This window comes from Methylobacterium sp. Leaf125, assembly GCF_001423085.1.
Taxonomy (GTDB): Bacteria; Pseudomonadota; Alphaproteobacteria; order Rhizobiales; family Beijerinckiaceae; genus Methylobacterium.
This window is the reverse complement of the sequence record NZ_LMNU01000010.1, coordinates 1-54,262: the sequence shown is the minus strand read 5'-3', so window position 1 is coordinate 54,262 and position 54,262 is coordinate 1. Positions and strand designations below refer to the sequence as shown.

Sequence of the window (54,262 nt, the reverse complement as noted above, 5' to 3'; positions counted from 1 at the left end):
GCGCAAGCTTTCGGGTACTTGGCGTAGTAGTCGGGCACCACGAGATCGATGACGAGCTGGCCCTTCAGGCGTTCACGGGCGGCCTCGACGATGCGGATCGAGCGATCGACCTCGGCCTTGTTTGGCATCAGGGCGGCGCGGTTGACGTAGGCCCAGCCGTAATACTGGGTGTGGGCGACTTCCAGGCGCTTGGCCCCGAGCTTCACCGCGAGGTCGATGAAGCCCTCGACCTCGTGGATGTTGCCCCGGTGGATCACCGAATTCAGCGTCAGCGGCAGGCCGAGCTGGGTCACCCGCTCGGCGAAGGCGAATTTCTGCGGCTGCGCGTTCTTGAGGCCGCCGATCTTCTCGGCATTGGCCGCATCGACGCCCTGCACCGAGAGCTGCACGTGGTCGAGGCCGGCGTCGTAGAGCGCGTCGAGCTTCTGCAGGGCGCCCCCGACCCCGGAGGTGATGAGGTTGGAATACAGTCCCAGTTTCGCGCAGGTCGCGGTGATCTCGACGATGTCGTTGCGCGCCGTCGGCTCGCCGCCCGAGAGGTGGACGTGCAGCACGCCGAGACCCGCCGCCTCCGTCAGCACCCGCTGCCAGGTCGCGGTGTCGAGCTCGCCCGAGCGCCGGTCGAGTTCGAGCGGGTTCGAGCAGTAGGGACAGCGCAGGGGACAGCGGTGGGTGAGCTCCGCGAGGAGCCCGACCGGGGCCGGCAGGGTGGGGGCGTTCGGCGTGATCGCGTTCATCGCTCTAGGACCCGTTTCGTGGCCAGATCGTTCAGCATCACGAGGATGTCGGCCTCGATCACGGCGGGGTCCGCCGTGAATGTCTCGCCCAGCAGGACGGCGATGTCCCGCACGCTGCGCTGCCCGTCGACCCGTTCGAGCACCGCCACCGCGTTGGCGTCGAGATCGAAGGTGCGCTCCGGCGCCAGGAGGACGTGCTGGTTGCGCACGGCGTCGTGGCGCAGGCGCACGCCGCGGGGCAGGCGCGGCACGTCCTGCGCCGTGAGGGTGCCGGTCCCGGCCGCCTGCGACACCGCCGGCTCGGGCACCAGCCCGGTGCCGGGGGTCCAGGCGTCGGGCGGGATCAGGCCGGGGGCGACGTAGGCGAAGTAGAGGGCGTCGAGCTGGGTCCAGAGCACGTTGCACTTGAACGTCAGCGCGTCCATCGCCTGGCGCTGCAGGGCCGGCGTGGTGGCGTGCTCCTTGACGTAGGCGATGGCGAAGTCCGCGTCGCGCGGGGCCTGGGTCAGGCGCTTGTCGAAGTAGGCCAGCGTGTCCTTGGTGATGAAGTCGTAGTTCTTCAGCATCCCGGCCACCCGTTCCGAGATGATGGTCGGCGAGAACATCTCGGTCAGCGAGGAGGCGATCGCCTCGAGGAGCGAGCGCTCCTTGACGAAGTGCACGTAGGCATCGACCGAGAACCGGGTGGCCGACAGGATGCCGTGGGTCGATTCCACGTAGTCGCGGGCAAAGCCCACGCCCTCGGCGAGCTTGAGCCAGCGCTCGATGCCGCCGTCGCCGGGCGCGTCGCCGTCATGGTCGACGATGCGCTGGCGCCAGACCCGGCGCAGGGACGCGTCGGTCATGCGGGCGAGCACGGCGGCGTCCTTCACCGGGATCATCGCCTGGTAGTAGTAGCGGTTCAGCGCCCAGGCCCGGACCTGATCCTTGTTGAGCTTGCCGTCGTGCAGCAGGCGGTGGAACGGGTGCAGGTTGTGGTAGCGGCGCGCACCGATGTCGCGCAGGGCCGCCTCCAGCTCCTCGGGCGAGAGCAGGCGCTGGGCCTCGTCGGTCTTCGGGGTGGGGAAGGGCGCGGTCATGGCGTGGCTCGCGGATCAGCGTGGAGCGGTTTTAGGAACTTTTCTTATCAATCGCGCCGCGCCCCGTGAAGGCCGCGGGCGCACCGACGCAATTCAATCGGACACAATGTATGTCGTCGGCACTAAACTGCCAGATGGACGCCTCACGAAAGGGTCAGCGTCAAACCGTCATGGGCCACGGTCCAGCCCGCGGCCTCGACCTCGCGCCGCGCGTCGGACCCTTCGACCAGCACCGGGTTGGTGTTGTTGATGTGGACGAAGACGCGGTGGCCGATCGCGACGTCGGACAGGGCCGCGATGGAGCCGCCCGCGCCGGTCATCGGCACGTGGCCCATGCGCCAGCCGGTCTTGGTTCCGACACCGGCGCGGATCATGTCGTCGTCGAGGAGAACGGTCCCGTCGAACAGCAGGGCGTCGACCCCGGCGATGCGGGCCTTCAGATCCGCGGTGACGCGGGCGCAGCCCGGAATGTAGGCGAGCCGGCGCCCGCCGGCCTCGATCATCGCACCGACCGTGGTCTCGGTCTCGGCGCCGATCTCCAGGGTCTCGTCCTCGAGCCACAGGGGCACCTTGCCGGGGACCGCGAACAGGGTGACGTGCAGGCCCGGCACCGGCTCGAAGCGCCGGTCGAGGGCGATCGGCTCGCGGGCGACGACGCCCGCCGCCATCACGTCGAACACCCGGTTGGCGTTGACCGAATCGAGGATCCCGGCGGTGCCGTAGAGGGTGAAGGGCTGGCCCTCGCGCAGGGTCAGCAGGCCGGCGACGTGGTCGACGTCGCCGTTGGTCAGCAGCACGGCGTGGATCGGCGAGTGCCGCAATCCGGTGCGCGGGTGCATCGCAGGATTGTCGAACAGCTGCTGGCGGATATCGGGGGAGGCGTTCACCAGGAGCCAGCGCTCTCCATCGGGGGAGACGGCGATGCTCGACTGAGTCCGCGGCCTGACGCGGGTCTCGTCCTCGCGGGCGAGGGCGCAGATCGGGCAGCGGCAATTCCACTGGGGAAGGCCGCCGCCCGCGGCTGAACCGAGGATCAGGACATGCATGGTGGAACCGACGCTGCCTTGGGACCCTCGGGTTCGGCGAAACTTAGTTGAAGGTGTCGATCTCAGCCGACTCGTAGCTGGTGACTTCCATGCCGACGCAGATCTCGGAAACGATGGGGGCAGCCCAGGTCATGGTGTTTCTCCTGAAAGTTTCTTCTGAACGTCAGCAGCATCCCGATCGCCTCTAAGAAGATCGTAAGACACTGACGGCGCAGTGATTTCTGTCGCCGCGCTGGTATCGACAATTTAGCCCGGCAGTTCAAGCGCTAAATTGCCGGTTTCTCCCGTCCACCCCCGCGAATCCGCGACCGGCGTTAACGCGGCGTGCCCGTTTCAGTGCCGGAAATCCTGTCCCTTCAGGTCCAGCATGAAGCCCCGGCCCCGCACCGTGACGATGACCGGGCCGCCGAGGCGGACGAAGTCGGACAGCTTGGTCCGCAGGTAACCCACGTAGACATCGACGACATTCAGCGAGAGGCCGCCCTGGCCGGCCCAGAGCTTGTCGAAGATGTCGCCCCGCGAGACCGGGTGGTTGGCGTTGTCCATCAGCAGGGCGAGGAGCTCGGCCTCCCGCGGGGTGAGGCGCGCCGTCGCATCCGCAAAGCCCACCTGCCGGACGGTCAGGTCGAGCATCAGCTTGCCGGCCGTGACCAGGGTGCGGGGCTCCTCCGAGGCTTTGCGGCGGAGCAGGTGAGTCTGGAGGCGGGCCAGGAGCTCGTCGAAGACGAAGGGCTTCACGATGTAGTCATCGGCCCCGAGGGCCAGGCCCTCGGCGCGGTCGCGGACCTCGTCCCGGGCGGAGAGGAAGAGAATAGGCCCCGGATAGCCGCCCTCGCGCAGGGACCGGCAGACGTCGTGGCCGGAGCCGTCCGGCAGGGTGATGTCGAGAACCACCGCCTCGGGCGCCTCGGCGCGGGCGGCCGCGAGGGCGTCGTCGACCCGTCCGGCGACGCCGACGGAGAAGCCCTCCGCCTCGAGGCCGCGGGCGAGCATGGCGCGGATGTCGCTGTCATCCTCGACGATCAGTACGCGCGTCATGCCACGGTCTCCTGGGCGCCCGTCGGGTGAGGCGAGGGGGGATGCTCGGCGTCGCTGGCAGGCAGCGCGGGCAGGTCGAGGGCGACCTGCGCACCGCGCCCGCCCGGACCCGCCCCGAGGCGGATGGTGCCATCATGACGCTCCACGACCCAGCGCGCCAGGGCCAGTCCGATGCCGAAGCCGGCCTCGCCCGTGGGGCTGTCGCGGCGGAAGCGCTCGAACAGGCCGTCGCCGAGGTCGGGGAAGCCCGGCCCGTCGTCGGTGATCGTCACGACGGCGTGCCCCCCGTCCGCCCGCGCCAGGGCGACCACCACCCGGGTGAGCCCGGTGGCGTGGCGCAGGGCGTTGTCGATCAGGCTCTCGACCACCTGGCGCAGCCATTCCCGGTCGGCGAGCAGCCTCGGGTCGGTCTCGGCCGGATCGAGGCTCAGCGCCACGCGGCGGCGGGCGGCCTCCGAGGCCATGCCGTCGACGGCCTCCGCCAGGATCTCCCCCGCGCCCACCGGGCGTCGGTCGAGCTCGATCTGCCCGGATTCGGAGCGGGCCACGCGCAGCAGGTCCTCGACCCGGCGCTTCAGGCGCAGGGCGCGCTTGCGGATGGTGGCGAAGACGGGGGTGACGTCAACCTGCCGCCCGGCCGAGCGGGCCGCGATGTCGCACTCGCCGAGGATGACCGTCAGGGGCGTGCGCAGCTCGTGGCTGACATCGGCGAAGAAGCGCCGGCGGGAGCGATCCACCGCCTCCAGCCGGGCATTGGCGGCGCGCAGGTCGAGGGTGCGGGCCGCCACCGTGTCCTCCAGGGCCGCGCGGTCGGCGGCGAGCCGGCCCTCGCGCCGGGCGAGGCGGGCGGCCATGCGGTTGAAGTTCGCCACCAGCAGGCCGAGCTCGTCCCGGGTGGCCACCGAGAGGCGGGTGTCGAGCTCGCCCCGGCCGACGGCGCTGGCGGCCCGGCGCACCGCCTCGATCCGGGCCAGCACCGGACGGGTCACCGCCCGGTAGAGCAGGAGCACGATGGCGAGCGCCCCCGCCACCGCGGCCAGCGAGGCGACCCGCAGGGTGCTGGAGAGCGCGCGCGCCGCGTCCGAGCCGGCGATCATCGAGCGCCGCTCCACCTCGATCAGGAAGGACAGGGGCTGCCCCGTCATGGCGCCGAAACCGTTCAGGGCCCCCCGGATCGCCGCCTTGCGCGACTCGTCCTCGGACTGCCGCAGCACCTGCGTCACCTGCCGGTCGAGGACCGCGCGGGCGGCGCGCAGCTGTGCCAGGGGCCGGGTACGGGCGGCGTACTGGGTGCGGTCGAGGGGGTCGTCGCTGGACGCAATGGAACGCCCCAGGGCCTCGTCCACCGCCACCAGGGCGCGGTCGACGTTGGTGCGCGCCACCGCCAGGCCCTCCGGCTGCGCGTCCGGGTTGCTCACCGCCTCCAGGGCGGCGAGGCCGTACTGGGTCATGCGCCCCGACAGTTCGACGAGGAGTTCGAGCCGGCCCTGGGCGGCGAGCGTCCGGTCGATGGTGCGCTCGGCCGCGCTGATCGAGGCGAGGACCCCGAGGGCGGCCAGCACGACGAGGAGCGCGGTGGCGCCGAGGAGCAGCGCGAACCGGACCTTCAGCGAGCGCATGGATTTGCCGCCGTGGTGACTGCCACTACGATGCCTGCCGGCCGCCCGAAACCGCCATGCGGCGTGATCAGGCGATCCGAGGCGCGCCGTCGCATCCGGTTTGACGTGGCCAGCATGGTCTTGCCAGTTCTTCCCGATCCCGCCGCCAGACATCCCCGCGGACCACCGGCCCTGCGTGCGCGTCTGATCTGTCTGACGGCTCGGGCGATCTTGGCGTCACCGGGGAGCCGTCAGGATCTCTAGGCTTTGGGCCGCCCCGGCCGCAAGCACAGCGTCGTTCCGCGCCCGGCGCCGACCCTCAGAGATCGCGCGGCTGGCTGCCCCGGACGGCGCAGCGCCACCGGGTGACGTGCCATTCCGGGTGCTCCTCCTGCCACTTGGCGATGGCACTCTGGGAATTGCGCAGGCAGATGAAGGGGCTGCGCGCCTCGTAGGAGAGGTCGATCTTGTCCTCGCGGCATTGCGAGGGCTGCGACAGGAGGCAGATCGAGAGCAGGATGAGCATGGGGACGCCGGGTTCGCGCGGGACTGGCGCGGGGCATCCGGCACTATGGTGCCACCCCGCGGCCGACGATGGTCGTCCGATCGGGAGGATTGTGCAAGCCCGGGGGACGGATCCTCCGGGCCCGCGCGGGCGGGGCCGGCCTCAGGCCGCCGCCACCCACACTTCGCCCTTGCCCAGGGTCGCGAGGTCGCCCGAGTAGCGCGTGAGCGCCCCGGCCGCGAGGTCGGCATGGGCCGGGCTCAGGGGCCGGAGCGAGCGGGCCAGGAGGCGCAGGAACACGAGATCGTGCGTGCCCGTCTCGACGAAGCTCGGGCTCAACGCGCCGACGCCGCCGGCCAGGATGGTGCCCCGGCGCATGCCGAAGCCCGGATGGTCGCCGAGGTGCATGGCCGCGATGGTGCCGGCGATCATCCGCGCGCCCGCATAGGCGCCGGCCCGGCCCACCAGGATCAGGCCGCGGCGCATGCGGTCGCCGAGATAGTCCCCGGCGGCGCCGTGGATCACCAGGGTGGCGCCGTCGAGGCCCGCCTTGGCGGCGTAGACCGCGCCGCCCGCGTGATCGCCGGCATCGCCCTCGATCGTGATCGTGCCGCCGGTGGCGCCCGAGCCCGCGAAGGGACCGGCCGACCCCGTGACGGTGACGGAGCCCGACTGCATGCCCGCGCCGAGGCGCTGGCCGACATCGCCGACCACCCGGATGCGGCCGCCGCTGAGCGCGGCGCCGACCCGGTCGAGGCGCGACGAGCCCCCCTCGATGACGAGGTCGTCCGAGCCGTCGAGGGCGAGGGTGAAGCAGTCGCCCAGCGTCAGGCCGCGCCGGCCGGTGCCGACGGGGAGCCTGGCCGCCTCGGCCTCGCTGAGGCCGCGCAGGGACAGCGGGGTGACGTGCAGGAGATCGAGCCGCTCCGGCGGCTCCTGGCGCAGGGTGAGGGTGCTCATGCCGCTCCAGCCTCGCTGCCCGGCTCCTTCGAGAGCAGGTTCTTCAGGTGATAATGGTGGCGGCCGAGATTGCCGCCGTAATTGCCGGCCGTGACGGCCACGAGGCCGTGGGCGGCCCCGGCCTCGGTGGCCGCGTGCAGGGCGGCGCGCATGGACTCCGCGACGCCGTCGGAGGTCAGCGCGTCGATCACGATCTCCAGCACGACGCCGACCTCGGCCGAGAGCTCGGTCCCGGCCCGGCCCTTCAGGGTCGGGCAATAGGCGTCGTTGGTCGACGCCATCATGCCCTTGGTGCGGGCGCCCACCTTCGAGCCGGAGCGGACGATGCCGCCCGGGAAGGGCAGGATCGCGCCCGGCACCGCCCGGGCGGCCTCGACCGCGATCTCGGCGACCTTGAGAGTGTCGGCGTGCTTGCGCCCGAGGAACAGCAGGTTGCCGCCGCCGACGGCCCCGTCCACCGCGCGGACGAAGTCCTCGCACAGGAACTCACCGTCCATGACGGGGATGCGCCAGTAGCGCCGGGCCTTGCCGGTCACCGGGTCGGTCAGGCGCTTGGCCACGGCGAAGCCGTCGCCGAAGTAGCGGATCGCGCCGCCGAGCTTGATCTTCGTCGGCCCGTCGACGCCCGCGTAGCAGGCGGTGCCCGGGCAGGTCAGGATGCACTGGCCGACCCGCTTGAGGAGTTGGTCCTTGAGGCCGTTCGGCTCGAAGCCGAACAGCAGCACGCGCACGCCGGGGCGCCCGTCCGGGGTCTCCTCCGGGGAGAGCTCGCAGTCGATCCCGGCCTCGGCGCCGCAGCCGATCACCGAGGTGGCGAAGCCGGTCATCACGGTGGCGGCGATCATCGCCCATTTGGGGGTGTCGTTGGTGATGATGATCGCCGTTCCGGCGACGTCGAACGCCTCCGCGAAGGTGTCGATCACCGGAATGCCGTTGAGGGTGAGGTCCGTCATCTCAGTCACCCATCCCTACGCGACGCCCGTCCACAGCCGGCATGTTTCCCGGGCCCGACATGTTTCTCGGGCCCGACATGTTCTTCAGGCCCGACATCTTCTTCAGGTCCGACATGCGACCTCCGCGAACACATCCGGCTTCGGGAAGGCCTCGTCGGGCACCGCGAAGCTCTTGAGGCCGGTGCCGAAGCGGTCCTGCAGGTAGGTCTCGGAGCGGGCCACCATCGCCTTGTCGGACTCGACGGCGAGCTCCAGGGTGCGGCCCGAGCGCCAGGCCACGACCTCGCCGTCCTCCACGATGGTCTCGCCGTCCTTGAGCACCAGCTTGGCGCGGGCGAACATGGCGGTGCGATCCGGGTCGTCGCGATAGACCGCGACGTCGGCCCGGGCGCCCTCGCGCAGGTGGCCGCGATCGGCGAGGCCGAGGAGCTTGGCGGGCCCCGAGCGGGTCAGCTGGGCGATCTCCGAGAAGCTGTACTCGCGCTCGATGGCGCAGAGGCCGGAGCGCTCGGCGATGACCTTGTGCAGGCCGGCGATCTCGCGGTCGCGCTCCTCCTTGTCCATCAGGAAGTGGATGATCCGCGGATAGTCGGTGAAGGGACCGCCGTTCGGGTGGTCGGTGGTCAGGATGGTGCGCTCCGGCTCCTTGGACAGGAGCATCAGCTCGAGGCCGATCGCCCATTGCAGGGAGCTCACCGGTCCGCGCGGCTTGTAGAGGAACGGCACCACGCCGCCGCCCTCCGCGTCGCCCGCGGTGAGGATCCACTTCTTCGGGTTGGCGCCCTTGCGGCCCGCGAACTGGCGCAGGATGTCGAGCGAGATCGTCACGGTCTGGCCGAAGGCGACCTGGCCGACGTCGTAGGTCGCGTTCGGGTGCGCCTCCATGGCCTCCGTGATGCGCTCCGCCGCCGAGCGGAAGCCGCCGGTCAGGGGGTTCTCGGGATCGGCGACGCCGTAGCCGTAGAACTGGGCGTGGGCGAAGTGGATGCGCCGCCCTTCCGCCGCCTCCAGGGTGTCCACGAAGGACTCGTCGGCGCCCGGGATGCCGAGGTTGTTGCAGTGGACGTGCAGCGGGTGCGGCACGCCGATCTCCTCGACCGCGTCGAGGAGCGCCCCCATGATCTTGCGGGTGGAGAGGCCGTAGACCGGGATCTCGTCGTCGAGGCTGAGCTTCAGCATCCCGTCCTTGAAGGCCGAGGCGCCGCCCGCGTTGATGCACTTGACGCCGAGGCCCCGCGAGGTCGCCACCGAGAGGGCGACGAGGTCGCGCACCGCCGCCTTGCCCTCGCGCGCCCGCAGGAGCTGGAGCAGGTGGTCGTCGTTGCCCATCACCGTCAGGGCGCCGCGGTCCAGGAGCGGGATGTCGGCGAGCTCGAGCTGGGTGGCCAGCGCGTTGGCGGGCGGCATCGCGGGCTCGACCGCCAGGGTGTAGCCCATCCGCGCGTAGTTCGCGCCGATCCAGGCGGCCGAGCCGCCCGCATGGGCGAAGGGATGGCCCTCGGGGGCGGCCTCGCTGGCGTAGAGCTCGGGCAGGAGCAGCCGGCTCATCACCACGTTGCCGCCGGCGATGTGCGAGTGCACCTCGACGCCGCCGGCCATCACCACGCAGCCGGTGGCGTCGATGGTCCGGTCGGGCGCGCGCTCGGAGGCGGCCACCACGCGGCCGTTCTCGATCCAGACCTCGCCGACCGCGTCGCGGCCGGCCGTCGGGTCGACGACCCGGCCTCCGTGAATCCGGATCAGCATGCGGCGCCCTTCTTCTGCCCGAGGCGTTGTTGGATACGATCTTGGATGGCGGTCAGGATGCCGGCCGCGCTCAGCTCGGCCGTCGGGCCGGAAGCCGGCGCGTAGGTGATCGCGGCCCGGCGCTCGTCCCACAGGCTGCCGCCGGCGGTCTCGCCCGGTACGCCCACGGCGAAGACCACGTCGGCGACGTCGCCGCCGGCCTCGGGGCTGCCGACGCCCACGATGGCGACGCTCGGCAGGGTGCCGAGCCAGTCGGGACGGGGGGCGGGGAGGGAGGCGAGCCAGAGGGCGGCGTCGGCCTCGCCGGCAGCGATCTGGCGGGCGCTGTCGAAGCGCCAGGGATCGTGCTCGGGCACGTGCCGGCCGAAGCCGACCCGGGGCGCCTGGCCGGTGGTCCAGGCGGCGAGTTGCAGGAGGGCGCGGCCCTGGAAGGGGTCGGACAGGGGCAGCCCGAAGAAGCGCGTGACCTCGTTGAGATCCTTGATCATGCCCTGGAGCATCTCGACGCCGAGCTCGCCGGTCTCGGCCGGGTCGTAGAGAACGACGCCGTACTGGGCGGTGCTGAGCCGCCGGGCGAGATCGGCATAGGCCGCTTCGCCGCCGAGATTGCCCTTCAGGAAAGCGCGCAGGTGCGCGATCGAGACCGCGAGGCCGCCGGCCTCGGCCGGGTAGGCCACGTGCCGGGTGGCGCCGTTGCGCGGGCCGCCCAGCGACAGGATCACTCGCTCGGAGCCGGCGGCGCGGCCCCGGGTCGCCTGCGCCCCGGCGATGTCCTGGACGATCGGACGATCCCACGGGACGTTGCCGACGATGAGGACCGCGTCGGCCCGGCCGACGGCCTCGGCGGGCGTCGTCGTCATGGCGCCGGTGCGGCTCAAGGGACCGAGCTCGGCGTAGAGGCTCGGACCGGCCACGGGGTCGACGGAGGCCCCGATGGCGTCGGCGAGATGATAGGCCGCGCGCACCGCGCTCAACTCGGCGCAGAGGCCCGCCAGGACAGCATTCTGCGCTGAAGCGAGGAGCGTGGCGGCGGCCTCCACCGCCGCGTCCGCATCCGTCGCACCACCCTTCACCCAGGCCGCCATGCGTTGCACCTTGGAAAATCGAGGGCCCGGCGCGCACCGTGTTCGGCGTCGCGCGCGGCGGGACTGAGCCAGTCCATGTCGTTGGGGCGGCACGTTTGCATCGGCGCCGCTCCCCAGGCAACCCCCCTCGCAGGCCACCCCCCTGAACCGCGCGATGCGAATCGGGACCCCGACACGGCAGCGCCCGACACGGCGGCGGGAGATTTGCCCGACGCGCTTGCGACGGGTCGGCGCTCCGTGGGAGAAGCCGGCGGCGCGGCATCGGCGGCCCGCCGGGGCACGGGGCTGTTTGGAGCGGGGAGGACGGGGCGCGATGGAGGGGATCGACCTGATGCGGATCCCGAGCGGTCCGGGCGGACCCGGCACCGGCCTTCGCGTGCACGCGCCCGCCCGCCTGCATTTCGGCTTCCTCGACCTGCATGGCGGCCTCGGGCGGCGCTTCGGCAGCATCGGCCTCGCCCTCGACGCCCCCGCCGTGACCCTGACCGCCCGGCCGGCCGAGCGCCTCGACGTGACCGGGCCGGAGGCACGCCGGGCCGCCGCCTACGCGCTGGCGGCCGCGGGCCATCTCGGCATCGCCGGACACGCCGCGCTCACGATCGAATCGGCGATTCCCGCCCATGCGGGCTTCGGCTCCGGCACCCAGCTGGCGCTCAGCGTGGCGGCCGCCCTGGCGGGCCTCGCCGGGCGGCCCTTCGCGCCGGAGGACTTCGCCAACGCCCTCGACCGGGGAAACCGCTCGGGCGTCGGCCTCGCGGCCTTCACGCACGGGGGCCTCATCGTCGATGGCGGCCGCGATCCCGACGGAAACCCGCCGCCGGTGATCGCCCGGCTGGCCTATCCGGAGGCCTGGCGCGTGGTGCTGATCCTCGACACCGGGATGACCGGCGTCCACGGCACCCGCGAAGTCGCGGCCTTCCGCGAACTGCCGCGCTTCCCGGAGGCGCAGGCAGCCGAGATCTGCCGCATCGTGCTGATGCAGGTGCTGCCCGCGGCGGTCACGGCCGAGCCGGACGGGTTCGGCGCCGGCATCACCCGGATCCAGCAGCTCATCGGCGACCACTTCGCGCCCCACCAGGGCGGGCGCTTTGCCAGCCCCGCCGTGGCCGAGGCGCTCGCCGCCGTCGCCGACTTCGGACTCGCCGGCTACGGCCAGAGCTCCTGGGGGCCCACCGGCTTCGCCCTGGTGCCCTCGGAGGCCGAGGCCCGCGCCCTCGTGGGCATGCTGGAGCGGCCGGGCCCCCTGAAGTTCCTGATCGCCCGGGGACGCAACACCGGCGCGTCGGTCACCGCGCTTTAAGACGAATCCCTGTAGAGCCCAGCTTCGGCCCACCCGACCGCGGCGGGCTTTGACAATTCGACGCCTCCGCGCACGATCGGGCCGCGTCACAGCACGAAGAGAGTCCGACGATGGCCCGCTCGATCCTGCACATGATCACGCCCCTGAAGCATATGAGCCCGTTCGACGTGAACATGGCCGTGGATGCGGGCTTCGAAACCGTCGCCACCTACACGAATGCGACGCTCGCCGACGTGACGACGCTGGTCCAGGATTCGATCTTCTCGCGCGCGCCCCAGGACGGCGTGCGCACCGGGATCTTCATCGGCGGCAAGAACGCCGAGGACGCCCTCGACATGGTGGACCGGGCCAGGAAGGCCCTGGTGCCTCCCTTCGCCAACCACATCTTCGCCGATCCGGCCGGCTCCTTCACCACCGGCGCCGCCATGGTGGCCGAGGTGACCCGCGCCCTGAAGGCGAAGTTCGACACCGGCCTCGAGGGCAAGCGCATCGTCATCTTCGGCGGTGCCGGCGTCGTCGCCTACGTCGCCGCGGTGATCGGCGCGCTCCACGGCGCCAAGGCCGTCCTCGTCGGTCATGACGGCGAGGAGCGCGTCAGCAAGATCTCGAACACCATGCGCTGGCGCTTCGACGTCGAGGTCGAGGCGGTGGACGGCTCCACCGTGGCCGCCCGGCGCGCCGCCATCGTCAACGCCGACGTCATCCTCTCGGCCGGCCCGGCCGGCATCCCGATCCTCACCGCCGAGGACCTCGAATCCGCCCCGAAGCTCCTCGTGGCCTCGGACGTCAACGCCGTGCCGCCCGCCGGCATCGCCGGCATCGACGTCAACGCCATCGACGTGCCCCTGCCGACGGGCCGGGGCGTCGGCATCGGCGCGCTCGCGGTGGGCAACGTGAAGTACCAGACCGAATCCCGCCTGTTCCGGCGGATGCTGGAATCCGACGCGCCGCTCTGCCTCGACTTCCGCGACGCCTACACCCTGGCGGTCGAGGTGGCGGGCTGACGGCCGGCCCCTCGGGGGCGGCACCGGCCCCCGCCGGCCGGCCCCTCCTCATCGCCGCCCAGTCCGGCCGCGCCCTGGCCCAGGCGGCGCGGCGCGCCGGCCTGGCGCCCCTCGTCCTCGACCTGTTCGGCGATGCCGACACCCGGGCCCTGGCCGCGGGCTATCGCCAAGCCGACGGGCGGTTCGGGGCCGGACGCCTCGGCGGCGACGCCGTCCTCGCTGCGCTCGATTCCCTCGCGGCCGAGGCAGCGGGCACGCCCCTCGGCCTCGTCCTCGGCAGCGGCTTCGAGGCCGCCCCCGACCTGATGCGGGCCATCGCGCAGCGCCACCGCCTCCTCGGCGCCGGCCCGGATTGCGTGGCCACCCTGAAGGACCCCTTCGCCTTCGCGGCGCTCTGCCGCGCGCAGGGTGTCCCGCACCCGGCCGTCACCCGCGATCCGGTGCCCGATCGGGCCGCCTGGCTCCTCAAGCGGGCAGGGGGATCGGGCGGCACGCATATCCGCGGCGCGCCGGGCGGGCCCGCGCCGGCGGGAGCCTATTTCCAGGCCCGGGTGCCGGGACGCGCCGTTTCCCTGGCGATCCTGGCCGACGGTGCCGCGATCCGCCTGGTGGGCGTGACCGAGCAGTGGAGCGCCCCGTCCCCCCTCCGGCCCTTCCGGTATGCCGGCGCCCTGGAGCGGGCGCGCCGGGAGCCGCCGGTGCTCGCACCCGACTACGCGGCAGCGATCGCGGCCGGGATCGGGCGCCTCGCCCGGGCGACCGGGCTCACGGGGCTCGCCAGCGCCGACTGCCTCGTGGACGGGCCGGATTGGTGGCTCAGCGAGATCAACCCGCGCCCGGGCGCCACCCTCGACGTGCTCGACCGGCGCCCGACGCCCCTCCTCGCCCAGCACATCGCGGCGAGCCTCGGCCGACTGCCCGAGGCCGAACCCGCACCAATGGATGCGGCGGCGACGGAAATCTGCTACGCGGCCAGCGGCTACGCGCCGATGCCGCCGATCTCCTGGCCGGATTTCGTGCGCGACCGCCCAAGACCCGGCACCATGGTGGCGCGCCACGCTCCGCTGTGCACCCTGTTCGCCACAGGGCCGGACTCGGCCGCCACGAGAGCGATGTTGCGAGGCCGGGCCGCCGAAGTGCGGACCTTGCTCGCCCTGACGGAGGGACACCCATGACCACCAGCCCGAGCGGCGCGAAATTCCCGTTTCCGAGCGTCAACGCCCTGACCGCCCCCCTGGTGGAGCGGCTGGTCGCCGATGCCGAGGCCCTGCGCCTCTCCGTGACCACCGAGCACGGCGCCCGCATGGTCGATGCCGGCGCCAGCGTGCGCGGCTCCATCGAGGCCGGGCGCCGCATCGCCGAGATCTGCCTCGGCGGCCTCGGCACCGTCTCGATCGCGCCGTCGGGCCCGATCACGTCCTGGCCCTACTCGGTGATCGTGCACGCCGCCGATCCGGTTATCGCCTGCCTCGGCAGCCAGTATGCCGGCTGGTCGCTGGCCGACGAGACCGGGGATTCCGGCTTCTTCGCCCTCGGCTCCGGCCCCGGCCGCGCCGTCGCGGTGGTGGAGGACCTCTACGGCGAGCTCGGCTACAAGGACAGCGCGACCCAGACCGCCCTGGTGCTCGAGGCGGCCGGCGGCCCGCCGGCCTCCGTCATCGCCAAGGTGTCCGAGGCCACCGGCCTGGCGCCCGAGCAGCTGACCTTCATCTACGCCCCGACCCAGAGCCTGGCCGGCTCGACCCAGGTCGTCGCCCGCGTCCTCGAGGTCGCCCTGCACAAGGCCCACACCGTCGGCTTCGACCTGCACAAGATCGTCGACGGCATCGGCTCCGCCCCGCTCTCGCCCCAGCACCCGGACTTCATCCAGGCCATGGGCCGCACCAACGACGCCATCATCTACGGCGGCCGCGTGCAGCTCTTCGTGGAGGCCGACGACGCCGACGCCCAGCAGCTCGCCGAGCAGGTCCCGTCGTCGAACTCGGCCGATCACGGCGCGCCCTTCGCCGACATCTTCGCCCGGGTGAACGGCGACTTCTACAAGATCGACGGCGCGCTCTTCAGCCCCGCCGAGGTCATCGTCACCTCCGTCACCACCGGCAAGAGCTTCCGCGGCGGCAAGCTGATGCCGGAGCTGGTCGAGGCGTCGTTCCGGTAAGGCGCCGGTCGTAACCCCTCCCCCCGGCGCGGGGGAGGGGGCCTGCGGAGCAGGTGGGGGAGGCGGAACCTCCCCGACACGGGCGCTCCCCCATCCGACCCGCTTGGCGGGCCATCTTCTCCCGCGGAAGGCCACCTTCTCCCGCGGAAGGAAGAAGCGATCGACGTCGAGGTTGGCAGAGAACAATGCGGATCGGGCTCGCGGCCGACAACGGCAACTGGCACAAGGCGCGCCTGCGGGCCGCCCTCGAACAGCTCGGCGCCGCGCCGGTGCTGTTCTCGATGGCCGACGTCGCGGTGGTGACGGGGGGCCCCGAGCCCCTGCGGGTGCCGGGCTTCGAGACCCTGCCGGACGGCGTCCTGCTGCGCACCATCGCGGGCGGCACCTTCGAGGCCACCACCATGCGCCTGGGCGTGCTGCACGCCCTGGTGGCCAGCGGCACGACCGTGTGGAATTCCCCGAGCGCGATCGAGCGCTCCGTCGACAAGGCGATGACGAGCCTGCTCATCGACCGGGCCGGCCTGCCCACCCCGGAGACCTTCGTGCTCTCGAAGCGGGACGCCGCCGCCGAGGTCGTGGCCCGGGAGGCCCGTCCCGGGCGTCCCCTGGTGCTCAAGCCGCTCTTCGGCTCGCAGGGCGAGGGCCTCCAGCTGATCGAGCGCCCGGAGGACCTGCCGGACGAGGAGGCGGTGTCGCGGGTCTACTATCTCCAGCGCTACATCGCCCGCAGCGACGGTCTCTGGCGCGACTACCGGGTCTTCGTCTGCGAGGGCCGCGCCATCGCGGGCATGATCCGCGAGGGCGACGGCTGGATCACCAACGTCCATCGCGGGGGCCGACCCCTGGCCTGGGCGATGCCGCCCGCCGCGGCCGAGCTCGCCGAGCGGGCCGCCGCGGCGGTGGGCGTCGACTATTCCGGCATCGACCTCGTCGAGGACGGGCAGGGAGGCTACCTCGTGCTGGAGGTGAACTCGATGCCGGCCTGGTCCGGGCTGCAGCAGGTAACCGAGGTCGACATCGCCCTCGCGGTCGCCCGCGGCTTCCTCAACGCCGTGCGGGCCGCCCGTCCGCCCCGCCTCGTCGCGGCCCTCGGATGATCGCGCCCGGGGCCGTCGCCGCCGCCTACCGGGCGAGCTGCCTCGACGAGCTCGACGCCCTGAAGCCCGGCAACGTCCACGCCTTCGCCGACGGCCACCGCATGGCGGTGGCGGATTTCGTGACGAGCGCCGAGGTCTCGGCCCCGGCCCTGGCCGAGGCGGGTGCGCCGGTGGGCCGGCGCGTGCTCCGGGCCGTCGCGGCGACGATGGACCGCGTCGGCCAGAACACCAACCTGGGCATCGTGCTCCTGTGCGCGCCCCTCGCCCGGGCGGCGGAGACGGCCGGTCCGCTGCGCGCCGCCCTCGCCACCGTTCTCGACGGCTTCGACGCAGCCGATGCCCGCGACGTCTTCGCGGCGATCCGGCGGGCCAATCCGGGCGGCCTCGGCCGGGCCGAGCGTCACGACGTCACCGATTCGCAGGGTCCCGATCCACAAGGCCCCGCCTCGCTGCGGGCTGCCATGGCGGAGGCCGCCCCGCGCGACGCCATCGCGCGGGCCTACGGGACGGGATTCGCCGACCTGTTCGCGATCGGCCTGCCGGCCCTGGCGGCGGCCCGGGCGCGGGATCTCAGCCCCCCCTGGTGCACCACCGCCGTGTATCTCGCCTATCTCGCCCGGGTGCCCGACAGCCACGTGGCGCGCAAGCACGGCCCCGACCGCGCGGAGGCCCTGCGCGCCGAGGCCGAGGCGCTGCTGGCCCTCGACCTCGGCACGGCCCCGGTGGACGCCCTGCTGGACCGGGACCGCGCCTGGAAGGCGGAGCGGCTCAACCCGGGCACCAGCGCGGACTTCACGGTGGCGACGCTGTTCCTCGACCGTCTTCTCCGGGCCGAGGCCTGATCCCGGCCCCTTGGACAGGTTTTCGGGGCTTCAAACGAAGGTTCCATCCACCGATGAATAAATTGCCAGGCCGACCGGCCTGCGCAGGGTTGTTCCCGGCAAGGCCCCAGAGTAGGGTCCGCGCCGCGATCCGGGCTAACCGGTCCGGTCCCTCGATGGACTGGACGCCGTGAACAAGGATAGCTGCCGGCCGCCCCCTGAGCTCGGGAGCGGCCACGTCTTTTCAAGACTTTGGGAGAAACCCCACATGGCGAAGATCAACAAGGTTATGGTCGGCGAGGCCCTCGTCGGTGATGGCAACGAGGTCGCCCACATCGATCTCATCATCGGACCGCGCGGTTCGCCGGCCGAAGCCGCGTTCTGCAACGGCCTCGTGAACAACAAGCACGGCTTCACCAGCCTGCTCGCGGTCATCGCGCCGAACCTGCCCTGCAAGCCGAACACCCTGATGTTCAACAAGGTCACCATCAACGACGCCCGTCAGGCCGTCCAGATGTTCGGCCCCGCCCAGCACGGCGTCGCCAAGGCCGTTCAGGATTGCGTGGCTGAGGGCATCATCCCCGCCGACGAGGCCGACGACCTGTTCATCCTGGTCGGCGTGTTCATCCACTGGGAAGCGGCCGACGACGCCAAGATCCAGAAGTACAACTACGACGCCGTGAAGCTCTCCATCGAGCGCGCCGTCAAGGGCGAGCCCACCGCCGCCGTCGTCACCGAGCAGCGCAACTCCGCTTCGCACCCCTTCGCGTCGAACGCTTAGATCGGGGGCAGTCCTGGGCAGAGCGCGCCTCCGCCCGCACCGCGGGGCCTGCTCCAGCGACTGGCTTCCATCTTCCTCGGACGATGAACACGACACGGGGCGGCCTTCGGGCCGCCCCTCTTCGTTTGGATACCCGGCGGCCTTCGGGCCGCCCCTCTTCGTTTGGATACCCGGCGGCCTTCGGGCCGCCCCTCTTCGTTTGGATACCCGGCGGCCNCCCGGCGGCCTTCGGGCCGCCCCTCTTCGTTTGGATACCCGGCGGCCTTCGGGCCGCCCCTCTTCGTTTGGATACCCGGCGGCCCGAAGGCCGCCCCTCTCTTTTGAGCAACCCCTCAGCCGCGCAGCGCCCCGTCATGGATGGCCGAGGCCACCAGGGCGCCGGCGACACCGCGGCGGCGCAGGACCTCCACATCCTCCGGGCCCCGCACCCCGCCCGCCGCGTAGAGGCGGGTCGCCGGGCTCGCCGCCGCCACCGCCGCCAGACGGTCGAGATCCGGACCCGCCCCGACGCCGATCCGCCCGAGGGTCATCACGATGACGTCGCGCGGCCAGTGCGCCGGCGTGTCGTGCAGGCTGGAAGGCCCGAGGCGCTCGCCCTCCCGCGTGTCGAGGGAGAACACCGCCCGCGCGCCCAGGGCGCGCACGAGTCCGGCATCCGCCTGGCTCTCGCTGCCGATCACCGGCCGGCCGAGCCCGGTCTCGAGGAAGGCCTCGACCCCGGCCGCATCGGCGAATCCCGCATCGACCCACAGGGTGGTGCCGGGACAGGCCTCCGCGATGGCGGCGAGGCTCGCCCGATCGGGGGCCGCCCCGTCGACGATCGCGTCGAGGTCCGCCACGTAGAGGATCCGCGCCGCCACCGCCGCCAGGAGCCCGCGGGCCACGTCCGCCGGCGCCGACCCCTTTGCCAAGGGCGTGACGATCGGGGCATAGGAGGCGCGGTCGCCGGCCCGCGCCCGCACCACGGCTCCGTGGCGCAGGTCGAGCACCGGAATGATCTCGAATTCGTCCGCCATTCGGCTTCCTCCCGCGTTCAGGCCCGCCCGTGACACCACCATCCGGATCTCCCGCCGCATTTCCTGACATGCCGGTGATCGGCTGGGATCTCGGCGGGGTCCATGTCAAGGCGGCCCTGGTCCGCGATCGCCGCGTGGTCGCCGTGGTCCAGGCGCCCTGCCGCCTCTGGCGCGGGCTGCCCGCCCTCGACGAAACCCTGGCGCAGCTGCCCGACTGGGCGCGGGACACGGCCGACCACGTCGTCACCATGACGGGGGAACTCACCGACTGCTTCGCCGGCCGCACCGACGGTGTGCGGCAGATCTCCGCCTGGGCCGAGGCTCATCTCAGCGGCCGGGTGCGGATCTACGGCGGCCGTTCCGGCCTGCTCGCCCCCGAAGCCGCCGCCGCGCAGGCCGGCGACATCGCCTCGGCGAACTGGCACGCCACCGCGGCCCTGATCGGCCGCCACGTCGCCGACGGGCTCCTCGTCGATATCGGCTCCACCACGGCCGACCTGATCCCGATCGCGGCCGGGGCGCCGGTGGCGGCCGGCTACAGCGACGCCGAGCGCCTGGAGACGGGGGAACTCGTCTATACCGGCGTGGTGCGCTCGCATCTCGTGGCGCTGGCCGACCACGCCCCGTTCCGGGGCCGGCGCACCGGGCTGATGGCCGAGACCTTCGCCACGGCCGCCGACATCCACCGCATCCTCGGCGACCTGCCGGAGGGCGCCGACCAGCAGCACAGCGTCGACCTCAAGGGCAAGTCGATCCCCGAGAGCGAGACCCGCCTCGCCCGCATCGTCGGGCGCGACCGCGACGAGGGCAGCGCCGCCGAGTGGCGCGCCCTGGCGGCCCATTTCGCCGAACGGCAGCTCCGGCTACTGCACGATGCGGCCGCCCTGGTGCTGTCCCGCCAGGCCTTGCCCGACGGAGCGCCCGTGGTGGTGTGCGGCGCCGGCCGGTTCCTGGCCGAGCGCCTGGCCGCGCGCCTCGGCCGGCCGGCCCACGCCTTCACCGACCTCATCGCCGGCCACCTCGCCGAGGCCGGGGCCGACTGGGCCTCCACCTGCGGCCCCGCCGTCGCCGTGGCGCTGCTGGCGGCCGATCCCCCCTGAAATCCTGGCCCACCCGAGTTCCTGGCCGACCCAAGTTCCTGGCCCACCCGAGTTCCTGGAGAGAGACCCCGCGCATGAGCACGCCGCAGAAACTCGCCCGCATCCTCGCCAGCCGTTCCGGCGGCGGCATCGAGCTGGCCCTCGCCACCGAATCCGGCCAGACCCTGCGGGTGCTGGCGACGTCGGACCAGATCGACATGCTGGTGGACGAACTGGAGGACATCCTGAACTCGCCGGAGGAGCCCGAATCTCCAGAGCCGCCCGCGGCGGCGTGAGGGCAGGGGGCACAGGCTCGCGTGGCCGGAGCCCGACAGCGCGGTCCCGTCCGCTTGCGCCCCTTCCAAGCCCCTCGGAAGGTCCGCTTCGCGGCAGCTTGGTCGAGGATGCGCTCCGTCCGGGTGGCGTGGCGTCCAGACTGGCGGCTTCTGGAAAGGCGATCCGCACGAGCCGCCACCCCGTGCTTCACGCGACCGCAGGTCCCTGAAACGCGATGCCGTGCGCGGCACAGGCCGCGACCAGCGCCGCGACCTCCGCGTCGGTCGGCTCGGCTTGGGGCGGCAGGCCTTCTGTTTCCGCCGGCCGGGCCAGGCTGCGGATCATCGCCTCGAACCCACCCGTCGTCATCGACAGGAAGCGCGCTTCGGGGGAGACGACCCGGAACGAGTGCGGCGTTCCACCCGGGACCGTGATCGCGTCGCCCGGTGTCAGCCGACGAACCTCGTCGGCGATCTGCATGCGGACCTCGCCCTGCAGGATGTAGAAGCTTTCATCCTCGTCCTGATGGACATGCAGCGGCACGGCAAAGCCCTGCGCCATGTGGTGCTCGATCAGCGTGAGCCCATCGGCATTGTCGTTCTGCGACAGATGGATGGTCAGGCGGGCGGTGGTAAACCAGAGGGCAGCGGCCATGCGAACGTCCTGTCGGTCGGGTTGGGGTTCCCCAGAGCTACCGATTGCGATCCGCCGCGATAAGATCGATGATCGTACATCGGTTGGCGCATGGGCGGACATATGAAGACCACCGATCCGCTGGCCGGGATCATGGCGTTCCTTGCCGTCGCCGAGCGCGCAAGCTTCACGGCGGCAGCCGACGACCTCGAGATGGGGCGTTCCGCGGTCGGTGCGCAGATCCGCGCCTTGGAGACGCGGTTGGGCGTCCAGCTGCTGCAACGCTCCACGCGCGCCGTGCGGCTCACGGAAGCCGGGACGGTCTACCGGGAGGCGCTCGCCGACATCCAGGATCGTGTGCGGGCTGCCGGGCAAGCGGCGACAGCCTTCCAGACCGAGGCGGTCGGCCGCCTGCGGATCGCAGCCCCTCCGGACCTCGGCCCCGATCATGTCGCCCCGGTGGTCGCGCGCTTCCTCACCGAGAACCCGGCGGTGTCGATCGACCTTCAGCTGTCCACCGATGCCGTGGACCTGATTGGGGAGGGTTTCGACCTGGCGATCCGCGGTGCACTTGCGGTCGAGCCGACGCTGGTCACGCGGCGGATCGGTACGTCCCCGTTGATCGCCTGCGCATCTCCGGCCTACCTCGCCCGCCGTGGCCCGCCGGCGACCCCGCAGGACCTCGCGACCCATGCCTGCCTTCATTTCTCCGCGCTGCGCTGGGGTCGCAAGTGGCGGTTCGAGCGGGACGGTGCGGTGGCCGACTTCCCGATCCGACCCCTTCTGGAGTGCAACAACGGCCCGACGCTGCTGGCCGCCGCCCTGGCCGGGGCGGGCATCGCGCTGGAGCCCGCCTTCGTGGTCGGTCCGGCAATCCGCGCGGGCGCGCTCGTCCCGGTTCTGACAGACTGGAATCTGCCGGTCATCCCGGTGCACGCCGCCTATCCGGCCAACCGCAACATCGCCAGCAAGGTGCGCAGCTTCGTGACCCTGTTGGCGGCCGCCTTCGCCGGTCATCCCGATTTCGGCGGCACACCGGGGTGACGGGCACGGACATCGTCGGCGCCGGGGGTTTCTCGCAGCCCTGATCCGCGGGATGCCTGGACGATGCCTGCGTCCGGCGGTCGGCCGCTGCCGGGGCAATTCACTCGTGCGGAACACGGAGCACTGCGGTGGACCATATCCAGACCGAACTCCTCGACATCGCTTTCGAGAGCGGAGGCCCTCGGGACGGTCGACCGGTTCTGCTCCTGCATGGATGGCCGGATGATGCCACTGGCTGGCGCGGCGTCGCTCCGCTCTTGGAGCAGAAAGGCTATCGCTGGGTCGCCCCCTGGCTTCGCGGCTTCGGGCCGACACGCTTTCTTGCTGACCAATCCCCCCGCGACGGGACCGGCGTGGCGATCGCCCGGGACGCTCTCGATCTGATGGACGCGCTCGGCTGGAACCGCTGCGCGGTTGTCGGCCATGACTGGGGCGGCCGGGCGGACTACATCCTGGCGGCGCTCGCGCCGGAGCGGGTGTCCTCGATCACGTCGCTTGCGATCGGCTATGCGCCGCGCGGGCGCTTCGCCACGCCGTCGTTCGAGCAGAGCCGACGCTGGTGGTACCAGTGGTTCATGACGACCGACGCGGGCGCGGCGGCGGTACGGGACGATCCGGAACGCTTCGCGCGCATCCAGTGGGACACGTGGGGACCGACGGATTGGTTCGACGACGCGGTGTTCGCGGCCGTGGCGGGCAGCTTCCGCAATCCGGACTGGGTCGCCATCACGCTCCATGGCTATCGGAGCCGCTGGAAGCCGGAGAAACTCGACCCGCGCTACACGTCCCTGCGCGACGTGGTCGACGCGACGGACCTCCTCCAGGTGCCCACGCTCATGATCCAGGGCGGTGCGGATCGATGCGACCCGCCGGGGGAGTCGGAAGGCCAAGCGCGCTCTTTCGCGAACGGCTACCAGCGGGTCGTTCTGGACGGTGTCGGCCATTTCCCCGCCCGCGAGGCCCCTCAGGCGGTCGCTGACAGCATCATCGCCTTCCTCGATAGCCCTGGCGTCGAAACGCAGAGGAACGCCCGAACCCGTTGAGGGCGGAGTCACGGTCCGTGCGATCGGCACCGACCTCACGTGGACCAGGCCATACGCGGAGGACCCGGGCAGAAGCATCGACGGCCGCGCTCGGACCGGTGGCGTCGGGGCCGAACGGCGCGGTCGGGTCGCGGGCGGGACGTCCGCTCCGGGGCGAAAGGCCCGGGTCCGCGCGCGACACGCGCCGGCCCTTCACGCGCGGCGTACCCAGCCTCCGACCCTCACCGCAGGAAATCCCCGAAGGACCGCGGCCCGTCCGGGACCTTGATCTCGCCCGTCACTTTCAGGGTGGTCGCGTCGATCAGGCTCAGGGTGTTCGAGCCCCAGTTCGCCACCGTCAGGGTGCGGCCGTCGCGAGAGGCGGCGATGCCCTCCGGGTGATCGCCGACCTCGATCGCCGCGACGTTGGTGAGGGTCTTCAGGTTGAACACCGTGACGGTGCCCGAATACTGGTCGGTGACGAAGCCGCGCGGACCCGCGAGGGCGATGACGTAGGGCCGCTCGCCCGTGGTCACCCGGCCGATCTCGTGCCGGCCGGGCACGTCGATCACCGAGACGTCGTTCGAGGTCACGTTGGCCGTGTAGGCGCGGGCCCCCTCGGCATCGAGGGTGATGCCGAACGGATGCTGGCCGACCGGGATCTTCTGGAGTTCCCGGGCCGCGGCGACGTCCACCACCGAGACCGAATCCCCCTCGCGGTTCGCCACCAGCAGGGTGGCGCCGTCGGGGGTCACGGCGATGCCGGAGGGCGAGGCGCCGACCTGGATCTCGGTGTCGAGGCGCGCACCGTCCGGCGAGACGACGAAGATGCGGCTGCCGTACCAGTCGGCGACGTAGACCGCCCCGGATTTCGGATTGACCGCGATGCCGAGGGGGCCGCCGGGCAGGGCGAGGGTGCCCGTCACGGTACGGGTGTCGAGATCGACCACGGCGAGGCCCGGCCCCTCGGGGCGGGTGACGAAGGCCGTGCGGCGGTCGGGAGAGAGGGCGATGCCGGCGGGCGCGCCGTCGATCGGGATCTGGGCGGCGACGCTGCCGGCCTCGAGATCGACGATCGCCAGGGTGTTGGCGCCCTGCGCGGTGACGAGGGCCTCATCGGCCCGGGCCGGCGCGCCGAGCAGCAGCAGGCCGAGCAGGGGGAGGCCAAACCCCGGGACGCCGGAGCGGAAGGGGCCGGCGAAGCGCCGGCCCGTCCCCGTTCGCGATGCGATCAAGAACCGCTCTTCTCGAGCTTGGCCTTCAGGGCGTCGAGGCCGGTGCGGTAGAGGCCGCGCACGGCCTTCTGCGAGGCCTCGTCGTTCAGCTCGGGCGGCGGATCGTTGTTCATGTAGCCGCGGTAGAACGCGCCGTCCCAGGCCACCTTGGACTTGCCGCCGCCGGCATCCTCGACCTTGATGGTGGAGGAGTAGTCGTTCACCGGCAGGGTCTTCACGTCGACCTTGGTGATCCGGTACGAGTAGCTCATCTTCTCGGCGGAGTACTTGTACAGTTCCTCGTCCACCGTGGCGCCGCCCTTGAGCGTCAGCGTGCGGGTGGCCTTGATCTCGTTGCCGCCCTTGCCCTCGGTCTTCTCGACCGGCGGCAGCCAGCTCATGTCCTGGAAATTGCCGATCACGGCCCAGACCTTGTCCGGGGCCGCGTTGATCTCGACGGTCTCCTCGACCTTCTTGCGGGTCGGGCCGTGCGCCTGGGCGCCGAACGACACCAGGGCGAAGGCCGCCACGGTCGTCAGAGTGAGAAACTTCATCGGGTCTTCGTCTCCTCGGGAAAGCACGTTCTAGGGTGCTGGGGGGGAACGCTCGAGGATGCGGTCGTCGCGGCCGAGGGCCGCGGCCACCTTGTCCTCGATCCAGTCCCAGGCCTCGCGCTCGGCGGGCCCGGCGGTCTTGGCGATCGCGATGGCGTGGTAGCGCATCTCGGTCAGGATCTTGTCAGGCTCCAGCATGTGCAGCCGGGTGGAGAGGATCGCCGCCTCCAGCACCGCCGCCTGCGCCCGGTTGTAGCCGAAGAACGGCACGTGTGCCGCCGCGTGGACCATCCGTCCCCGGTAGCGAGGTCGCACGGGATCGTCCTCGACGGCGGCGACCTCGAACTCGGCATGGCCGAAGCTCTCGGCGAGGCGCCGGCCGGGGATCCGCGCGCAGGGCACGGTCGCCCAGTCGCGCCGCCCGGTGACGGCCCCGGCGATCACCCGCACGTCGCTGGGGCTGGAGGCGGCGAAGACCGGATTGTCGGCGAGGTTGCGGATGGTGGGGGAGGGCCGGAACGGCGCCAGGATCCAGTCCGCGCCGTCCTGGATCAGCCCGAACGGCACCAGGTGCAGCGCGCCGGCGCGGTCGGTGGTGGTGACGACGGTCTCGAGGATCAGGGGCATGGGGTCACGCCTTTCCCGTCGCGGCGCGCGGCGCGTCGGGCACGAACTTGCCGCAGACGATGCGGCCGCCGCCCTCCGGGGGGGTCTCCGACACCGCGTCGCCGGCCCCGGTCTCGCCGGGTCCCGTCGTCTCGGGCGCGACCGCCCCGGCCTCGGGCGGCGTGGCGTCGCGGGCCGCGATCTCGGCGGCGGCCGAGCCGGAATGCTTCGTGTGCCCGGCCTTCTTGAAGGCCGTGGTGTCCTCCACCGCGGCGTCGGCGGCCGCCCCCCAGGCCAGGGCTTCGTCCTGGACGTAGCGCTTGCCCAGCCGCCAGGCGGTCTCGGCCTTGGTCAGCTCGCCGCCGAGATAGAAGGCGTGGGCGCCGTCGCTGCCCACGGTGCCGGTCCTCTGGAGGTCGGGAAAGAACGCCATCGCGTCGGTGCCGATCGCGTGGATGTCGCGGTTGAAGACGTGGATGCCGTCCTCCGCCACGGCGATGCGGTAGTTCGGGTCCTTCACCTCGGCCGCCTGCACCGCGACCTCGTCCGGGGTCTGCACGTAGGGCCGCTTGTCGTGGAGCGCCAGCAGGGCGCGGCCGTAGCCCTTGGGCAGGGCCGAATCGGCGCGGGCCGCGAACATCACCCGGCGGGCGGCGTCGTGCTCCTCCACCGTCCGGCGGGTGTGGTTCGAGACCTGGACGATGAGCACGTTGCGGATGGCGAGCTCCGAGCACATCCCGACCAGGAGGGCGGTGACGCCGAGGCTGTCGGCCTCGGTGAGCTCGGTGAGGTTGCCGGTGCCCATCATCATCTCGATGCCGGGCCAGCGCCGCCGGGTCTCGTGGTAGCGGGTGATCGACTCGACGAAGCCGAAATGGATCGGCTCCAGGATCGGGTCGGCCATATAGGGCCGCCCCGCCTTCTCCATGCGCTCGATGGCGCGATCGAGGGAGGCCAGGTCGTCGGGACGCACCGGCACCAGGACCGGCACGGCGTCGGTCTCGAAGGCGAGGTCGAGGGTCTGCTCGTTGAGACTGAGCAGGTAGTCGGCCCCCGCCCGGGCGCCCCGGGTCAGCTCGTCGAGGGAGAACGAATCGACGCTGACCTTGAGCCCGGCGCCCTTGAGCAGCCGCACGCACGCCTCGAGATGCGGGAAGTCGGTGTCCGGCAGGCCGCCGAGATCGATCACGTCGGCCCCGCGCCGGGCGAGGTCGAGGCCCTTCGCCAGGATCTGCTCGGGCGTCATCTTCGAGGCGTCGACGATCTCGGAGAAGATGCGCAGGTCGTGGCGGGAGAGATCGACCGTGCGCCCGGCGAGCCCGAGATAGGCCGGCAGGTCGACGATCTCGTCGGGGCCGCGCTCCACCGGCAGGCCGAAATGCGCCGCCAGCGCCTCCGGGTTGGCCCGGCAGCGCCCGGGCAGGATGATGCGGCTGGCGCCGTCCGGGATCGTCACCCGGCGGCGGATGATTTCCTCCGTCATCAGCGCAGCGACCTTCACGCCGGCATCGGCGATGCTCCAGGCGTAGCGCTCCGGCGGCAGGGTGGCGGCGACCTTCTCCAGGCGCGCCTTGGCCATGCGGCCGGTGATGAAGACGAGGTGCTCGGGCGCGCTCATGCGGCGGCCCTTTCGGAGGCGGCCGCGGGCGGACAGGCCGCGCCGGGACCCAGGATGGCGATGGGCCCGGCATAGCGGGCCGCGAAAACCGGGAAGGCCGCGTCGACGAGGCCGCTCGCGGCGAGATCCGCCCAGTCCGTCGTCCCTGCCGGCCGCTCGGCGGACTTCACCAGGCAGCAGCGCGACGCGCCGATCGCGGCGGCGAGCCAGAGGGCGAGGCTGTCGGAGGTGACGTCCCAGGTCTCGGGGATGTCGGGGTGGCCGGCCTTCAGGTCGGCCGGGTCCCAGACCGGGACCAGCCCGGACGCCAGGAGGGCCGCGAGGGCCTCCGGCGCGCGGGCGGCTACGAGGCGCGGCTCGAGCGCCGAAAAGATCTCGGCCATGCGGCCCATGGCGTCGAGGGCGAGGCGGTGGGCGAGGGCGTCGGAGAAGCCGAGGGCCGCCTGGGATGTGCGCACCGCCTCGGCGAGGGGTCCGCCCCCGGGGACGACGACGCAGGGCCCCGCGGCACCGTCGGCGAGGTGCGCGAGCCAGGCCCGCAGGCGGGGCGCGTCGGCGACGAGGCTGCCGCCGAGCTTCACCACGATCGGGGCGGCCGGTGCCCGCATCACGCGGCGTCCCGCCGGGCCGAGGCGCGGATCAGGCGCACGGCCTCCGCCACCCGGACGGGATCGAGGGCCTGACGCCGGTCGCCGGCGCCGCAGAGGCCGCCGCGGAAGCCGAGGTAATGCGGCCCGAGGGGGGCCAGGATGGCGATGTCGGAGAGGGCCAGGGAGCCGGCGAGGCCCGAGACCAGGCCGTGATCGCGGCAGGCGCGGGTGAACGCCGCCAGCGCCGGCAGGGACAGGTGGTCGGTGAGCCGGCGCCCGTCCTTGCCCGCGGTGTCGATCATCGCGCCGAGGAAGCCGGCCCGGCGCAGGCGCGGCACGAGGGCGGCGGCATCGCCGGCCTCCGCGAACAGCACGGCGATCAGGCGCCCGGAGGCCGCCTCGGCGGCCCGGGCGAGGTCGTCCGCCGACACGGCGTCCCCCACGGCCACCTTCACCACGTCGATGCCGGTGGCCGCCATGGCGGCGATGGCGGGAACCAGGGCCGCGCGGTCCGGCTCGCCCGCCACGGCGCTGGCGAGGGTGCGGCCGCCCACCTGCGCCACGATGGCGCGGACGGTCGCGGCGGGGAGGGCCCCCAGCGCCCCGCGCTCGGGGTCCTTGGCATCGACGAGGTCGGCGCCCGCGCCGGTCGCGAGGTCCGCCTCGTCCGCGTTGCGCACGCTCACGAGGAGCCGCGGCGCCGGCGCGTCGGCGTCGAAGGACCGGAGATCGAAGGATCGGGACACGCGGGGCACGGACATCAGCGCGGGTTTCGGTTGCTCGGGGCCTCGGGAGGAGGCCATCGACGACGCCCGGGTCGGGAAGCGCCGCGCCCAGGGTGGCGCGGCCGGGGCAAGTTCGGCCTCAAGCTGGCGCTTCCGGCCTGAACGCGGACCTAGCGCATGGGCGGGGATAAGGGAAATCCCCGTCTCTTGAAACGCCGCCCGGTCAGGAACGGTTCGGCAAGGGCTCGGTGAGGAGGCGGTTCTTCACCACCCAGCGCATGGCATGGGCCCAGGTGTCGTCGGTGTCGGCGCGGATCACCACCCGGCCGCCCCGGATGACCTTGCCGGTGGCGGCCTCCGCGATGGTGACGGTGAGGTTGAAGATCTGGTTGGAGCCCTTCTCGACGTAGCCGCTGACCGCGAGGTCGGCCCCGAGGGTCTTGGCGATGGTCGCGGCGCAGCCGTCGCACTTGTAGAGGGGTGCCTGCTTGGCGATCTCGGCCGCCTGGGGGGCGACATCCACGGGCTCGACGCTGTCGGCCAGGGCCTTGCGCAGCTCGTCGGTGACGAGGCCGAGGCGACGCACCTCGTCCGGCCGGGCCTTGCGACCGCCGACCACGCCGGGATCGAACAGCTCGACCCCGAAGATCGCGGCCTTCTCCGGCGCGGCCCGGGCGGGGCCCGCGAGAACGCCAGTGGCGAGGAGGGCGGCGAGGGCGAGCCCGCGCGCGGCGCGGATCGGGGACGGGGCCATGGGCGAAGCTCTCCGCTGGGGGCGGGGACGGGAGGACCGCGGGAACGGATCACGGGAACGCGCCGGGCGCCCGTGTGATCCCGCCGGCGCCTCAGTTCCGCGAGATCTGCCCGGAAACGGCCCGGCGCGCAAATGCCGCCGCGCCGTCGCGAGGTCGGCGCAAGGTTTCGGCGGGGCGCCCTTAAGAACCGCTTAGCAATCCGCGATTGAGCGCGGCGGCGCAATGTTGTTAGCCTCCCGGCCACATGCTCAGCTCCGCACGCCTCCTCTTCGCCCCGCTCGCCCTCAGCCTCGGGCTGTGCGGCCTCGCCCCGGCCTCGGCACAGGAGCCGGCCACGCCTCCCGCCGCGCCGGGGATCGCTCCGAGCGAGACGCATATCGGCCTGATCTACCGGCCCGAGCCCGCGCCCTCCTCCTACGACGCCGAGGCGGTGCCGGAGGACGAGGGCGTCGCCGGCGCCCGGATGGCGGTCAAGGACAACAACAACACCGGTCGCTTCACCAAGCAGACTTACGTCCTCGACGAGGTCGCCCTCGCGGGGGACAAGGCGGGGGACAAGGATGGGGTGGCGGCGGCCCGGGACCTCGCGGGGCGGGGCATCCGCTACCTCGTGGTGGCGCTGCCGGCGGCCGAACTCCTCGCCATCGCGGATGCGCTGAAGGGGCAGGGCGTCACGATCTTCAACATCGCCGCCCCCGACGACCGCCTGCGCGGGGCCGATTGCCGCCGCAACGTCTTCCACGTCCTGCCGAGCCGGGCGATGCAGACGGATGCCCTGGCGCAGTTCTTCACGCTGATGCGCTGGCGCAAGATGTTCCTCATCGTCGGACCGGGGGAGAACGACCGCCTCTACGCCGACGCGTTCAAGAACGCCGCCCGGAAATTCGCCCTGAAGATCAACGCCGAGAAGCCCTGGACCTTCGGCCCCCTGGCCAAGGCGCGGGGCGACACCCCGACCCGGTCCGAGGCGATGGTGTTCACCCGGGGGCTCGACTACGACATCGCGGTGGTGGCCGACGAGGCCGGCGACTGGGGCGACTACGTTCCGTTCCGCACCGTCGACCCGCGCCCCGTGGCCGGCACGCAGGGGCTGATCGCCACCACCTGGCACCCGATGCTGGAGACCTGGGGCGCGGCCCAGGCGCAGAACCGCTTCCGGCGGCAGGCGGGGCGGCTGATGCGGCCCCTCGACTACCAGGCCTGGGCGGCGGTGCGCTCGGTGGGCGAGGCGGCGACCCAGAAGAAGACCGCCGACCCGGCGGTGCTCGCGCCCTACTTCGCCGACCCGGGTTTCAGCCTGCCGGCCTACAAGGGCGTCTCCCTCAGCTACCGCCCCTGGGACCACCAGCTGCGCCAGCCCATCATCGTGGTGCAGCCCAAGGCCATGGTCTCGGTGGCGCCCGAGCAGGGCTTCACGCACCAGCGCACGCCCCTCGACACCCTCGGCATCGACCTGCCGGAGACGACCTGCAAGTTCCCCGACTGATCCCGTCACGTTCGCGCGAGGCCCGGATCCGCCGGGCCGCCTGCGGCAACACGGTCTCCCGCCCGCTTGCGGTCCCGCGCTCCCCGTGAGACGGGGCTGCACTATAGTAACGCCCAATCAATCGCGCACGAGACAGCGATGGCCCCGAGGAGGAACCCCATGAGCCGCGGCGACAGGGCACACGTGTCCGGATCGGTACTGGGCCTGGCGCTGCTGGCCGGCACCGTCCTGGCCGGCTTCTCGCTGGCCTGCCCGGCGCAGGCCTACACGGTCTACGTCACCAACGAGAAGGGCAACTCGGTCAGCGTCATCGACACCGAGACGATGGCGGTGACCGGGACCTGGAAGGTCGGCCGCCGCCCGCGCGGCGTCACCACCAGCCGGGACGGCAAGGAGCTGTTCGTCTGCGCCAGCGACGACGACCGCATCGACGTGCTCGACACCAGCACCGGCAAGGTCGTGCGCTCCCTGCGCTCGGGGCCAGACCCGGAGCAGTTCATCCTCGGCCCCCAGGGCAACCTGCTCTACGTCGCCAACGAGGACGACAGCCAGGTCACCGTCATCGACATCGAGAAGAACAAGGTCATGGCCGAGGTGCCGGTGGGCGTCGAGCCCGAGGGCATGGGCCTGTCCCCGGATGGCAAGATCCTGGTGAACACCTCCGAGACCACCAACATGGCCCACTTCATCGACACCACGACCTTCGCGGTGATCGACAACGTGCTGGTCGATGCCCGCCCGCGCTTCGCCGAGTTCACGGCGGACGGGAAATATCTCTGGGTCTCGGCCGAAGTCGGCGGCACCATCAGCGTCATCGACGTCGCCGCGCGCCGGGTCATCAAGAAGATCACCTTCAAGATCCCCAGCGTGAACGACGAGGCGATCCAGCCCGTGGGCATCCGCATCACCAAGGACGGCAGCAAAGCCTTCGTGGCGCTCGGCCCGGCCAACCGCATCGCGGTGATCGACGCCAAGTCCTACGCCGTGGAGAAGTACCTCCCCGTGGGCCAGCGCGTCTGGCAGCTCGCCTTCACCCCGGACCAGAAGCTGCTGTTCTCCACCAACGGCTCCTCGAACGACATCTCGGTCGTGGACGTGGCGGCCGAGAAGGTGGTGAAGAGCATCCCCGTGGGGCTTCTGCCCTGGGGGGTCACGGTCTCGCCGAACTAAAGCACGGGCCCCGCCCTCCGCGGGGAGGGGCCAGCGCCAGAGCACTAGCAACGACCGCCTCAAGGCGGCACCGCCCCGGGGCGGCAAACGGGAGGACAACACATGAAGCGGACGATGCGGCGCACCGCCCTCGCCCTGGCGGCGATCCTCGCCGGCGGCCCTGCCTGGATCGCGCCGGCCCAGGCCCTCGACCTGACGAAGAAGCGTCAGAACCTGCCCGACCTCGTCCTCGGCAACGAGGAGGGCAACGACTTCGTCGTGGAGAACAAGGAGATCGAGCTCGAATCCGGCAAGGCCTACCGCCTGCGGATCGTCGCCAAGGGCCGGCAGGAGTACAAGTTCTACGCCACCGAGTTCTTCCGCAACATCTGGTTCAACCAGATCGTGATTCAGCACCTGGAGATCCACGGCAGCGGCCCGCCGGACCATTTCGAATTCGACGATCCGGGCGAGATCGCGATCGAGTTCGTGGCCATCCGGCCCGGCGAGTATCCCTGGTCGGTCCATGGCCTCGAATCCAAGGGCATGACCGGCAAGTTCACCGTGAAGTAGGACCCCCGTGATGCGCGCGCCCCCGGTACTCGCCCTCCCCGTCCTCCTCGCCCTCGGGAGCGTCGCCGCCCTGGCGGACGACAAGGCCGCCTGCGTGGAGGGCATCGCGATGCTCAAGGCCGAACTCGCCAAGCCCGCCCCGGAGGCGGTCCAGCCCAAGCTCAAGAAGGCCCTGCGGGTGGCCGAGCGCGAGATGGGGGAGGGCGAGTTCGACGAGTGCCTGGACGCGGTCGGCGACGCCGCGCGGGCCTTGAAGCCATGAGTTCCGGAGAGCGCGCGAGCCCCGCCCTCGATGTGGCCCATGTGAGCCACCGCTTCGGCGCGCGGGCGGCCCTGTCCGACGTTTCCCTGAGCGTCGCGCGCGGACACTTCACCGCCCTGCTCGGGCCGAACGGGGCCGGCAAGACGACCCTGTTCTCGGTGATCACCCGGCTGTATTCGAACCAGGACGGCCAGGTCTCGATCCTCGGCCATGCCCTGGACCGGGAGCCGAGCCGGGCCCTCGCCCGCCTCGGCGTGGTGTTCCAGGCCCGCACCCTCGACACCGACCTCACCGTCGCGCAGAACCTGCTCTACCACGCCAGCCTGCACGGCATCGCCCGCAAGGCCGCCAAGGCGCGGATCACCGCGCTGCTCGACCGCGTGGGCTTGAGCGACCGGCGCGACGACAAGGTGCGGACCCTCTCGGGCGGCCAGTCCCGGCGCATCGAGATCGCCCGCTCCCTGGTGCACGAGCCCCGGCTCCTCCTCCTCGACGAGCCCACCGTCGGCCTCGACCTCGAATCGCGCGCCGACATCGTCGCCATCGTCCGCGCCCTGGTGCGGGAGGAGGGATTGTCGGTGCTCTGGGCCACCCACATCTTCGAGGAGATCGACGCCGGCGACGACGCGGTCGTGCTGCACCGGGGCCGCATCGTCGCCCGCGGCACCGCCGGCTCCATCGCGCAGGGCGACGAGACCCTGGAGGCGGCCTTCCGCCGCCTCGTCGCCGAACCCGCGCGGCAGGCCGCATGAGCACGCCCACGGATCCCATCGCCATGACCCCGAGCCCCGCTGCCCGCGCCACCGCGACGACCCCGCCCCCGGCCGTCGCGCCGGCGGAGGCGCCGGTGCCGCATCTCGGGCGCCTCGACGCCGTCGGCTACCTCATCTGCCTCGGCGGCATCGTGCGCCGGGAGCTGCTGCGCTTCTTCAACCAGAAGGAGCGCTTCTTCTCGGCCCTGGTCCGGCCGCTGGTCTGGCTGTTCATCTTCGCGGCGGGCTTCCGCAACACGCTCGGCGTCTCGATCGAGCCGCCCTACCAGACCTACGTGCTCTACGAGGTCTACGTGGTGCCGGGCCTCGCGGTGATGATCCAGCTCTTCAACGGCATGCAATCCTCGCTCTCGATGGTCTACGACCGCGAGGTCGGCTCGATGAAGGTGCTGCTGACGAGCCCCTATCCGCGCTGGCTCCTGCTGCTCGCCAAGCTGATCGCCGGCGTCACCGTCTCGGTGGTGCAGGCCTACGCCTTCCTGGCCATCGCGTGGTTCTGGGAACTCGACATCCCGGCCATCGGCTACGTGGCGGCGCTGCCGGCCTTCATCGCCTCGGGGCTGATGCTCGGCGCGATCGGCCTGCTGCTCTCCTCCATGGTCAAGCAGCTGGAGAACTTCGCCAGCGTGATGAACTTCGTGATCTTCCCGATGTTCTTCGCCTCCTCGGCGCTCTACCCGCTCTGGCGCATCCGCGAATCCTCCGAGACCCTGTACTGGATCTGCCAGCTCAATCCCTTCTCCCACGCCGTGCAGCTCGTGCGCTTCGCCCTCTACGGGCAGTTCGAGCCGATCGCCTGCGCGGTGGTCGTGGGGACCACGCTCGCCTTCTTCACCCTCGCCGTCGTCGCCTACGATCCGGGCCGTGGCATCATGGCCCGGCGCGGCGGCCCGGCCGGAGACAATTCCTGATGATTTCTCGCACGCTCCCCCTCCGCACCCTGGCGGGCCTCGCCCTCCTGGGCCTCGGTGCCGGCCCGGCCCTCGCCCAGCCGAAATCCGACCCGGACTGGCCCTGCGTCCAGCGCAAGGTCTCGACCCTGAGCCCGGGCACGGTCTGGACCGGGCCGGACCTCGAGGCGGCCGGCCCCTGGGGCGACGACTTCGAGGCCGCGGCCCTGGCCCAGAAGATCGCCTCGCGGCGCACGCCCCTGTCCGAGGTCGATCCGCTGCTCGAGGACTTCGCCGCCAAGGCCGGTGCCGACAAGGAGAAGCGCCTCACCCGGGTCTTCGCCGGCGTCTTCGAGGTGATCAACGGCGAGCGCAACAAGGTCATCGCCGGCATCGGCCGCTACGCCCAGGGCCAGCGCCGCATGGCCGAGCGTATCCGCGACGAAGCCGACCAGATCAGCGCCACCAAGGATTCCCCGAGCGTCCAGGACGCCCGCGACATCCCCAAGGACGCCTCGGAGCTGGAGACCAAGTTCACCTGGGACCGGCGCATCTTCCAGGAACGCAGCCAGTCGTTGACCTATGTCTGCGAGGTCCCGACCCTGCTGGAGCAGCGTCTCGGCGAGATCGCCCGCAAGATCCAGGCCCGCCTCTGACGCGGCGGACGGTCCGGGGCCCCGGCAGCCCCGGACTGCTTGCCACTTCCTCCCGGGCGACTTGCTGAACTCTCCCCAAACCTTTGAAATCGTAAGAAAAATCGTGTCCGTTGCGCCACGCCATGTGACCAACGAAGCCGGGACCGCGCAAAAGCGCTGAATCCGCGCGGCGCGCGATTGTTCTCAGCACCCGATCCTCGCAAGACTGTCTTCGAAGCCCCGACTAAGGGGCAGGCACACGAAGACGATCTTGGGGGACTGGGGATGACGAAGCGGACACTGCGGAGCAGCTTGCTGCTGTCGGTGGCCTTGCTGCCGAGCGCCGTGCTGGCGCAGGGCGCCGGCGGCCAGCAATCGGTGACGCTGAGCGAGCTCGACGTGGTCGCGACCACCCCGGTCGGCGCCACGGGCGGCGGCGGCGGACAATCGCTCTACAAGATCCCCAACACCGTCGAGACCGTGACGGCGGCCGACTTCGCGCAGGACCGCGCCACCCTCGACCCGACCTTCACCCTGGCGCGCAAGACGCCGGGCGTGAACCTGTCGGACGGGCAGGGCAACAGCTTCCGCCAGACCCTGACCTATCGCGGCTTCGACGCCTCGCCGCTCCAGGGCGCGCCGCAGGGCCTCGCGGTCTACCAGAACGGCGTGCGCATCAACGAAGCCTTCGGCGACGTGGTGAACTGGGACCTGATCCCCTCGGTGGCGATCAACCGGATCGACATCGTCACCGGCAACCCGGTCTTCGGCCTCAACGCCCTCGGCGGCGCGGTCAACATCGAGATGAAGAACGGCTTCACCTGGCAGGGCAAGGAGATCACCGTCAGCGGCGGCTCCAACGGGCGCATCCTGGGCTCGCTGCAATACGGCGAGGTCATCGGCCCCTGGAGCTTCTACTTCGCCGGCGAGGGCCTGCGCGACGAGGGCTGGCGCATCAAGTCGCCCTCCGAGATCGGCCGCGTCTATGCGGATCTCGGCCACAAGACCCTCGATTCCGAGTTCCACATCATCGCGTCGGGCGCCAAGACCTTCTTCGGTGCCGCCGCCGCCACGCCGGTGGACTTCACCCGCGCCGACGAGCGGGCGATCTTCACCTCGCCCCAGACGATCTCCACCGAGCAGGGCCAGATCCAGGTCACCGGCAAGGTCGCGATCTCGCCGACCTGGGACCTGCAGGGCAACGCCTATGTCCGCCGCCTCAGCCAGTTCGTGATCGACGGCAACGACGGCAATTTCGAGCAGTGCAGCACGCGCTCTAGCAACCGCGGCTTCCTCTGCTTCGAGGATGACGGTTTCGAGCGGGGCGGCCTCAGCGACCGCGCCTTCCGCGACCAGTTCACCATCCTGGGCCGCCAGGGCCAGCGCATCCCCTTCACGGCGGGCGTGCCCTACGGCACCCTCGACACGATCCGCACCGAGGCCACCGGCTACGGCGGCACCCTGCAGGCGGCCAACCGCGACCAGGTCTTCGGCCACAACAACACCTTCGTGGTCGGCGGCAGCATCGATGCGGCCAACTACACCTACAAGTCGTCGAGCTCCCTCGGGGTGATCAATCCGGACCTCAGCGTCACCACGAACCCGCTGAACCCGAACTACGGTACGATCCCGGGCCTCGGCACCGAGGCGCTCCGCACGGCCGCGGCCCTCGGTATCGCGCCGAGCAACGTCACCGGCTCGAACCTCTACATGGGCCTCTACGCCCTCGACACCTTCGACGTCACCGACGCCCTGTCGCTCACCGCCGGTGCGCGCCTGAACTTCGCCCGCATCGCGACCCAGGACCAGACCGGCTTCTCGCCGGACGTGACGGGGACGCACTACTTCACCAAGGTGAACCCGGTGGTGGGCGCGACCTACCGCTTCTTCCCCTGGCTGAACCTCTACGGCGGCTACTCCGAGTCGAACCGCGCCCCGACGCCCCTCGAGCTCGCCTGCGCCAATCCCGACCGGCCCTGCCTGCTGCCGAACTCGCTGGTGGCCGATCCGCCGCTCAAGCAGGTCACCGGCCAGACCTACGAGGTCGGCTTCCGCGGCACGGTGCCGAACTTCTACGAGAACGGCCTGTTCAACTACAAGATCGGCGCCTTCCGCACCGACCTGCGCAACGACATCCTGCAGGTCGCGGTGCCGGGCAACGCCGCCCGCGGCTACTTCGTCAACGTGCCGGCGACCCAGCGCCAGGGCATCGAGGTCTCGGGCGAGTATGTCGGCGAGCGCCTGAGCCTCTACGGCAACTACGCCCTCATCGACGCCACCTTCCAGTTCGAGGGCGAGCTGTCCTCCCCGAACAACCCGCTCGCCGATGACGGCCTGATCAACGTCCGGCGCGGCAACAACGTCCCGCTGATCCCGAACCACCAGTTCAAGGCCGGGTTCAACTACCTGATCACGCCGATCTGGACCTTCGGCATGAACTTCCAGGCGTTCTCGTCGTCCTACTTCCGCGGCGACGAGTCGAACATCAACCGCAAGCTGCCGGCCTACTTCACCGCCAACCTGAACACGAGCATCCAGATCAGCCCGAACGTGCAGGTCTTCGCCCTGGTCACGAACCTGTTCAACAACCGCTATGCCAACTTCGGCACCTTCGCCGAGACCGGACAGGTGGCGGGCAACTTCGTGATCAACGATCCGCGCACCACGACCCTGGTGCAGCCGCTCTCGGCCTATGGCGGCGTCCGCGTGACCTGGTAGCCCGACAGACCGGGTCGGACGGACGAGCGGGGGCGCGGATCGGCAACGATCCGCGCCCCTTCGCATTGCCGGGTCCGCGACGCAGCCCCCAGCCTTCCGGTGTCGTCTCGAGCCTGCGACGCAGCCCACACCCTGCGACGCTTGGGCCTCCAGGCGAGGGCGATCCGGAAAGGAACTCTGTCCGCCGGCCGGCGCTTCTCTCGCGACACCCCGACCCGGGCCGCGGACCTGCGTGCCCACCCTACCCCGGAGAGCCCATCCATGCGGATCACCACCGTCCTGCCCGCCGCCCTCATCCTGCTTGGTGCGGCCGGACCCGCCTTCGCCTCGTCCTGCTCGGAGCAGATCGCCACGATCGAGCGCCGCCTCGACAGCGCCGGTGCCGAGCAGGTCACGGGCAAGGAGCCGCCCGGCGGCCCGACCTCGTCCCACTCGGACAAGGCCCTCGACAAGGCGCCGAACGTGAAGCCGACGGATCCGTCTGCCAAGGCCAGCGCCGGCGGCGTCGCCGAGGCCCGCGACCTGATCACGAAGGCCCGCGCCCAGGACAAGGCCGGTGACATGAAGGGCTGCGAGGACACGATGACCGAGGCCAAGAAGAAGGCCGGCGCCCTGCCGTAGGCCCCCTCTGCCCCGTTCTCCTGAACGGCACAAGGGCCGCTCCCCTCCCGGGGGGCGGCCCTTGTTGCGTTTCGGGGGCGGTGGACCCACCGCGTCGGCGGGCGTTCCTCAATAGGCGTTCTTGGTCCGGAACAGCGAGACCGGGGTCGCCAGCATGATCTTCACGTCGAACAGGATCGACCAGTTCTCGATGTAGTGCAGGTCGTGCTCGACGCGCTTCTGGATCTTGTCGCTGGTGTCGGTCTCGCCGCGCCAGCCGTTGACCTGGGCCCAGCCGGTGATGCCGGGCTTGACCTTGTGGCGGGCGAAGTAGCCGTCCACCACCTGGTCGTAGAGGGTGTTGGCGGCCTTGGCCTGGAGGGCGTGCGGCCGCGGGCCCACCAGGGAGAGCTCGCCCTTGATGACGTTGAAGAGCTGCGGCAGCTCGTCCAGCGAGGTCTTCCGAATGAAGCGGCCCACGGGCGTGACGCGCGGATCGTCCCGGGTCACCAGCCGGGCGGCGCCGGCATCGCTCTGGTTCACGTACATCGAGCGGAACTTGTAGACCTCGATCAGCTCGTTGTTGAAGCCGTAGCGCTTCTGCCGGAAAAGCACCGGCCCGGTGGAGGTCAGGCGCACCGCCAGGGCGACCGCCAGCATCATGGGCGCCAGGGCCACCAGCATCGCGCAGCCGACTACCCGGTCGAAGATGCTCTTGGCGACGATGTCCCAGTCGGCCATCGGCTTGTCGAAGATGTCGAGCACCGGCACCGCGCCGAGATAGGAATAGGCCCGCGGGCGCAGGCGCAGCTTCGAGGCCTGGGCCGAGAGCCGGATGTCGATCGGCAGGACCCAGAGCTTGGCCAGCATCTGCAGGATGCGGTCCTCGGCGGCGATCGGGATCGTGAAGATGATGAGGTCGAGGCGGGTGGTGCGGGCATAGGCGACGAGGTCGCTTACGGTCCCGAGCTTCGGGTATCCCGCCACCACCGTGTCGGAGCGCATGTCGCCGCGGTCGTCGAACACGCCGACGATGCGCACGCCGGACTCCGATTCCGCGTCGAGGGCGCGGATCAGGTCCTCGGCGACCGGGCCGCCGCCGACGATGGCGGTGCGGCGGTCGAAATGGCCGCGCTGCTTCTGGGCGGTGATGAACCGCGCCAGGGCGAAGCGCCCGGTCAGGAGGGCGGCGAGGCCGGCGACGAACACGCTGGCCATCCAGACCCGGGAATAGTGGTCGGCGATCTTGGCGAACACCATGGCGGTGGCCACCAGGAGGAAGGCCAGCGACCAGGCGCCCACCAGCCGCAGCGCGGAGCCGCGCAGGGTGCGAAAGGCCGCCATGCGGTAGGCCCCCGCGGCCTGGAGCAGGCAGACGGCCAGGGCGGCCAGGCCGAGGGCGGCGGCGAGGTAGCGCGGCGGCAGCGGCACGATCCCGGCGAGCTGCAGGCGCTGAATGGCGATCCCGATCCCGGCGATCAGGGCGAACTCCCCGATCCGGACGCAGCCGGCCAGCACCACGGGCGAGAGCAGCTTCGGGGCGGCCGGATGCAGCCGCGCCTCGGCGGGCGGCAGCGCCGCGGCCGGACCACCCTCGGACTGGGGTCCGAAGCGGCCCGCGGCCTCCAGCAGGTCACGGACATCGAAGGCGCTCATGGCTGATTTCCGGGCTCGGGTACGCGTCTTGGAAACGGGGAGCGGGGCTGGGGGTCGGATCGGGACGGAGAAACGGACGTCACGGGGCCGGAGGTCCGCGACGGGGAATCACGGAGCCGTGGGTGCGACGGCATGGCCGGCGCCGGGAACCCGGGCGCGCAGGGCCGCGGCGTATCCGGAGAGCACGTCGGAGCCCATGCGGGTCATGGAGAAGCGGGCCCGGACCGAGGCCGCCAGGGTCTCGAAGCGCTGGCGGGACGCCTCGGGATCCTCGTCGAGGACCCGTGCGATGGCCTCGGCCAGGGCTTGCCCGTCGCGGGGCGGCACCAGGTCGGAGGCCGCGGCCCCGAAGATTTCCGGGATGCCTCCGACATTGGTGGCGACGAGGGGCTGGCACGCGGCGGCCGCCTCCAGCACCACGTAGGGCAGGGACTCGGCCAGCGAGGGCACCACCATGACCCGGCCCCGGGCCAGCACCGGGCGGATCGCCTGCGGCGGCTCGAAGGACACCGCCTCGCCGAGGCCCATCGCCACCACGCGATCGGCCAGGACGGCGGAATCGGGGCCGGAGCCCACCATGAGCAGCCGCAGGGGGCGGCCCGCGGCGCGCAGGCGCAGGAGCGCGTCGAGGAGGAAGGGCACGCCCTTGGCGTCGCGCAACTCGCCGATATAGACGAGGTCGACCCGCTCCGCGGCCGGCACGATGGGGGCGAATTCCGCCTCGCTGATCCCGTTATGGACGATGCGGGTGATGCGGCGCGGGTCCCCCGCATAGGCCCGGTGGCGCCCGGCGACGTACTCGCTCTCGAAGAGGAAGACGTCGGTGCGCAGGCCCATCAGGCGCTCGAGGCCCATGTAGAACCGGTGGCGCAGGGTGCCGGGCTTGTAGTTGTAGCTGCCCCCATGGGGCGTATAGGCGCGGATCGGCGCGGGGCCGGGCACCACGGCCATGCGGGCGTAGACGCCGCCCTTGGCCCCGTGCCCGTGCAGGACGGTGGCCCCCACCGCCGCGGCGCGCCGGGCGATGGTGCGAAGCGCCGCCAGGTCGGAGGGATGCGGGTTGCGCCGCATCGGCAGGCGGGTGATGCCGAGGGCGAGGCAGGGCGCGAGCTCGGCCAGGGCCTGCGCGGCGCGCTCGCCGCCGGTGGAGGCGTCGCAGACGAGGCCGACCTGGTGGCCCGCCGAGGCCTGCAGGCGGGCGAGATCGACCACGTGCCGGAACAGTCCGCCCACGGGCGCGCGGAACACGTGCAGGATGCGCTGGGCCGGGAGGCCGCCCGAGGCGGCGCTGAGGGCCGCGCCCGGGCCGCTGGCACCGGACTGACCGAGAGGGAACGCGTTCACGACAGCTGCTCCACGCACCGTAGCGCGAGCGGCCCGGCCGCTCGTCCGTCGGGAGACCTTGGGGCGCCACCGGTGCGTGGACCGTTAAGGCCGGGCTCGCGCCGCGGCGTGCGAAGGCCCGGATCAGCGGAATAGTTCTCGATTCGGTTAGGCGAGTCCTAACCGCCCCGGCAGCATCGTTCGCATCCGGCCGCGGCCGGGAGGCGGGCTCTCAGAAGAAGCGTTCCTTGATCACGATGGTGTCACCGGGGCGCACCGGGTAGGTCATCGGCACGATGCCGGAGACCAGGCCGTCCCGGCCCTCGCGGGTGAGCACGGCGTAGTCGCGGGCGGCGCGGGGACCGAAGCCGGCGGCGATGGCCACCGCGGTCTCCACCGCCATGCCGTTGACGTAGGGGTATTGGCCCGAGGTGGTGACCTCGCCGAGGATGTAGAACGGCCGGTAGGCGTCCACCTCCACGGTGACGTGGGGCTCGCGCACGAAGCCGGCCGAGAGCTTGGCCTCGATCGTCCGCGCGGCCTGGCTGGTGGGCTGGCCGCCGACCTTCACGAGACCGATGAGCGGCATGGCGATGTTGCCGGCCCCGTCGACCGCGTAGATGTTGGAGAGGTTGTCCTGGCCGAAGACGATGACCCGGAGGCGGTCGCCGGCGGAGAGGGTGTAGCGTGCACCGATGGAGCCGGTGCCCGTCGTGTCGAGCTGATCGGTCCGGAAATCCGGGCGCAGGCAGCCGCCGAGCGCGAGGCTCGACGTAAGAGCTAAGAGGAGTGATCGCCGGTTCATCACTACTGCCGTCGTGAGGAGAATTCGACTCCAGCCCTAAGCCGATATGGTTAACGAAGACTGACGTCCCGCACCGGCCCGCACGAAACGCGCGGTTCTTAACGTCCGGTCAACCTTAAGCCGGTCTAGTCGTGGAAAGCCGGCCTCTTCGCGGTCGACATCCTTGCCTTGCGTAAAGATCGAGCCATGCCCCGCTCTTCGCTGTTCGAGCCCACGCGCGATGCGTCCCCTGCCGGTAGCGAGGGCTTGGGGCTGTCTCAGCTCGCAGGCGTGCTACGCCGGTCCTGGCGCTGGATCGTCGTTCCGACCGCCCTGGTCACCATCGGCGCCATCGCCTTCGTGCAGGTGGTCTCGCCGCGCTACACCGGCGAGGCGAAGATCCTGCTGGAGAGCCGCGACACGCCCTACACCCGCACCGCCCAGGAACGTGGCGAGCAGCCCCAGCCCATCGACGAGCAGGCGGTGGCGAGCCAGGTGCAGGTGGTGATGTCGCGGGATCTCGCCCGCGAGGCGATCCGCCGGCTGTCCCTGGCGGGCAATGCGGAGTTCGATCCCGGCGTCGCCGGCTTCGGCCCGCTCCAGCGCGCCCTGATGATGATCGGGCTGGCCAAGAACCCGATGGAGCGTCCGCCCGAGGAGCGGATGCTGGAGACCTACTTCGACCGCCTGACCGTCTACCCGGCCGGCAAGTCGCGCATCCTCACGGTGGAGTTCCGCTCGAAGGACGCGCACCTCGCGGCCCAGGCGGCCAACACCATCGCCGAGCTCTACATCGCCTCCCTCGACGCGGCCAAGACCGACACCGCCCGCTACGCCTCGACCTGGCTCGGCGGCAACATCGAGACGTTGCGCACCCGGGTCGCCGAGGCCGAGGCCAAGGTCGAGACCTATCGCGCCAGCCATGGGCTGATCGCCACCGGCGGCGCCAGCGGCCAGCCCCTCGGCGCCCAGCAGCTCGGCGAGCTCTCGACCCAGCTCTCCCAGGCCCGCACCGCCAAGGCCGACCTCGCCGGACGCGCCAAGCTGATCAAGGAGATGATCAAGGACGGCCGCGCCTTCGAGATCCCGGACGTCGCCAACAACGAGATCATCCGGCGCACCGTCGAGCAGCGCATCACCCTGCGCAACCAGCTCGCCCTGGAATCCCGGACCCTCCTGTCCGCCCATCCGCGCATCAAGGAACTGACCGCGCAGATCTCCGACCTCGACGCCCAGATCAAGGCCACCGCCGAGCGCGTGGTCCGCACCCTGGAGAACGATGCCCGCATCGCCGAGGCCCGGGTCGAGAGCCTGGGTGCGGCGGTGGACGCGCAGCGCGAGGTGGTCTCGAAGGGCAATTCCAGCGAGGTCCAGCTGCGCGCCCTGGAGCGCGAGGCGAAGGCCCAGCGCGAGCAGCTCGAATCCTACCTCGCCCGCTACCGCGAGGCCTCGGCCCGCGACGCCGAGAGCGCCGCCCCGGCCGATGCCCGCGTGGTCTCGCGCGCCATCACTCCCGAGACGCCGTCCTTCCCGAAGAAGCTGCCGATCGTCCTCCTGGCGGCGGTGCTCGGCCTGCTGTTCTCCATGGGCGGCGTCATCGCCCACCACCTCCTCGGCGATCCCGACGGCCCGGGCCGCCGCCGCCGGCGCGAGGAGGAGTCCGAGGCGGAGGCGGAGCGCCCCGCCTATGGCCGCCAGCCCTTCGCCTTCCCCGAAGCCTCCCTCGCCCTGGCGCGGCAGGGCGCCAGCGCCACGGCGCAGGCCGGCAGCTCCGACGCCGCCCCGCTGATGGCCGCCGGCGCGGCCCCGACGGCCGAGGCGGCGCCCACCCGGCCGACCCTCGCCCCGGCACGGACCGAGGCCGTCCAGACCCCCGCCGACACTTCAGTCGCGACCTCTGCCGAGATTTCCGCCGAAACCGCCACCGATGCGGGTGCCTACGCCCTCGACCCGCTCATCGCCCGCCTGCGCACCGGCGCGGGTCCGGCCCGGTCCGGCGCCGGCCGCGCCGTCCTGGTGATCGAGGCCGTGCCGGCCAGGCACCGGGAGGCGGGCCTCGCCGTCAGCCTCGGCAGCAGCCTCGCGACCGGCGCGAGCGTCGTGGTGCTCGATCTCAACGGCCCCGCCTGCGGTGCGGACGATGTCGGCCTCACCGACCTGGTGGCCGGCGAGGCCGCCTTCCTCGACGTGATCCAGTCGATCCCCGGCTCGCGCCTGCATGCGATTCCGCGGGGCTTCGTCGACGCGGCGGTCCTGGCCGAGGAGCCGCAGGCCCTGGCGATCACCCTCGACGCCCTGGCCCAGGCCTATGACTGGGTGGTGTGCCGCCTCGGCACGCCGCAGGCCCGCACCGCCCGCGACATCCTGGCGGTGGCGGGCAGCCAGATGGATACGGCGATCATCGCCTCGGACCGCGACCCCGAGGATGCCGACCTCCTCGGCCTCTACGCCCTGGCCGAGGCGTCCGGCGCCGGCCAGATCCTGGTGGCCCAGGATCAGGCCGCCGCGGCCCTGGCCCCCGAGGCGCCCGTCTTCGCCGAGGACGCGATGCCCCTGCGCCTCTCGGCCGCCTGAACCCGGCCACGCCCGATCGTCGCACCCCCCGGCACCGCCCCCGCATCCGCGGAAGGGCGGTGCCGCGCGTTCGGCGGGACCGCTACTCCGCCACCGCCCGGCGCCGGCGCAGGCGCGTCACCAAGGCCATCAGGCGCGGGTCGCGCTTGATGCGGCGCTTGAGGCGGGCGACCGCGCGGGTCCGGAGGGCGAAGGCCTGGCCGCGCAGGGTCACCGGCAGGACGACCTCGCCGAGCGCGATGGTCTCGTCGCAGATGCTGCTCTTGTAGCGGGCCTCGCCGACGCCGAGGTCGAAGGTCCGCCGGCCCCGGGCCGTCTGGTCGCCGATCAGGTGGTGCAGCAGGATGTCGCCGGGGCTCGAGCGGCTCACCGCCGGGTCGGCGTCGAAGGCGGTGAACATGCCGCTGTAGCGCTGGGCGTCGACCGCCCCGGCGAAGACCGCGAAGATGCGCCCGGTCTCGGTGGCGACGAGGGACGTCACCTCGATCGCCGACCCGCCCGCCGGGGAGGCCGCCCGGGCGAGGAAATCCCGCACCGCCGGATCGGCATAGGGGTCGGCGAGACCCATGGCGGCGAAGCGCGCGGCCTTCTGGACGTAGAAGGCGGCGAGGACGCGCTCCGCGTCCTCGGGGGTCTCGGCGCGCCGGCAGGCTACGGGACCGAAAGCCTCCACCAGCTTGCGCTCCTTGGCGCGCAGCTTCTTGCGGGCATCGCTGCTGAAGACGCGCTTCAGGGTCGACTCCGGATCGGGGCCGAGGATCAGCCCGTAGGCGTCGCTCGGGGCGGGCTCGGCCCGGTGATGCAGGGGATTGGCCGCGCCGTCCCAGAAGCGGGGCTGGTGCGAGAGGGCGAAGACGTCGATCCCGGCGTCCCGGCCGAACCGGTGCAGGGCCTCGGCGAGGTCCTCCGGCGGCATCGCCGCCGCCTCGCGCGAGGCGAAGAGCGGCATGTGGTAGTTGGCGTGCTTCTCGCCCACGACCCGGGCCACGGTCGCCCCGCCCTCGCGGGCGACCACGAGGGGGAGGAGCACGCGGGGACGCCCGGCGGCGTCGCGCAGGACCACGATCCGCAGGTCCGCGCCCGGCGCGGTCCGGGCGAAGGCCGCGACCCAGTCGAAGCGCTGGTAGGGCGTGGCCAGGACGGCCGGATCGGCCTCCAGGGACCGCCACAGGGCCTCGGCGGCGGCCAGATCGGGGAAGACCTCCGCGGCGAGGCCGTGCCGCACCCGCGCGCGCATCGCTCCGGCTCCGGTCAGTTCATGGGCGAGAACGGCCATCCCATCATCCTTGCCATCAATCTCGGGGACCGGCGGATCGGGATCCGCCAGACTGCTGGGCCGACCCTGACCCCGCAGCCCTTAACCCGGCGGTGACGACGGAGCGACACGCTGCCCCTGTCTGCGCGCGTGGGTAACGAAACCTTGCCAGTTGGCGTGGTCCCCTGCGGCGACGCCGAAACGGATTCACCATGTCCGCTCCTGAGACCGCCGCGCCCCAGCCTGCTGCCCCGCGACCCGCCCCTCCGCCCCCCTTGAGCCGACGTCACCGCCTGTTCGCGGCCGGCTTCCGGGCCATCGCGGCGAGCCGGGCGGACCTCTGGCTCGGGCCGGTGGCGCGCGGGCGCGGACTGATCCTGACCTTCCACCACGTCCGCCCCGACCGGCCGGACTCCTACGACCCCAACGGGCTCCTGGCGATCACCCCGGATTTCCTCGACCGGACCCTGGCGCTGGTGCGCCGGCGCGGCTTCGAGATCATCGGCCTCGACGCCCTGCCGGCACGCCTCGCCGCGGGTGGGCGTCCCTTCGTGGTGTTCACCTTCGACGACGGCTACCGCGACAATGCCGAGCACGCCGCCCCGATCCTGCGGCGGCACGGAGCGCCCTGGACGCTGTTCGTCACCAGCGACTTCGCGAGCGGGCAGGGGCGCCTGTGGTGGCTCGAGCTGGAGGAGGCGATCCGCCGCCTCGACCGGGTCCGGGTGCCCGAGGCGGGGCTCGACCTGCCGGCACGCCAGGCACGCGAGAAATCGGCGGCCTTCGACCGGGTCTACCGCCAGCTGCGGTCAGGCCCGGAAGCGCGGCTCCTCGCGGTCATCGCCGATCTCTGTGCCGAGGCCGGCCTGGCCCCGGGGTGCATGGCCGGCGGGCTCTGCCTGTCCTGGTCCGAGTTGCGGAGCCTCGGCCGCGATCCGCTCGTCACCTTCGGCGCCCACACGATCAGCCACCCGATGCTGGCCAAGCACGACGCGGCGGTGGCGCGCCGGGAGATCGCGGAGGGGCGGGCGCGGATCGCGGCCGAGCTCGGCCGTCCGGTCCCGCACCTGTCCTACCCGGTGGGCGATCCGACCTCGGCCGGCCCGCGCGACTTCGCCCTCGCCCGCGAACTCGGCTTCGCCACGGCGGTGACGACCCGGCCGGGCCATCTCTTCGCGGCCCATGCGGACCACCTGCACGCGCTGCCGCGGGTCTCGGTGAACGGCCACCACCAGACGGAGGCCGCGCTCTCGGCCCTGCTCTCGGGGGTGCCGTTCCTGGCCTGGAACCGGGGCCGCCGGCTCAACGTCGCCTGACGCGCTCGGCGCCGGCGCAGAGGGCGGCGCACCGTTGTCGCCGGCGGCGCGCTCAGCGCCGGCGGCGGTGGCGGCGATAGGAACGGCTCTCGCCGCCCGCGATGGCGAAGCTGGCGCTCTGACGGCCGTGGCGGGCATGGCGCCCGCGCCGCGTGCGATGACCGATGGAGGCGATTGCCGCCCCCGTCGCCGCGGCGCTCGCGGCGAGGCTCTGGGGGATCGCCGCCAGCGCGTTGGCGACCTCGGCCGAGGCCGTGGCGGCACCGGCGGACACGCCGCCGGCGACGTTCTTGGCGGCCGGGCCGAACATGGCGAGGCACTGGTTGTAGGCGAGGTCGTTCTTCAGGCGCTCACAGTCGGAGACCGAGCGGGGCGCCCCTTGCGCCTGCGCCGGACGCACCGCCAGGAGGGGGAGGGCCGACAGGATCGCGAGGCCGAGCAGAAGCGAGGGCGTGCACAGGCGTGGCATTGAGCGGGACGACGGCCTTTTAACGAATGACACGGCGCGTGTCTGGCGCGCGAGTGCGGCGAAAACCCGACGCCGGACGACGTTTTCTGGCCGGTCCGGGGGTTCTCCCCGGGTCCCGCGCCGTCAGCCCCGATCCTCGGCGTCGTTCCTGCCCATCCAGCTGATCAGCGGCATCAGCGGGAAGATCCAGGCGATGCCGAGCAGGGCATAGAGCACCGCCTGCACGGGCGCCGGGGTCTCGGAGATCCGGCTGTCGGCCAGCGCCATAGCCAGCGGCGCGTAGATGATGATGAAGGCCAGCATCACGATCGTGCCGATCAGCGAGCGGGTGCGGCGGCGCATCGGCCTGATCCTCGAAGCGAACGGGTGTCTCCCAGCGGGGTAGAGCGCCGGGCGACCGATGGCAACGGCCGCGCCCGCGACCCTTTTCGCACCCGGCGTTCGCCCCGTCGCCTCAGAGCTCCGCCGAGCGGTTCGACAGTTCCATCCGCAATTGCCGGGCCGCCTCCTGCAGGGCGGCGTCGCGGCGGCGGCGGGGCCGGGGCACCGTCACGGGCATCTCGGCCGCCAGCCGGCCGGGGCTGCCGGCGAGCACGACGACCCGGTCGGCGAGAGTCACGGCCTCGTCGATGTCGTGGGTGACGAACAGGATGGTCTTGCCCGTCGCCGCCTGGATGCGCTGCAATTCGTCCTGCAGCCCCTCGCGGGTGAAGCTGTCGAGCGCCGAGAACGGCTCGTCCATGAGGAGCACGTCCGGGTCGACGGCGAGCGCCCGGGCGATGGCGACGCGTTGGCGCTGGCCGCCGGAGAGCTGGTGCGGCCAGCGCTGGCCGAGATCGCCGAGTCCCACGAGGTCGAGCATCGCCTGCGCCTTGGCCAGGCGCTCGGCCTTGGACAGGCCGCTGCCCTCGAGCCCGAAGGCCACGTTGGCGATGACCCGGCGCCAGGGCAGCAGCCGCGCATCCTGGAAGACCAGGGCCATGGGCGTGCGGCAGTCGGGGCGGGCCTGGAGGCGCACGGTGCCGGCGCTCGGCTCGGCCAGCCCGATCAGCACCCGCAGGACCGTGGACTTGCCGACGCCGGATTCGCCGACGATGACGAGGAACTCGCCGCGGACCACGTCGAGGTCGAGGTCCTGCAGGATGACGGTCCGGGTGCCGGCGCGCTCGTAGGCGAGGCTCAGGCCCGCGATGGAAATGATCGGGTCGGACATCTCAGGCGCGCCACCGTAGGAGCCACCCCTGGAGGGCGACGAAGGCCGTGTCGAACAGGCCGTAGAGGGCGGCCATGGTGAGCATGTAGACGACGACGATGTCGGTGGAGAGCAGGCTCGAGGCCTGCATCATCCGGGCGCCGACGCCGGGCACGCCGAAGATCTCGGCGGCCACCACCGCCATCCAGGCCTGGCCCAGGGCCGTGCGCAGGCCCACGAGGATGCCCGGGGTCGCGGCCGGGAGCAGGATCTTGGTGAGCCGGGACCAGGGCGAGCCGAAGCCGAAGGCCTGGGCCACCTCGATCAGGTCGCGGTCGACCCCGCGCACCGCCCCCTGCGTCGCGAAGAACACGATCCAGAACACGCCGATGGCGATGATGAAGACGGCGGCCTCCGGCTGGACGCCGAACCAGATGATGGCGAACGGCACCCAGGCCAGACCGGGAATCGGCCGCAGCAGGCGCACGATCCAGGCGGTCGCCGCTTCGAATCCGCGGAACATGCCGCTGAGGAGACCGAGCGCGATGCCCGCCCCCGCGCCGACGCAGAGGCCGGTCACGTAGTGGCTGAGGCTCGACAGAACCGCCTCGCCCCAGACGCCGAGGCGCACCTCGTTGAGGAAGGCGGCCGGGATCGTGCTCGGCGGCGGCAGGAAGGCCGGGTTGATCAGGCCGAGGCGCGGCATCGCCTCCCAGAACAGCAGGAAGGCGAGGAGCCCGGCCGCCGCCAGGGCGGTGGAGCGCAGGGCCATCATGGCCGGTGCCCCGGACGGCGGCGGATCGGACCGGAGCGGGGGCGGCGCCGCGGCGGAAGGGGTCTGGAGGTCATCGGGCTCGTGGCTTGTGGCGGCATCGCGGCGCCGGGCGGAGCGGACGCGCGGGGAACGCAGGCGGGGGGGAACGCAGGCGGGACGGGTGAGGGCATTCAGGCCCCGCGAGGGGCGGCGTCGCGGGTCGGCGGCCTCGCGAGGAGGGGGTCGAACGCGCGGGAACGGCCGGGCAGGGTGCCGCCGGGGGCCGAGCCGGCGCAGGCGACCAGGCGGTGACACCCCGCAGGCGTTCCCACGCTATCGGACGTGCAGACGCGGCCGGCGCGGCGCGCGCGCATGCGGGTGACGCCGCCATCGTCGCTGACGCCGTCAGGGCCCGTGACCGGGTGGTCCGCCGCGAGGAGGGGCCGTGCGAGAGGGTCGCCGATCAGGCCGGCGGTGTCGGTGACGAAGACGCGCATGGAGTCCCTGGCGGCCGTCCGAACCGGATCGAGCCTGTCCCCGACCTACACGCAGCGCCGCGCGACCTCAAGAAAGCGGGGCCCTGCCGGCTCCGGCCACGCGGGAGGCGGCGCCGGAGGGGGGACGAGCCCTCCGCCCGCTTCCATCCCCCGACGGGCATCCGCCCCTCCCATCCATCCGCCCGCCGCGCGACCGGGAGGGCGGGACGCACCTGTCCTCAGAACAGGTGCCGCAGGATGAAGAACAATCCGCCCGCCAGGGTGATGGCCGCCGGCAGGGTCAGCACCCAGGCGAGCGCCATGTTGCGCACGGTGGCGACCTGCAGGCCCGAGCCGTTGGCCGCCATGGTGCCGGCGACGCCGCTCGACAGGATATGGGTGGTGGAGACGGGCAGGCCGTAGAGCTCGGCCAGCCCGATGGTGCCGGCGGCCACCATCTCGGCCGAGGCGCCCTGGGCGTAGGTGAGGTGGGTCTTGCCGATCCGCTCGCCCACCGTGACGACGATCCGCTTCCAGCCCACCATGGTGCCGAGGCCGAGGGCGAGGGCGACGCAGACCTTCACCCAGGTGGGGATGTAGCGGGTGCCGTCGTTGAGCAGGCCCTCGTAGGCCTTGAGGGTCTTGGCCTCGGCCTCCGGGAAGCCGGCGCCGGCGGCCGGCAGCAGCCGCACCGCGTCGGCGGCGAGGTACATGTCGTTGCGCAGGTTGGGGGTCGCGGCGGCCGGCACCTGGCGGATCGTACCGTGGCGCTGCACCGAGGCGGCGATGTCGTCCGAGAGGGCAGCCAGCGCCGCGTAGACGGCGGGGGTGTTCAGCGCCTTGGTGCGCAGGGCCTCGCTGACCTGCCCGCGGGCAGCCGCGGCATCGGGACGGGCCGCGCCCGCGGCCCGGGCGGCGAACACCGCGCTGGCGTCCCGCGACTGCTGCACGAAGACCGGCGTCATGTCGTCCGACATGGTGCGGTTCAGGGCATAGGCGGTGGGGGCGGCGCCGATCAGGATCAGCATGATCAGGCCCATGCCCTTCTGGCCGTCGTTGCCGCCGTGGAAGAACGACACCAGGGTGCAGGTGAGGATGAGGAGGCCGCGGATCCAGAGCGGGGGCGGGGCCTCGCCCGCGGGGGCCTCGTAGAGGTCCCGGCGCCGGACCACCGCCTTCATGAGCAGCAGCAGCAGGGCGGCCAGGACGAAGCCGAGGACGGGGGAGAACAGCAGCCCCTCCAGCACCTTCACGGCCTGTCCCCACTCGACGCCGGAGGTGCCCTGGCCCTCGGGCGCCATCAGCTGGTTGGCGAGGCCGACGCCGATGACCGAGCCGATCAGGGCGTGGGAGGAGGAGTTCGGCAGGCCCAGCGCCCAGGTGCCGAGGTTCCACAGGATCGCGGCGATCAGCAGCGCGAAGATCATCGCGTAGCCGGCGGAGGAGCCGACCTGCAGGATCAGCTCCACCGGCAGCAGGGTGACGATGGCGTAGGCCACCGCGCCGGAGGACAGCATGACGCCGAGGAAGTTGAAGGCGCCGGACCAGATCACCGCCACCACCGGCGGCAGCGCGTGGGTGTAGATCACCGTCGCCACCGCGTTGGCGGTGTCGTGGAAGCCGTTCACGAACTCGAAGGCCAGGGCGATCAGGAGGGCCAGGGCCAGGAGGGCGAAGGCCCCGATCGCGAGCGGCGTCTCGCCGACCGCGTTCATGTCGTGGACCAGGCTGTAGCCCGCATAGGCGAGGCCGCCCAGGAGGACGAGGGCGAAGGCCACGAGTCCCGAGACGTGGATGCTGCCGTCGAGGTTCGGGCCGGGGCGGCGGCCCGGCTCCGCCTGCGGCGCTGGGCGAAGTCCGGGGGCGATCGCATCAGCCATGATTTCGGCCATGATTGGGGTCTCCCGACAGGGCGATCGCCGCGGCGGGTCGATCCCGGCACGATCCCCGCACATCCCGGCTGTATGACGGTCCTGTCTCAGGACGATGACAGCCACGAGCCTCCTGGCATTGGCCGGGATGAAACCCATCTGTGATTCGTAATGGCCGCCGAAGCAGCCTGGAGCCCCTTAAGCAAGCGGCCCGAAACCTGTGCGCTGCAACACACGCATGCGTCAGCACTTGTTTGCCGAGGGGCAAACCCCAGATATAACAGCATCATGACGCTGTCGCGTCCGGTTTGGCCGCGCTTCCGACCTGCTCAAGGTCCGCGATTCTTCCCATTCATGTCCGCGGGTCGCCCGCTGTGTCCATGCAGGGGAGAGGCCCTCCCGAAGGCGACACGCTCCCGATCCGTCACACTCCGCTGGGCCCCGCCCGCGAAAGCCAGTCCGCGAGTCATCCGATCCATGAACCAGCTTGTCCGCATGTCACAGGTCGGCGAGGCCGATGCCATCGCCGAGCCCTCCGCCGAGCTGCGGGTGCCGTTCGCGCAGTCCGGTGCCTTCGTGTGCAAATTCATCATCGGCGAGCCCAACGACCGCGCCGTCTGCTGCGGCGCCCCGGCGCCCGACGGCAAGAGCTGGTGCGCCTTCCACCGCCGCATCGTGTTCGAGCCGGCCCGGCCCGGCCGCCTGCGCTGATCCGCAGACCCTCGATCGCACGACGACCCCAACCCCGCCGGTCCCCCCGGCGGGGTTTTCGTTTGCGGCGCCGAGCGAGTCCTAGTCCTCGCTCTCCTCCTCGTAGGGGCGATAGGTGCGCAGGCGCCGGCCATCGGGGAACTCGACGCTGCGGGACCGCACCACGAGGTAGCCGGCCTCCTGGGCCTGGCGGATCCGGCGGGCCCGGTCGTCCTCGTACACGAACGGACCGGTCGATTCCGGGACGACGCCGTAGCTGTAGCGAATCACCGGCGGCCGCGTCATCACGCGCCGGACGACGGGGTCCCGGTGCTCCTGGACCCGCGCCACCGTCCGGACGGCAGGACGACGCGACGGGGACGCCGCCGGGCGCGCGACCCGAACGCGTGCTTCGGTATTCCCACGCGCACGCGTCTCGCGCGCGCTCTTCGGCGTCCGGACCGCCGCATGCGTCGAGCGCCGGGTTTCGGCAGGCGCCGCCGACGGCTTGGGCGCCTCCGGGGTCGCCGCGGGCGTGGTGACCGGGGATGTGGACTCGGCGGTCCCCCGGGGTGGTGGGTCGGTCCAGGTCCGGCCGGATGCGGATGACGGCGGCGTCTGCGCGTGGGCCAGGGCGGGCAGGAGACCCAGCACCAGAGCGAGGAACCCGAGGCGGCGAGGGGCGGCGAACGTCATGGGAACCTCCCAACGAGTCTTACGCTGCAGTCAATGTTAATGCCGCGCCAAGATCTGCGGCCCATCCACCAGCGGAGACTTGGTGAATCGGGCGCCGAGATTGGCCCCGTGACGGGAAACTTAGCGAAACCTTAAGAGTTCGTCCACGGACCGCAACCATCCGGGTGCCGCAGGACACAGCTGTTCGCGCCGGCCCGGGGGTCCGGCATCTGGCCTCACCGGTCCAGGCATGGGAAAGGTCGGGCCGCCCGGCATTGCCGTGGAGCGCCCCGCGACCATCTTCGTTGACGCTCCACCGGCGTATCCGGCGTGGAGAGGAGAGCCATTTCATGAGACGACTTCCGTCGGTCCTTGCCCTTGCGGCCAGCACGGCCTTCGCCGCCCAGGCGGCCCTCGCGCAGACCGCCCCGGCGGCGCCCGCGGAGGCAGCGCCCCCCGCGGCCCCGCAGACCTTCGAGAGCCCGATTCAGAACGGGAAGGGCGAGCCCATCGGCAAGATCATGATCCGTGACGGCGCGAGTTCCCTGGTCATGCGCGTGACGATCCAGCCCGGCGGCCTGCCCCCCGGCTGGCACGGCATCCACTTCCACGCCGTGGGCGATTGCTCGGACACCGCGAAGTTCGAGAAGTCGAAGGCCCACGTGAACCACGACCAGAGCAAGCACGGCCTGCTCAATCCGGAGGGTCCGGACGAGGGCGACCTGCCGAACGTCTTCGCCAATGCCGACGGATCGGTGAACGCGGAGGTGTCGAGCGAGACGCCGCTGACCGGCGAGGGCGCTCTCAAGGACGGTGACGGCTCGGCCCTGATCATCCACGCCAACGAGGACGATCACACCACGCAGCCCATCGGCGGTGCCGGCGCCCGCATCGCCTGCGCGGTGATCAAGTAAGCCTCGGTTCGACCCCGCGGAGCCCTGGGCTCCGCGGGGTGCGGGACGACGCTACTTCTGGACGACGCTGACGAGCTTGGCGCCGCGCGCCTTCCGTTCGGGCAGGGCGGCCCTGACGGTCTGGAGGATGCCGGCGGCGTCGAGGCCGGCCTCGGCGTACATGGCGTCGGGGGTGTTGTGGTCCTGG

56 protein-coding genes (1 of these 56 cut by a window edge) are annotated in these 54,262 nt (G+C 71.9%); 24 read left to right on the top strand and 32 right to left on the bottom strand.

Annotation, left to right across the window (positions count from 1 at the left end; genetic code table 11):
• The 11 genes from pqqE to ASF58_RS10890 form a co-directional block, all read right to left on the bottom strand.
• Positions 1-737, bottom strand: the 5' portion of a protein-coding gene (gene pqqE, locus ASF58_RS10940) for a pyrroloquinoline quinone biosynthesis protein PqqE (RefSeq protein WP_055951555.1). The gene continues 421 nt to the left of window position 1, outside the view; the window shows 737 of its 1,158 coding nt (coding positions 1-737); the start codon lies at positions 735-737; its stop codon lies beyond the left edge, outside the window.
• On the bottom strand, positions 734-1,816 hold the full coding sequence (gene pqqC, locus ASF58_RS10935; RefSeq protein ID WP_055951552.1) for a pyrroloquinoline-quinone synthase PqqC: 1,083 nt from the start codon (positions 1,814-1,816) through the stop codon (positions 734-736). The genes pqqE and pqqC overlap by 4 nt, the downstream gene beginning before the upstream one ends.
• Before the next feature lie 143 nt (positions 1,817-1,959).
• Positions 1,960-2,862, bottom strand: coding sequence for a pyrroloquinoline quinone biosynthesis protein PqqB (gene pqqB, locus ASF58_RS10930; RefSeq protein WP_055951549.1), 903 nt, complete (start codon positions 2,860-2,862; stop codon positions 1,960-1,962).
• Positions 2,863-2,905: 43 nt separating this feature from the next.
• Complete coding sequence (gene pqqA / locus ASF58_RS10925) at positions 2,906-2,995, bottom strand: pyrroloquinoline quinone precursor peptide PqqA (protein ID WP_055889187.1); 90 nt, start codon at positions 2,993-2,995, stop codon at positions 2,906-2,908.
• A gap of 200 nt (positions 2,996-3,195) precedes the next feature.
• A complete protein-coding gene (locus ASF58_RS10920) occupies positions 3,196-3,900 on the bottom strand; it encodes a response regulator transcription factor (protein ID WP_055951546.1) in 705 nt (234 codons plus the stop codon).
• Complete coding sequence (locus ASF58_RS10915) at positions 3,897-5,519, bottom strand: HAMP domain-containing sensor histidine kinase (RefSeq protein WP_055951543.1); 1,623 nt, start codon at positions 5,517-5,519, stop codon at positions 3,897-3,899. Before ASF58_RS10915 ends, ASF58_RS10920 begins: the two co-directional genes overlap by 4 nt.
• Before the next feature lie 298 nt (positions 5,520-5,817).
• Entirely contained in the window at positions 5,818-6,024 is a 207-nt protein-coding gene (locus ASF58_RS10910) for a hypothetical protein (RefSeq protein ID WP_055951540.1), read from the bottom strand.
• Positions 6,025-6,165: 141 nt separating this feature from the next.
• Positions 6,166-6,963, bottom strand: coding sequence for a formylmethanofuran dehydrogenase subunit C (locus ASF58_RS10905; RefSeq protein WP_055951538.1), 798 nt, complete (start codon positions 6,961-6,963; stop codon positions 6,166-6,168).
• Positions 6,960-7,916 (bottom strand): formylmethanofuran--tetrahydromethanopterin N-formyltransferase, encoded by a 957-nt coding sequence (gene fhcD / locus ASF58_RS10900; RefSeq protein ID WP_055951535.1) that lies wholly within the window; start codon positions 7,914-7,916, stop codon positions 6,960-6,962. Before fhcD ends, ASF58_RS10905 begins: the two co-directional genes overlap by 4 nt.
• Before the next feature lie 102 nt (positions 7,917-8,018).
• A complete protein-coding gene (locus ASF58_RS10895) occupies positions 8,019-9,662 on the bottom strand; it encodes a formylmethanofuran dehydrogenase subunit A (RefSeq protein WP_055951532.1) in 1,644 nt (547 codons plus the stop codon).
• Entirely contained in the window at positions 9,656-10,747 is a 1,092-nt protein-coding gene (locus ASF58_RS10890; protein ID WP_055951528.1) for a hypothetical protein, read from the bottom strand. Before ASF58_RS10890 ends, ASF58_RS10895 begins: the two co-directional genes overlap by 7 nt.
• Before the next feature lie 313 nt (positions 10,748-11,060).
• Between ASF58_RS10890 and ASF58_RS10885 the strand changes: the two genes are divergently transcribed.
• Both ASF58_RS10885 and ASF58_RS10880 read left to right on the top strand, forming a co-directional pair.
• Positions 11,061-12,047, top strand: a complete 987-nt coding sequence (locus ASF58_RS10885) for a beta-ribofuranosylaminobenzene 5'-phosphate synthase family protein (protein WP_244477277.1) — start codon at positions 11,061-11,063, stop codon at positions 12,045-12,047.
• A 110-nt stretch (positions 12,048-12,157) separates the two neighbouring features.
• Positions 12,158-13,051, top strand: a complete 894-nt coding sequence (locus ASF58_RS10880; RefSeq protein ID WP_055951525.1) for an NAD(P)-dependent methylenetetrahydromethanopterin dehydrogenase — start codon at positions 12,158-12,160, stop codon at positions 13,049-13,051.
• Here ASF58_RS10880 and ASF58_RS27615 read toward each other — a convergent pair.
• On the bottom strand, positions 13,021-13,380 hold the full coding sequence (locus ASF58_RS27615; protein ID WP_348271584.1) for a hypothetical protein: 360 nt from the start codon (positions 13,378-13,380) through the stop codon (positions 13,021-13,023). The two genes, ASF58_RS10880 and ASF58_RS27615, sit on opposite strands and share 31 nt — an antisense overlap.
• On the opposite strand from ASF58_RS27615, the gene ASF58_RS10875 reads away from it, so the two are divergent.
• The 5 genes from ASF58_RS10875 to fae all read left to right on the top strand — a co-directional run bounded on the left by ASF58_RS10875 (position 13,357) and on the right by fae (position 17,908).
• A complete protein-coding gene (locus ASF58_RS10875) occupies positions 13,357-14,226 on the top strand; it encodes an ATP-grasp domain-containing protein (RefSeq protein WP_348271583.1) in 870 nt (289 codons plus the stop codon). The two genes, ASF58_RS27615 and ASF58_RS10875, sit on opposite strands and share 24 nt — an antisense overlap.
• Positions 14,223-15,209 (top strand): methenyltetrahydromethanopterin cyclohydrolase, encoded by a 987-nt coding sequence (mch, locus tag ASF58_RS10870; RefSeq protein ID WP_055951516.1) that lies wholly within the window; start codon positions 14,223-14,225, stop codon positions 15,207-15,209. Before ASF58_RS10875 ends, mch begins: the two co-directional genes overlap by 4 nt.
• A gap of 185 nt (positions 15,210-15,394) precedes the next feature.
• Positions 15,395-16,306: a RimK family alpha-L-glutamate ligase gene (locus tag ASF58_RS10865; RefSeq protein WP_055951513.1), complete on the top strand. Its 912-nt coding sequence runs from the start codon at positions 15,395-15,397 to the stop codon at positions 16,304-16,306.
• The gene (locus ASF58_RS10860; protein WP_055951509.1) at positions 16,303-17,148 is read left to right on the top strand and encodes a triphosphoribosyl-dephospho-CoA synthase; all 846 of its coding nucleotides are present in this window, start codon (positions 16,303-16,305) and stop codon (positions 17,146-17,148) included. Before ASF58_RS10865 ends, ASF58_RS10860 begins: the two co-directional genes overlap by 4 nt.
• Positions 17,149-17,395: 247 nt before the next feature.
• The gene (fae, locus tag ASF58_RS10855; protein ID WP_055951505.1) at positions 17,396-17,908 is read left to right on the top strand and encodes a formaldehyde-activating enzyme; all 513 of its coding nucleotides are present in this window, start codon (positions 17,396-17,398) and stop codon (positions 17,906-17,908) included.
• Positions 17,909-18,240: 332 nt separating this feature from the next.
• On the opposite strand, the gene ASF58_RS10850 is transcribed toward fae, so the two are convergent.
• Complete coding sequence (locus ASF58_RS10850) at positions 18,241-18,924, bottom strand: HisA/HisF-related TIM barrel protein (RefSeq protein WP_082512996.1); 684 nt, start codon at positions 18,922-18,924, stop codon at positions 18,241-18,243.
• A 68-nt stretch (positions 18,925-18,992) separates the two neighbouring features.
• Between ASF58_RS10850 and ASF58_RS10845 the strand changes: the two genes are divergently transcribed.
• Together ASF58_RS10845 and ASF58_RS10840 are read left to right on the top strand one after the other, a co-directional pair.
• Positions 18,993-20,024 carry a hydantoinase/oxoprolinase family protein gene (locus tag ASF58_RS10845; RefSeq protein WP_055951503.1) on the top strand — a complete coding sequence of 344 codons (1,032 nt, stop codon included), beginning with the start codon at positions 18,993-18,995 and terminating at the stop codon, positions 20,022-20,024.
• Between the two features lie 74 nt (positions 20,025-20,098).
• Positions 20,099-20,299: a hypothetical protein gene (locus tag ASF58_RS10840; RefSeq protein ID WP_055951500.1), complete on the top strand. Its 201-nt coding sequence runs from the start codon at positions 20,099-20,101 to the stop codon at positions 20,297-20,299.
• A gap of 187 nt (positions 20,300-20,486) precedes the next feature.
• Here the strand turns inward: ASF58_RS10840 and ASF58_RS10835 are convergent, their stop codons facing one another.
• A complete protein-coding gene (locus tag ASF58_RS10835; protein WP_055951497.1) occupies positions 20,487-20,933 on the bottom strand; it encodes a cupin domain-containing protein in 447 nt (148 codons plus the stop codon).
• Positions 20,934-21,035: 102 nt separating this feature from the next.
• On the opposite strand from ASF58_RS10835, the gene ASF58_RS10830 reads away from it, so the two are divergent.
• Positions 21,036-21,956, top strand: a complete 921-nt coding sequence (locus tag ASF58_RS10830; RefSeq protein ID WP_055951495.1) for a LysR family transcriptional regulator — start codon at positions 21,036-21,038, stop codon at positions 21,954-21,956.
• 128 nt (positions 21,957-22,084) lie between these two features.
• Positions 22,085-22,999 carry an alpha/beta hydrolase gene (locus ASF58_RS10825; RefSeq protein ID WP_055951492.1) on the top strand — a complete coding sequence of 305 codons (915 nt, stop codon included), beginning with the start codon at positions 22,085-22,087 and terminating at the stop codon, positions 22,997-22,999.
• 221 nt (positions 23,000-23,220) lie between these two features.
• Here ASF58_RS10825 and ASF58_RS10820 read toward each other — a convergent pair whose 3' ends face one another.
• From ASF58_RS10820 to ASF58_RS10790, 7 genes are all read right to left on the bottom strand, one after another.
• On the bottom strand, positions 23,221-24,135 hold the full coding sequence (locus ASF58_RS10820; RefSeq protein WP_055951592.1) for a YncE family protein: 915 nt from the start codon (positions 24,133-24,135) through the stop codon (positions 23,221-23,223).
• A 74-nt stretch (positions 24,136-24,209) separates the two neighbouring features.
• Complete coding sequence (locus ASF58_RS10815) at positions 24,210-24,746, bottom strand: SRPBCC family protein (protein WP_055951490.1); 537 nt, start codon at positions 24,744-24,746, stop codon at positions 24,210-24,212.
• A gap of 30 nt (positions 24,747-24,776) precedes the next feature.
• Positions 24,777-25,373, bottom strand: coding sequence for a DUF447 domain-containing protein (locus tag ASF58_RS10810; protein WP_055951487.1), 597 nt, complete (start codon positions 25,371-25,373; stop codon positions 24,777-24,779).
• A gap of 4 nt (positions 25,374-25,377) precedes the next feature.
• Positions 25,378-26,970 (bottom strand): DUF6513 domain-containing protein, encoded by a 1,593-nt coding sequence (locus ASF58_RS10805; protein WP_055951484.1) that lies wholly within the window; start codon positions 26,968-26,970, stop codon positions 25,378-25,380.
• Positions 26,967-27,578: a uridylate kinase gene (locus ASF58_RS10800; RefSeq protein ID WP_055951481.1), complete on the bottom strand. Its 612-nt coding sequence runs from the start codon at positions 27,576-27,578 to the stop codon at positions 26,967-26,969. The genes ASF58_RS10805 and ASF58_RS10800 overlap by 4 nt, the downstream gene beginning before the upstream one ends.
• The gene (locus tag ASF58_RS10795; protein WP_082512994.1) at positions 27,578-28,321 is read right to left on the bottom strand and encodes a (5-formylfuran-3-yl)methyl phosphate synthase; all 744 of its coding nucleotides are present in this window, start codon (positions 28,319-28,321) and stop codon (positions 27,578-27,580) included. The genes ASF58_RS10800 and ASF58_RS10795 overlap by 1 nt, the downstream gene beginning before the upstream one ends.
• Before the next feature lie 187 nt (positions 28,322-28,508).
• On the bottom strand, positions 28,509-29,039 hold the full coding sequence (locus tag ASF58_RS10790; protein WP_082512993.1) for a DUF3280 domain-containing protein: 531 nt from the start codon (positions 29,037-29,039) through the stop codon (positions 28,509-28,511).
• Between the two features lie 245 nt (positions 29,040-29,284).
• Here ASF58_RS10790 and ASF58_RS10785 point away from each other — a divergent pair, with 245 nt between their 5' ends.
• From ASF58_RS10785 to ASF58_RS10745, 9 genes are all read left to right on the top strand, one after another.
• Positions 29,285-30,526 (top strand): ABC transporter substrate-binding protein, encoded by a 1,242-nt coding sequence (locus tag ASF58_RS10785; protein ID WP_055951478.1) that lies wholly within the window; start codon positions 29,285-29,287, stop codon positions 30,524-30,526.
• A 159-nt stretch (positions 30,527-30,685) separates the two neighbouring features.
• The gene (locus ASF58_RS10780) at positions 30,686-31,696 is read left to right on the top strand and encodes a YVTN family beta-propeller repeat protein (protein ID WP_055951475.1); all 1,011 of its coding nucleotides are present in this window, start codon (positions 30,686-30,688) and stop codon (positions 31,694-31,696) included.
• Between the two features lie 114 nt (positions 31,697-31,810).
• The gene (locus ASF58_RS10775; protein WP_156375634.1) at positions 31,811-32,248 is read left to right on the top strand and encodes a hypothetical protein; all 438 of its coding nucleotides are present in this window, start codon (positions 31,811-31,813) and stop codon (positions 32,246-32,248) included.
• 10 nt (positions 32,249-32,258) lie between these two features.
• Positions 32,259-32,510, top strand: coding sequence for a hypothetical protein (locus tag ASF58_RS10770; RefSeq protein ID WP_055951469.1), 252 nt, complete (start codon positions 32,259-32,261; stop codon positions 32,508-32,510).
• On the top strand, positions 32,507-33,262 hold the full coding sequence (locus ASF58_RS10765) for an ABC transporter ATP-binding protein (RefSeq protein ID WP_055951466.1): 756 nt from the start codon (positions 32,507-32,509) through the stop codon (positions 33,260-33,262). Before ASF58_RS10770 ends, ASF58_RS10765 begins: the two co-directional genes overlap by 4 nt.
• The gene (locus ASF58_RS10760; protein ID WP_244477274.1) at positions 33,259-34,194 is read left to right on the top strand and encodes an ABC transporter permease; all 936 of its coding nucleotides are present in this window, start codon (positions 33,259-33,261) and stop codon (positions 34,192-34,194) included. Before ASF58_RS10765 ends, ASF58_RS10760 begins: the two co-directional genes overlap by 4 nt.
• On the top strand, positions 34,194-34,829 hold the full coding sequence (locus ASF58_RS10755; protein WP_055951463.1) for a hypothetical protein: 636 nt from the start codon (positions 34,194-34,196) through the stop codon (positions 34,827-34,829). The genes ASF58_RS10760 and ASF58_RS10755 overlap by 1 nt, the downstream gene beginning before the upstream one ends.
• Before the next feature lie 264 nt (positions 34,830-35,093).
• Entirely contained in the window at positions 35,094-37,526 is a 2,433-nt protein-coding gene (locus ASF58_RS10750) for a TonB-dependent receptor (protein WP_055951460.1), read from the top strand.
• Positions 37,527-37,787: 261 nt separating this feature from the next.
• Positions 37,788-38,147: a hypothetical protein gene (locus ASF58_RS10745; RefSeq protein WP_055951457.1), complete on the top strand. Its 360-nt coding sequence runs from the start codon at positions 37,788-37,790 to the stop codon at positions 38,145-38,147.
• A 108-nt stretch (positions 38,148-38,255) separates the two neighbouring features.
• On the opposite strand, the gene ASF58_RS10740 is transcribed toward ASF58_RS10745, so the two are convergent.
• The 3 genes from ASF58_RS10740 to ASF58_RS10730 all read right to left on the bottom strand — a co-directional run bounded on the left by ASF58_RS10740 (position 38,256) and on the right by ASF58_RS10730 (position 41,910).
• Positions 38,256-39,782: an undecaprenyl-phosphate glucose phosphotransferase gene (locus ASF58_RS10740; protein ID WP_055951454.1), complete on the bottom strand. Its 1,527-nt coding sequence runs from the start codon at positions 39,780-39,782 to the stop codon at positions 38,256-38,258.
• A gap of 108 nt (positions 39,783-39,890) precedes the next feature.
• The gene (locus ASF58_RS10735; protein ID WP_244477279.1) at positions 39,891-41,039 is read right to left on the bottom strand and encodes a glycosyltransferase; all 1,149 of its coding nucleotides are present in this window, start codon (positions 41,037-41,039) and stop codon (positions 39,891-39,893) included.
• A gap of 298 nt (positions 41,040-41,337) precedes the next feature.
• The gene (locus tag ASF58_RS10730; RefSeq protein WP_055951446.1) at positions 41,338-41,910 is read right to left on the bottom strand and encodes a polysaccharide biosynthesis/export family protein; all 573 of its coding nucleotides are present in this window, start codon (positions 41,908-41,910) and stop codon (positions 41,338-41,340) included.
• Positions 41,911-42,096: 186 nt separating this feature from the next.
• Here ASF58_RS10730 and ASF58_RS10725 point away from each other — a divergent pair, with 186 nt between their 5' ends.
• A complete protein-coding gene (locus tag ASF58_RS10725) occupies positions 42,097-44,463 on the top strand; it encodes an exopolysaccharide transport family protein (RefSeq protein WP_055951443.1) in 2,367 nt (788 codons plus the stop codon).
• Between the two features lie 82 nt (positions 44,464-44,545).
• Here ASF58_RS10725 and ASF58_RS10720 read toward each other — a convergent pair whose 3' ends face one another.
• Positions 44,546-45,739 (bottom strand): GNAT family N-acetyltransferase, encoded by a 1,194-nt coding sequence (locus tag ASF58_RS10720; protein ID WP_055951439.1) that lies wholly within the window; start codon positions 45,737-45,739, stop codon positions 44,546-44,548.
• 191 nt (positions 45,740-45,930) lie between these two features.
• Here ASF58_RS10720 and ASF58_RS10715 point away from each other — a divergent pair, with 191 nt between their 5' ends.
• Positions 45,931-47,034 (top strand): polysaccharide deacetylase family protein, encoded by a 1,104-nt coding sequence (locus tag ASF58_RS10715; protein WP_082512992.1) that lies wholly within the window; start codon positions 45,931-45,933, stop codon positions 47,032-47,034.
• Positions 47,035-47,086: 52 nt separating this feature from the next.
• On the opposite strand, the gene ASF58_RS10710 is transcribed toward ASF58_RS10715, so the two are convergent.
• The 6 genes from ASF58_RS10710 to ASF58_RS10685 form a co-directional block, all read right to left on the bottom strand.
• Positions 47,087-47,503, bottom strand: coding sequence for a hypothetical protein (locus tag ASF58_RS10710; protein WP_055951433.1), 417 nt, complete (start codon positions 47,501-47,503; stop codon positions 47,087-47,089).
• 123 nt (positions 47,504-47,626) lie between these two features.
• Positions 47,627-47,845 (bottom strand): DUF2842 domain-containing protein, encoded by a 219-nt coding sequence (locus ASF58_RS10705; protein WP_055951430.1) that lies wholly within the window; start codon positions 47,843-47,845, stop codon positions 47,627-47,629.
• 112 nt (positions 47,846-47,957) lie between these two features.
• On the bottom strand, positions 47,958-48,716 hold the full coding sequence (locus ASF58_RS10700) for an ABC transporter ATP-binding protein (protein WP_055951427.1): 759 nt from the start codon (positions 48,714-48,716) through the stop codon (positions 47,958-47,960).
• Between the two features lies 1 nt (position 48,717).
• Entirely contained in the window at positions 48,718-49,470 is a 753-nt protein-coding gene (locus ASF58_RS10695; protein WP_055951423.1) for an ABC transporter permease, read from the bottom strand.
• 170 nt (positions 49,471-49,640) lie between these two features.
• A complete protein-coding gene (locus ASF58_RS10690; RefSeq protein ID WP_055951420.1) occupies positions 49,641-49,946 on the bottom strand; it encodes a hypothetical protein in 306 nt (101 codons plus the stop codon).
• A 218-nt stretch (positions 49,947-50,164) separates the two neighbouring features.
• Positions 50,165-51,817, bottom strand: a complete 1,653-nt coding sequence (locus tag ASF58_RS10685; protein WP_244477273.1) for an inorganic phosphate transporter — start codon at positions 51,815-51,817, stop codon at positions 50,165-50,167.
• Positions 51,818-52,273: 456 nt separating this feature from the next.
• On the opposite strand from ASF58_RS10685, the gene ASF58_RS10680 reads away from it, so the two are divergent.
• Positions 52,274-52,507 carry a GcrA family cell cycle regulator gene (locus ASF58_RS10680; RefSeq protein ID WP_055951417.1) on the top strand — a complete coding sequence of 78 codons (234 nt, stop codon included), beginning with the start codon at positions 52,274-52,276 and terminating at the stop codon, positions 52,505-52,507.
• 81 nt (positions 52,508-52,588) lie between these two features.
• Here the strand turns inward: ASF58_RS10680 and ASF58_RS10675 are convergent, their stop codons facing one another.
• The gene (locus tag ASF58_RS10675; RefSeq protein WP_055951414.1) at positions 52,589-53,182 is read right to left on the bottom strand and encodes a hypothetical protein; all 594 of its coding nucleotides are present in this window, start codon (positions 53,180-53,182) and stop codon (positions 52,589-52,591) included.
• A 329-nt stretch (positions 53,183-53,511) separates the two neighbouring features.
• Here ASF58_RS10675 and ASF58_RS10670 point away from each other — a divergent pair, with 329 nt between their 5' ends.
• On the top strand, positions 53,512-54,075 hold the full coding sequence (locus tag ASF58_RS10670) for a superoxide dismutase family protein (protein WP_055951411.1): 564 nt from the start codon (positions 53,512-53,514) through the stop codon (positions 54,073-54,075).
• The last annotated feature ends 187 nt before the right edge of the window (positions 54,076-54,262 follow it).

Coding starts and splice junctions, on each gene's coding strand:
- pqqC (WP_055951552.1), bottom strand. CDS start 1,816: ATGACCGCGCCCTTCCCCACCCCGAAGACCGACGAGGCCCAGCGCCTG.
- pqqB (WP_055951549.1), bottom strand. CDS start 2,862: ATGCATGTCCTGATCCTCGGTTCAGCCGCGGGCGGCGGCCTTCCCCAG.
- pqqA (WP_055889187.1), bottom strand. CDS start 2,995: ATGACCTGGGCTGCCCCCATCGTTTCCGAGATCTGCGTCGGCATGGAA.
- ASF58_RS10920 (WP_055951546.1), bottom strand. CDS start 3,900: ATGACGCGCGTACTGATCGTCGAGGATGACAGCGACATCCGCGCCATG.
- ASF58_RS10915 (WP_055951543.1), bottom strand. CDS start 5,519: ATGCGCTCGCTGAAGGTCCGGTTCGCGCTGCTCCTCGGCGCCACCGCG.
- ASF58_RS10910 (WP_055951540.1), bottom strand. CDS start 6,024: ATGCTCATCCTGCTCTCGATCTGCCTCCTGTCGCAGCCCTCGCAATGC.
- ASF58_RS10905 (WP_055951538.1), bottom strand. CDS start 6,963: ATGAGCACCCTCACCCTGCGCCAGGAGCCGCCGGAGCGGCTCGATCTC.
- fhcD (WP_055951535.1), bottom strand. CDS start 7,916: ATGACGGACCTCACCCTCAACGGCATTCCGGTGATCGACACCTTCGCG.
- ASF58_RS10895 (WP_055951532.1), bottom strand. CDS start 9,662: ATGCTGATCCGGATTCACGGAGGCCGGGTCGTCGACCCGACGGCCGGC.
- ASF58_RS10890 (WP_055951528.1), bottom strand. CDS start 10,747: ATGGCGGCCTGGGTGAAGGGTGGTGCGACGGATGCGGACGCGGCGGTG.
- ASF58_RS10885 (WP_244477277.1), top strand. CDS start 11,061: ATGGAGGGGATCGACCTGATGCGGATCCCGAGCGGTCCGGGCGGACCC.
- ASF58_RS10880 (WP_055951525.1), top strand. CDS start 12,158: ATGGCCCGCTCGATCCTGCACATGATCACGCCCCTGAAGCATATGAGC.
- ASF58_RS10875 (WP_348271583.1), top strand. CDS start 13,357: ATGCGGGCCATCGCGCAGCGCCACCGCCTCCTCGGCGCCGGCCCGGAT.
- mch (WP_055951516.1), top strand. CDS start 14,223: ATGACCACCAGCCCGAGCGGCGCGAAATTCCCGTTTCCGAGCGTCAAC.
- ASF58_RS10865 (WP_055951513.1), top strand. CDS start 15,395: ATGCGGATCGGGCTCGCGGCCGACAACGGCAACTGGCACAAGGCGCGC.
- ASF58_RS10860 (WP_055951509.1), top strand. CDS start 16,303: ATGATCGCGCCCGGGGCCGTCGCCGCCGCCTACCGGGCGAGCTGCCTC.
- fae (WP_055951505.1), top strand. CDS start 17,396: ATGGCGAAGATCAACAAGGTTATGGTCGGCGAGGCCCTCGTCGGTGAT.
- ASF58_RS10850 (WP_082512996.1), bottom strand. CDS start 18,924: ATGGCGGACGAATTCGAGATCATTCCGGTGCTCGACCTGCGCCACGGA.
- ASF58_RS10845 (WP_055951503.1), top strand. CDS start 18,993: ATGCCGGTGATCGGCTGGGATCTCGGCGGGGTCCATGTCAAGGCGGCC.
- ASF58_RS10840 (WP_055951500.1), top strand. CDS start 20,099: ATGAGCACGCCGCAGAAACTCGCCCGCATCCTCGCCAGCCGTTCCGGC.
- ASF58_RS10835 (WP_055951497.1), bottom strand. CDS start 20,933: ATGGCCGCTGCCCTCTGGTTTACCACCGCCCGCCTGACCATCCATCTG.
- ASF58_RS10830 (WP_055951495.1), top strand. CDS start 21,036: ATGAAGACCACCGATCCGCTGGCCGGGATCATGGCGTTCCTTGCCGTC.
- ASF58_RS10815 (WP_055951490.1), bottom strand. CDS start 24,746: ATGAAGTTTCTCACTCTGACGACCGTGGCGGCCTTCGCCCTGGTGTCG.
- ASF58_RS10810 (WP_055951487.1), bottom strand. CDS start 25,373: ATGCCCCTGATCCTCGAGACCGTCGTCACCACCACCGACCGCGCCGGC.
- ASF58_RS10805 (WP_055951484.1), bottom strand. CDS start 26,970: ATGAGCGCGCCCGAGCACCTCGTCTTCATCACCGGCCGCATGGCCAAG.
- ASF58_RS10800 (WP_055951481.1), bottom strand. CDS start 27,578: ATGCGGGCACCGGCCGCCCCGATCGTGGTGAAGCTCGGCGGCAGCCTC.
- ASF58_RS10795 (WP_082512994.1), bottom strand. CDS start 28,321: ATGTCCGTGCCCCGCGTGTCCCGATCCTTCGATCTCCGGTCCTTCGAC.
- ASF58_RS10790 (WP_082512993.1), bottom strand. CDS start 29,039: ATGGCCCCGTCCCCGATCCGCGCCGCGCGCGGGCTCGCCCTCGCCGCC.
- ASF58_RS10785 (WP_055951478.1), top strand. CDS start 29,285: ATGCTCAGCTCCGCACGCCTCCTCTTCGCCCCGCTCGCCCTCAGCCTC.
- ASF58_RS10780 (WP_055951475.1), top strand. CDS start 30,686: ATGAGCCGCGGCGACAGGGCACACGTGTCCGGATCGGTACTGGGCCTG.
- ASF58_RS10775 (WP_156375634.1), top strand. CDS start 31,811: ATGCGGCGCACCGCCCTCGCCCTGGCGGCGATCCTCGCCGGCGGCCCT.
- ASF58_RS10770 (WP_055951469.1), top strand. CDS start 32,259: ATGCGCGCGCCCCCGGTACTCGCCCTCCCCGTCCTCCTCGCCCTCGGG.
- ASF58_RS10765 (WP_055951466.1), top strand. CDS start 32,507: ATGAGTTCCGGAGAGCGCGCGAGCCCCGCCCTCGATGTGGCCCATGTG.
- ASF58_RS10760 (WP_244477274.1), top strand. CDS start 33,259: ATGAGCACGCCCACGGATCCCATCGCCATGACCCCGAGCCCCGCTGCC.
- ASF58_RS10755 (WP_055951463.1), top strand. CDS start 34,194: ATGATTTCTCGCACGCTCCCCCTCCGCACCCTGGCGGGCCTCGCCCTC.
- ASF58_RS10750 (WP_055951460.1), top strand. CDS start 35,094: ATGACGAAGCGGACACTGCGGAGCAGCTTGCTGCTGTCGGTGGCCTTG.
- ASF58_RS10745 (WP_055951457.1), top strand. CDS start 37,788: ATGCGGATCACCACCGTCCTGCCCGCCGCCCTCATCCTGCTTGGTGCG.
- ASF58_RS10740 (WP_055951454.1), bottom strand. CDS start 39,782: ATGAGCGCCTTCGATGTCCGTGACCTGCTGGAGGCCGCGGGCCGCTTC.
- ASF58_RS10730 (WP_055951446.1), bottom strand. CDS start 41,910: ATGAACCGGCGATCACTCCTCTTAGCTCTTACGTCGAGCCTCGCGCTC.
- ASF58_RS10725 (WP_055951443.1), top strand. CDS start 42,097: ATGCCCCGCTCTTCGCTGTTCGAGCCCACGCGCGATGCGTCCCCTGCC.
- ASF58_RS10720 (WP_055951439.1), bottom strand. CDS start 45,739: ATGGCCGTTCTCGCCCATGAACTGACCGGAGCCGGAGCGATGCGCGCG.
- ASF58_RS10715 (WP_082512992.1), top strand. CDS start 45,931: ATGTCCGCTCCTGAGACCGCCGCGCCCCAGCCTGCTGCCCCGCGACCC.
- ASF58_RS10710 (WP_055951433.1), bottom strand. CDS start 47,503: ATGCCACGCCTGTGCACGCCCTCGCTTCTGCTCGGCCTCGCGATCCTG.
- ASF58_RS10705 (WP_055951430.1), bottom strand. CDS start 47,845: ATGCGCCGCCGCACCCGCTCGCTGATCGGCACGATCGTGATGCTGGCC.
- ASF58_RS10700 (WP_055951427.1), bottom strand. CDS start 48,716: ATGTCCGACCCGATCATTTCCATCGCGGGCCTGAGCCTCGCCTACGAG.
- ASF58_RS10695 (WP_055951423.1), bottom strand. CDS start 49,470: ATGATGGCCCTGCGCTCCACCGCCCTGGCGGCGGCCGGGCTCCTCGCC.
- ASF58_RS10690 (WP_055951420.1), bottom strand. CDS start 49,946: ATGCGCGTCTTCGTCACCGACACCGCCGGCCTGATCGGCGACCCTCTC.
- ASF58_RS10685 (WP_244477273.1), bottom strand. CDS start 51,817: ATGGCCGAAATCATGGCTGATGCGATCGCCCCCGGACTTCGCCCAGCG.
- ASF58_RS10680 (WP_055951417.1), top strand. CDS start 52,274: ATGAACCAGCTTGTCCGCATGTCACAGGTCGGCGAGGCCGATGCCATC.
- ASF58_RS10675 (WP_055951414.1), bottom strand. CDS start 53,182: ATGACGTTCGCCGCCCCTCGCCGCCTCGGGTTCCTCGCTCTGGTGCTG.
- ASF58_RS10670 (WP_055951411.1), top strand. CDS start 53,512: ATGAGACGACTTCCGTCGGTCCTTGCCCTTGCGGCCAGCACGGCCTTC.